The sequence below is a fragment of the Winogradskyella wichelsiae genome (assembly GCF_013403925.1).
GTDB classification, from domain to species: domain Bacteria; phylum Bacteroidota; class Bacteroidia; order Flavobacteriales; family Flavobacteriaceae; genus Winogradskyella; species Winogradskyella wichelsiae.
Genome location: NZ_JABFDJ010000002.1, coordinates 288,358 through 346,028 on the forward strand (window position 1 = coordinate 288,358; position 57,671 = coordinate 346,028).

Annotated in this window: 53 protein-coding genes and 1 tRNA gene (2 of these 54 only partly in view); 12 read left to right on the plus strand and 42 right to left on the minus strand. The window is 31.7% G+C overall.

Annotated features, from left to right (window positions below; all coding sequences use genetic code 11):
- On the minus strand, nt 1-1,215 hold the 5' portion of the coding sequence (locus HM985_RS04875; RefSeq protein WP_179375175.1) for an oligosaccharide flippase family protein. 51 nt of this gene lie to the left of the window's left edge; only the first 1,215 of its 1,266 coding nucleotides appear in the window; its start codon is at nt 1,213-1,215; the stop codon falls past the left edge of the window.
- Nucleotides 1,216-1,360: 145 nt separating this feature from the next.
- On the opposite strand from HM985_RS04875, the gene HM985_RS04880 reads away from it, so the two are divergent.
- Nucleotides 1,361-3,421 (plus strand): tetratricopeptide repeat protein, encoded by a 2,061-nt coding sequence (locus HM985_RS04880; RefSeq protein ID WP_179375176.1) that lies wholly within the window; start codon nt 1,361-1,363, stop codon nt 3,419-3,421.
- Nucleotides 3,422-3,451: 30 nt separating this feature from the next.
- Here the strand turns inward: HM985_RS04880 and HM985_RS04885 are convergent, their stop codons facing one another.
- From HM985_RS04885 to HM985_RS04955, 15 genes are all read right to left on the minus strand, one after another.
- A complete protein-coding gene (locus HM985_RS04885) occupies nt 3,452-4,870 on the minus strand; it encodes a KAP family P-loop NTPase fold protein (RefSeq protein ID WP_179375177.1) in 1,419 nt (472 codons plus the stop codon).
- A gap of 111 nt (nt 4,871-4,981) precedes the next feature.
- Nucleotides 4,982-7,582, minus strand: a complete 2,601-nt coding sequence (locus HM985_RS04890) for a DUF6923 family protein (RefSeq protein WP_179375178.1) — start codon at nt 7,580-7,582, stop codon at nt 4,982-4,984.
- Between the two features lie 387 nt (nt 7,583-7,969).
- Complete coding sequence (locus HM985_RS04895) at nt 7,970-8,680, minus strand: LytR/AlgR family response regulator transcription factor (RefSeq protein ID WP_179375179.1); 711 nt, start codon at nt 8,678-8,680, stop codon at nt 7,970-7,972.
- Nucleotides 8,681-8,690: 10 nt separating this feature from the next.
- Nucleotides 8,691-9,008, minus strand: a complete 318-nt coding sequence (locus HM985_RS04900) for an Hpt domain-containing protein (protein WP_179375180.1) — start codon at nt 9,006-9,008, stop codon at nt 8,691-8,693.
- 4 nt (nt 9,009-9,012) lie between these two features.
- Nucleotides 9,013-10,059: a sensor histidine kinase gene (locus HM985_RS04905; protein ID WP_179375181.1), complete on the minus strand. Its 1,047-nt coding sequence runs from the start codon at nt 10,057-10,059 to the stop codon at nt 9,013-9,015.
- Nucleotides 10,059-11,192 carry an FIST signal transduction protein gene (locus HM985_RS04910; RefSeq protein ID WP_179375182.1) on the minus strand — a complete coding sequence of 378 codons (1,134 nt, stop codon included), beginning with the start codon at nt 11,190-11,192 and terminating at the stop codon, nt 10,059-10,061. The genes HM985_RS04905 and HM985_RS04910 overlap by 1 nt, the downstream gene beginning before the upstream one ends.
- 2 nt (nt 11,193-11,194) lie before the next feature.
- Nucleotides 11,195-13,537, minus strand: coding sequence for a PAS domain-containing sensor histidine kinase (locus HM985_RS04915; RefSeq protein ID WP_179375183.1), 2,343 nt, complete (start codon nt 13,535-13,537; stop codon nt 11,195-11,197).
- The gene (locus HM985_RS04920) at nt 13,534-14,076 is read right to left on the minus strand and encodes a heme NO-binding domain-containing protein (RefSeq protein WP_179375184.1); all 543 of its coding nucleotides are present in this window, start codon (nt 14,074-14,076) and stop codon (nt 13,534-13,536) included. Before HM985_RS04920 ends, HM985_RS04915 begins: the two co-directional genes overlap by 4 nt.
- On the minus strand, nt 14,076-14,486 hold the full coding sequence (locus tag HM985_RS04925) for a response regulator (protein ID WP_179375185.1): 411 nt from the start codon (nt 14,484-14,486) through the stop codon (nt 14,076-14,078). Before HM985_RS04925 ends, HM985_RS04920 begins: the two co-directional genes overlap by 1 nt.
- Nucleotides 14,487-14,683: 197 nt before the next feature.
- Nucleotides 14,684-15,046, minus strand: a complete 363-nt coding sequence (locus HM985_RS04930) for an MmcQ/YjbR family DNA-binding protein (RefSeq protein ID WP_179375186.1) — start codon at nt 15,044-15,046, stop codon at nt 14,684-14,686.
- A 12-nt stretch (nt 15,047-15,058) separates the two neighbouring features.
- Complete coding sequence (locus HM985_RS04935; RefSeq protein ID WP_179375187.1) at nt 15,059-15,664, minus strand: DUF4230 domain-containing protein; 606 nt, start codon at nt 15,662-15,664, stop codon at nt 15,059-15,061.
- A gap of 48 nt (nt 15,665-15,712) precedes the next feature.
- Nucleotides 15,713-16,462, minus strand: coding sequence for a cyclase family protein (locus HM985_RS04940; RefSeq protein WP_179375188.1), 750 nt, complete (start codon nt 16,460-16,462; stop codon nt 15,713-15,715).
- Between the two features lie 119 nt (nt 16,463-16,581).
- Nucleotides 16,582-17,709 (minus strand): radical SAM family heme chaperone HemW, encoded by a 1,128-nt coding sequence (gene hemW / locus HM985_RS04945; RefSeq protein ID WP_179375189.1) that lies wholly within the window; start codon nt 17,707-17,709, stop codon nt 16,582-16,584.
- 107 nt (nt 17,710-17,816) lie between these two features.
- Nucleotides 17,817-18,371, minus strand: coding sequence for a crossover junction endodeoxyribonuclease RuvC (gene ruvC, locus HM985_RS04950; RefSeq protein WP_173586289.1), 555 nt, complete (start codon nt 18,369-18,371; stop codon nt 17,817-17,819).
- Nucleotides 18,372-18,374: 3 nt separating this feature from the next.
- Nucleotides 18,375-19,013: a cell envelope biogenesis protein OmpA gene (locus HM985_RS04955; RefSeq protein ID WP_173586288.1), complete on the minus strand. Its 639-nt coding sequence runs from the start codon at nt 19,011-19,013 to the stop codon at nt 18,375-18,377.
- 27 nt (nt 19,014-19,040) lie between these two features.
- Between HM985_RS04955 and HM985_RS04960 the strand changes: the two genes are divergently transcribed.
- Together HM985_RS04960 and HM985_RS04965 are read left to right on the plus strand one after the other, a co-directional pair.
- Entirely contained in the window at nt 19,041-20,009 is a 969-nt protein-coding gene (locus HM985_RS04960; RefSeq protein ID WP_179375190.1) for a lysylphosphatidylglycerol synthase domain-containing protein, read from the plus strand.
- Nucleotides 20,009-21,142 carry a glycosyltransferase family 2 protein gene (locus tag HM985_RS04965; RefSeq protein ID WP_179375191.1) on the plus strand — a complete coding sequence of 378 codons (1,134 nt, stop codon included), beginning with the start codon at nt 20,009-20,011 and terminating at the stop codon, nt 21,140-21,142. Before HM985_RS04960 ends, HM985_RS04965 begins: the two co-directional genes overlap by 1 nt.
- 2 nt (nt 21,143-21,144) lie before the next feature.
- On the opposite strand, the gene HM985_RS04970 is transcribed toward HM985_RS04965, so the two are convergent.
- From HM985_RS04970 to HM985_RS04985, 4 genes are all read right to left on the minus strand, one after another.
- Complete coding sequence (locus HM985_RS04970; protein ID WP_173586285.1) at nt 21,145-21,624, minus strand: hypothetical protein; 480 nt, start codon at nt 21,622-21,624, stop codon at nt 21,145-21,147.
- A gap of 110 nt (nt 21,625-21,734) precedes the next feature.
- The gene (locus HM985_RS04975) at nt 21,735-22,865 is read right to left on the minus strand and encodes a tetratricopeptide repeat protein (RefSeq protein ID WP_179375192.1); all 1,131 of its coding nucleotides are present in this window, start codon (nt 22,863-22,865) and stop codon (nt 21,735-21,737) included.
- A 9-nt stretch (nt 22,866-22,874) separates the two neighbouring features.
- The gene (locus HM985_RS04980; RefSeq protein WP_179375193.1) at nt 22,875-24,695 is read right to left on the minus strand and encodes a M56 family metallopeptidase; all 1,821 of its coding nucleotides are present in this window, start codon (nt 24,693-24,695) and stop codon (nt 22,875-22,877) included.
- A gap of 2 nt (nt 24,696-24,697) precedes the next feature.
- Nucleotides 24,698-25,057, minus strand: a complete 360-nt coding sequence (locus HM985_RS04985) for a BlaI/MecI/CopY family transcriptional regulator (RefSeq protein ID WP_173586282.1) — start codon at nt 25,055-25,057, stop codon at nt 24,698-24,700.
- A 127-nt stretch (nt 25,058-25,184) separates the two neighbouring features.
- On the opposite strand from HM985_RS04985, the gene HM985_RS04990 reads away from it, so the two are divergent.
- Nucleotides 25,185-25,682, plus strand: a complete 498-nt coding sequence (locus tag HM985_RS04990) for a DUF456 domain-containing protein (RefSeq protein ID WP_179375194.1) — start codon at nt 25,185-25,187, stop codon at nt 25,680-25,682.
- Between the two features lie 245 nt (nt 25,683-25,927).
- Here HM985_RS04990 and HM985_RS04995 read toward each other — a convergent pair whose 3' ends face one another.
- From HM985_RS04995 to HM985_RS05050, 12 genes are all read right to left on the minus strand, one after another.
- The gene (locus HM985_RS04995) at nt 25,928-26,596 is read right to left on the minus strand and encodes a response regulator (protein WP_179375195.1); all 669 of its coding nucleotides are present in this window, start codon (nt 26,594-26,596) and stop codon (nt 25,928-25,930) included.
- Nucleotides 26,597-26,602: 6 nt separating this feature from the next.
- On the minus strand, nt 26,603-28,627 hold the full coding sequence (locus HM985_RS05000) for a tetratricopeptide repeat-containing sensor histidine kinase (RefSeq protein ID WP_179375196.1): 2,025 nt from the start codon (nt 28,625-28,627) through the stop codon (nt 26,603-26,605).
- Between the two features lie 101 nt (nt 28,628-28,728).
- On the minus strand, nt 28,729-28,902 hold the full coding sequence (locus HM985_RS05005; RefSeq protein ID WP_179375197.1) for a hypothetical protein: 174 nt from the start codon (nt 28,900-28,902) through the stop codon (nt 28,729-28,731).
- A gap of 672 nt (nt 28,903-29,574) precedes the next feature.
- Nucleotides 29,575-29,648: transfer RNA gene (locus HM985_RS05010), tRNA-Asp, on the minus strand.
- A gap of 66 nt (nt 29,649-29,714) precedes the next feature.
- Nucleotides 29,715-30,647, minus strand: coding sequence for a DUF58 domain-containing protein (locus tag HM985_RS05015; RefSeq protein WP_179375198.1), 933 nt, complete (start codon nt 30,645-30,647; stop codon nt 29,715-29,717).
- A 155-nt stretch (nt 30,648-30,802) separates the two neighbouring features.
- The gene (trxA, locus tag HM985_RS05020) at nt 30,803-31,120 is read right to left on the minus strand and encodes a thioredoxin (RefSeq protein ID WP_179375199.1); all 318 of its coding nucleotides are present in this window, start codon (nt 31,118-31,120) and stop codon (nt 30,803-30,805) included.
- 293 nt (nt 31,121-31,413) lie between these two features.
- The gene (locus HM985_RS05025; protein ID WP_179375200.1) at nt 31,414-32,379 is read right to left on the minus strand and encodes an alpha/beta fold hydrolase; all 966 of its coding nucleotides are present in this window, start codon (nt 32,377-32,379) and stop codon (nt 31,414-31,416) included.
- A 9-nt stretch (nt 32,380-32,388) separates the two neighbouring features.
- On the minus strand, nt 32,389-33,369 hold the full coding sequence (locus HM985_RS05030; protein WP_179375201.1) for an alpha/beta fold hydrolase: 981 nt from the start codon (nt 33,367-33,369) through the stop codon (nt 32,389-32,391).
- A gap of 106 nt (nt 33,370-33,475) precedes the next feature.
- A complete protein-coding gene (locus tag HM985_RS05035) occupies nt 33,476-34,222 on the minus strand; it encodes an SDR family NAD(P)-dependent oxidoreductase (protein WP_179375202.1) in 747 nt (248 codons plus the stop codon).
- A 62-nt stretch (nt 34,223-34,284) separates the two neighbouring features.
- Nucleotides 34,285-34,848, minus strand: a complete 564-nt coding sequence (locus HM985_RS05040) for a TetR/AcrR family transcriptional regulator (protein WP_179375203.1) — start codon at nt 34,846-34,848, stop codon at nt 34,285-34,287.
- A gap of 630 nt (nt 34,849-35,478) precedes the next feature.
- Nucleotides 35,479-39,858 carry a DNA polymerase III subunit alpha gene (dnaE, locus tag HM985_RS05045; protein ID WP_179375204.1) on the minus strand — a complete coding sequence of 1,460 codons (4,380 nt, stop codon included), beginning with the start codon at nt 39,856-39,858 and terminating at the stop codon, nt 35,479-35,481.
- Nucleotides 39,859-40,190: 332 nt separating this feature from the next.
- Nucleotides 40,191-41,405 carry a DUF6252 family protein gene (locus HM985_RS05050; RefSeq protein WP_179375205.1) on the minus strand — a complete coding sequence of 405 codons (1,215 nt, stop codon included), beginning with the start codon at nt 41,403-41,405 and terminating at the stop codon, nt 40,191-40,193.
- Nucleotides 41,406-41,601: 196 nt separating this feature from the next.
- Between HM985_RS05050 and HM985_RS05055 the strand changes: the two genes are divergently transcribed.
- From HM985_RS05055 to HM985_RS05075, 5 genes are all read left to right on the plus strand, one after another.
- Complete coding sequence (locus HM985_RS05055) at nt 41,602-42,114, plus strand: 30S ribosomal protein S16 (protein WP_179375206.1); 513 nt, start codon at nt 41,602-41,604, stop codon at nt 42,112-42,114.
- Between the two features lie 178 nt (nt 42,115-42,292).
- On the plus strand, nt 42,293-42,823 hold the full coding sequence (gene rimM, locus HM985_RS05060; RefSeq protein ID WP_179375207.1) for a ribosome maturation factor RimM: 531 nt from the start codon (nt 42,293-42,295) through the stop codon (nt 42,821-42,823).
- Nucleotides 42,824-42,879: 56 nt separating this feature from the next.
- On the plus strand, nt 42,880-43,539 hold the full coding sequence (locus HM985_RS05065) for a tRNA1(Val) (adenine(37)-N6)-methyltransferase (protein ID WP_246284958.1): 660 nt from the start codon (nt 42,880-42,882) through the stop codon (nt 43,537-43,539).
- Nucleotides 43,540-43,657: 118 nt separating this feature from the next.
- A complete protein-coding gene (locus HM985_RS05070; RefSeq protein WP_179375209.1) occupies nt 43,658-44,836 on the plus strand; it encodes an acyl-CoA dehydrogenase family protein in 1,179 nt (392 codons plus the stop codon).
- Between the two features lie 83 nt (nt 44,837-44,919).
- Nucleotides 44,920-45,816, plus strand: coding sequence for a metallophosphoesterase family protein (locus tag HM985_RS05075; RefSeq protein ID WP_179375210.1), 897 nt, complete (start codon nt 44,920-44,922; stop codon nt 45,814-45,816).
- Between the two features lie 94 nt (nt 45,817-45,910).
- On the opposite strand, the gene HM985_RS05080 is transcribed toward HM985_RS05075, so the two are convergent.
- The 7 genes from HM985_RS05080 to trmB all read right to left on the minus strand — a co-directional run bounded on the left by HM985_RS05080 (nt 45,911) and on the right by trmB (nt 50,985).
- Entirely contained in the window at nt 45,911-46,243 is a 333-nt protein-coding gene (locus HM985_RS05080) for a 2Fe-2S iron-sulfur cluster-binding family protein (protein ID WP_179375211.1), read from the minus strand.
- Nucleotides 46,244-46,386: 143 nt separating this feature from the next.
- Nucleotides 46,387-47,442 carry an NAD(P)/FAD-dependent oxidoreductase gene (locus HM985_RS05085; RefSeq protein WP_179375212.1) on the minus strand — a complete coding sequence of 352 codons (1,056 nt, stop codon included), beginning with the start codon at nt 47,440-47,442 and terminating at the stop codon, nt 46,387-46,389.
- A 179-nt stretch (nt 47,443-47,621) separates the two neighbouring features.
- Entirely contained in the window at nt 47,622-47,864 is a 243-nt protein-coding gene (locus HM985_RS05090; protein ID WP_179375213.1) for a NifU family protein, read from the minus strand.
- A 56-nt stretch (nt 47,865-47,920) separates the two neighbouring features.
- Nucleotides 47,921-49,057, minus strand: coding sequence for an Mrp/NBP35 family ATP-binding protein (locus HM985_RS05095; RefSeq protein ID WP_179375214.1), 1,137 nt, complete (start codon nt 49,055-49,057; stop codon nt 47,921-47,923).
- Between the two features lie 230 nt (nt 49,058-49,287).
- Nucleotides 49,288-49,620 carry an MGMT family protein gene (locus HM985_RS05100; protein ID WP_179375215.1) on the minus strand — a complete coding sequence of 111 codons (333 nt, stop codon included), beginning with the start codon at nt 49,618-49,620 and terminating at the stop codon, nt 49,288-49,290.
- Between the two features lie 58 nt (nt 49,621-49,678).
- Nucleotides 49,679-50,308: a LysE family transporter gene (locus tag HM985_RS05105; RefSeq protein ID WP_179375216.1), complete on the minus strand. Its 630-nt coding sequence runs from the start codon at nt 50,306-50,308 to the stop codon at nt 49,679-49,681.
- Between the two features lie 2 nt (nt 50,309-50,310).
- The gene (trmB, locus tag HM985_RS05110; RefSeq protein WP_179375217.1) at nt 50,311-50,985 is read right to left on the minus strand and encodes a tRNA (guanosine(46)-N7)-methyltransferase TrmB; all 675 of its coding nucleotides are present in this window, start codon (nt 50,983-50,985) and stop codon (nt 50,311-50,313) included.
- A gap of 103 nt (nt 50,986-51,088) precedes the next feature.
- On the opposite strand from trmB, the gene HM985_RS05115 reads away from it, so the two are divergent.
- Nucleotides 51,089-52,156, plus strand: a complete 1,068-nt coding sequence (locus tag HM985_RS05115; RefSeq protein ID WP_218843368.1) for a glycosyltransferase — start codon at nt 51,089-51,091, stop codon at nt 52,154-52,156.
- Here HM985_RS05115 and HM985_RS05120 read toward each other — a convergent pair.
- Together HM985_RS05120 and HM985_RS05125 are read right to left on the minus strand one after the other, a co-directional pair.
- Nucleotides 52,125-53,177 carry a sensor histidine kinase gene (locus tag HM985_RS05120; protein WP_179375218.1) on the minus strand — a complete coding sequence of 351 codons (1,053 nt, stop codon included), beginning with the start codon at nt 53,175-53,177 and terminating at the stop codon, nt 52,125-52,127. The genes HM985_RS05115 and HM985_RS05120 overlap by 32 nt on opposite strands.
- A complete protein-coding gene (locus HM985_RS05125; protein ID WP_179375219.1) occupies nt 53,177-53,863 on the minus strand; it encodes a response regulator transcription factor in 687 nt (228 codons plus the stop codon). Before HM985_RS05125 ends, HM985_RS05120 begins: the two co-directional genes overlap by 1 nt.
- 234 nt (nt 53,864-54,097) lie before the next feature.
- Between HM985_RS05125 and HM985_RS05130 the strand changes: the two genes are divergently transcribed.
- Nucleotides 54,098-55,756 (plus strand): T9SS type A sorting domain-containing protein, encoded by a 1,659-nt coding sequence (locus HM985_RS05130; RefSeq protein ID WP_179375220.1) that lies wholly within the window; start codon nt 54,098-54,100, stop codon nt 55,754-55,756.
- 80 nt (nt 55,757-55,836) lie between these two features.
- Nucleotides 55,837-56,817 (plus strand): LuxE/PaaK family acyltransferase, encoded by a 981-nt coding sequence (locus HM985_RS05135; RefSeq protein ID WP_179375221.1) that lies wholly within the window; start codon nt 55,837-55,839, stop codon nt 56,815-56,817.
- A 174-nt stretch (nt 56,818-56,991) separates the two neighbouring features.
- On the opposite strand, the gene tyrS is transcribed toward HM985_RS05135, so the two are convergent.
- A protein-coding gene (gene tyrS, locus HM985_RS05140; RefSeq protein WP_179375222.1) for a tyrosine--tRNA ligase crosses the window boundary here: on the minus strand, nt 56,992-57,671 show its 3' portion. Its footprint extends 631 nt past the window's final position; 680 of the gene's 1,311 nt are visible here — the last part of the coding sequence; its start codon lies beyond the right edge, outside the window — the gene reads right to left on this strand; the stop codon is at nt 56,992-56,994.

Consider the following 57,671-nt stretch of genomic DNA (forward strand, 5'->3'; position numbering starts at 1 on the left):
CACTAACTGTATGATTAACAACAAAGTCATTGCTATAATTTGCATATGTACAACTTGTTCTAAACTATCGTGAAAAAAGACAACCAACACTATTTGTAGCATTCCAAAAACCCCTGAAATGATTACTGGCACGTATTTATCTAGAGACAAATAGTAATAAGCAAAGATGTTAGAAATAGCAAACATTGAAGTGGCAATAGCATATTTCCATAACAGAGGTGCCATGGCAATATATTGTTCACCAAAAAGAATTTTGATAATCAGCTCAGGAAAACTTAAACAAGTTAAAACAATAATTATTGAAATAGCAGCAATGTAACCCACATATTTAAATAATACAGAAGCGGTTTCTTTTCCCTCTTTCTTCAACTCAACAACTGCTGGTAAGAGTAACATAACAAACATCCAAGCTATAAAATATACAATTCTACCTATTAAAGCCAAAGAAGCATATAAGCCAGCTTCGTATGGCTCGAAATAATGTTTTACGAGTAAGATGTCACTATTATTAATTATGATTTGTGTAAGCTCGTAAAATGCAGTTAACATAAAGAAATTCTTTATTTGTTTGCTATAATCGAGTGATAAAGCTTTTGGCTTTTTAAAACTCATATGCTTCATTTTAAAAGGAAACATTCCAAATACAAAAGATAACACAATGCCGATGGCAATAACTGCAGAGGATTGTATATTAAATAAAAATATTAACCCTAATGTAATTAATAATCGGCTTAACATTTCTCCTTGATATGTTATAGACAACGATCTGTAAGCTTTTTTACCTTGAAATGCTCCTCTATTTACACTCATTAAAAAATACAACGGTACACCACAACCAAAAATGACAAACATTAATGATGAGGACGTATTAAAAACTATTTTTAACTGCGACGAAAAAACGATAATTAAAACCCCTAATACAATTCCTATTAAGAAGGCTTGCTGATAAGTTTTAGCAATGAAGTTTCTAAACACATTGTTTTCAAATAATACAGAGAATTTTGCGGTTACCAATTGAAACGTCATCGCCATAAAAGACAATACCAATAAAAAGGTAATTAGCACAGCAGCATCTGCAAATTCTGTTGGTCCAAGTACCCTTCCTAATATAAGGTTATATAAGTAATTACCCCCGTTTACAGCTAACACACTTACCATAAATAGTTGTTCTGGCGTTAACTTTCTCGTTTTGATTGCGGCTATTAGTTGCTTCATTTTTAACTGGTATTCGTTTAAATCTGACACAAATATCTCTCGTATTTCCGTGTATGTTCTGTATATTTCGATGGATGGCAAGTTGCTGTAGGTGAATGACAAACTAATACGCCGTAACTTGCAATTAGAAAATTACACAGAGATTATGACATTAAAATCACTTATAAATATCGGCTTATTTTTTATCATTTTTAGCGCTACTGCTCAAAACATGAAAGAAGGTTTCACCTACCTAGAAACAGGAAAATACAATAAAGCAGAATCTTTTTTTAGTACGGTATTAGAAGATTATCCAAATAATAAAACGGCGCGTTTATGTTATGGTCGTGCTATTGGTCTTAATGGAAAACCTGCAGAAGCGAATACACTCTTTACAGGTTTACTTGCCGATTATCCGAATGATTTTGAAGTAAAATTAAATTACGGCGAATCTTTATTATGGAACAGTAACTTTACGGATGCTAAAGTATATTACCAAAGTTTAGTAGAAGAAGACGCTACTAGTTTTGCGGCGCTATTAGGTTTTGCAAATACTTTATCTAATTTAAAAGAATATGAAGACGCTTTAGTTATGGTTAATAAAGCGCTAGATGTTTCACCAGGAAACCCAAATGCTTTAGTCTCTAAAAAATATATTTATTTAGGTTATGCCTACCAAAATCAACAAGGACAGAATTATGAAAAAGCTGAAACCTTACTCACTAAAAATTTAGAATTATATGGTGATGATAAAGACACTTTATTAAACTTAGCCAATCTCTATTTAATTTGGAACAAATTAGACAGTGCTAAAATCATGTATAATCGTTTGGCAGAACAGCCAGAACACAAAATCATATCTTTAAATGGTTTGGCTTTAGTAGAACATTTAAACGGTAAAGAAAAGAAAGCTTTAGAATTGAGTACTGAAGCCTTCAATAGTTTAAATGAAACTACAGATCCCAACATTACGAAACAAACCACCGAGCGTTATGCCCAAGCTTTAATCTGGAATAAAAAATACAAAGCTGCTAAAAACTTAATTGACACTCTAATTATTAAACATCCAAATAAAAACTGGGTTTTAGCTTTACGTGCTACTTTAAATATCTATAAAAGTAATTTTAAAGAAAGTTTGGTAGATTATAATCAAATATTAGAAAATGACAGTACTTCTTTTGATGGTAACCTTGGAAAAGCCAATGTCTTAAAAGCTTTAGGCCAATATGATAATGCCTATACCTCAGCTGAAAACACTTTAAAGTTTTACGACAATCAAAAAGATGCAATTAACTTTATAAGCAAACTAGATAATAGTTTTGCCCCTGTTTTAGAATCTAGCGTATCGCATACCTTTGATAATGGTGATAACAAAGCCTTTGCTTCTTCTAACACTGTAGAATACCCACTATCTACCAAATTTAAGCTCTTAGGAAATTACAATTACAGAACCACTAGCAACACTGTAACGGATATCAATGCAAATTCTAATGATTTATCGTTAGGGTTAGGTTACCAACTAATACCAAGTATTACATTTAAGGGAACCGCAGGCATTACATCTGCAAAAGCAGAAAGCACAGACTATACACAACTTTTAACAGACATCTCTTTTAACATTAAGTCTTTTAAACGTCAAACCTTAGATATTGGCTACAAACGTCAGATTGAAAGTTTTAATGCCGAATTATTAGATCAAGAATTGGTACAAAACAATTACTATGCTAACTATAATTTGAGCACTAATTTTAACTTAGGTTGGTTTACACAATTAATTTACACATCGCAAAACGATGGAAACAAAAGAAATTTATTATTTACCTCACTCTATTATAATCTATTACCAAAACCGGCTTTAAAAGTAGGTGTCAATTATCAATACATTACATTTAAAGAGCAAGTACCTACGATTTACTTTAGTCCTGAAAAATTTAATGTGTATGAAGTGTTTATGAATGTCATTAAAAATGAAGACAGCGCAAAACCAAAAACATGGTTTTATAATTTAACCGCTGCTTACGGTTATCAGTTTATTGAAGATGATGCTAAACAAAGCACTTACCGTTTTCAAGGTGCTTTTGGTTATAAATTCTCGGAACGTAGTTTATTAAATGTTTACGGAACGCATAGTAATATTGCCTCTGCAACCGCCGCTGGTTTTACTTTTACAGAAATTGGCTTACGTTTTAAATGGCAGTTTTTGAAGAAGGCTAGTTTTAGGAAGTAGAAATTATTTTAAGTGACGCTTTAACAAAAATTAGGTGTTAATTGAATTTAACAATAAAATCTTATCCAAAATTGGTTTTAGATTTAACTTACTTACTGTCACTTGACTTCTTAAATTCAAATACCCATCGACTAAATTATAGTTTTCACTTTTATCTGAAAATTTAGACTTATAATTTACTTTTATTATTTCACCCCTTTCATCTTTTTCAATATCAAATGTAGAATTTGGATAAACACCTTCATTTAAATAGTTGTGATATGCAAGTGCTATAGTAATAATACAGTTAACAAGAACTTCTTGATTATTTTGGTATGAACTAACAACATAGTTTTCTACTAGATCAATTAATTCTTGAACATTATATTTTTTCTTACAGATATCTTTGAATACAGATTCTTCTTCAATCTTAAAGAAAATTAATAATAGGAATAAATCTGGAAACAAGCGATGCTCAACCTTAGTAGTTCTTAGAGCTACTCGAGCTAGAGAAAACAACTTTTCCATTTTTCTTAAGCTAAAATTCGTATCTCTTGTGATCGTATTTGCAAAATTCTTAAAATTAATTTCTTCTTGCGGAAAACTTCTCTTTCGATGATCAACACTAAAAAATTCATGAAAATTATAATATTGAAATAGATAATCAACCATTAGCTGTTTATTTGGCTCGGGAATTGAATATTCTAAATCTATAAAACGTCTTAAATAATCATCGGCTTCAATCAAATCACTTCCATAAAAGCCTCTAACAGCATTTCCTAATTGCACTTTATCTATTGATAGAACAAAAACGATTCCAGGCACAGAAAACAAATGTTTTATTTGTTCCAATACCTCAACAGCATAACGTGGCCTACATCTATCTAATTCATCTATGATAAATATAACCGGTTTATCTTCATCTACCTTTTCTACAAATTTCTCCAAAGCTTTTCTAAAATCATTTATACCTTTTTTCTTTTCATTGTAATTTTTCATTTGCAACTCAACTTCCTCTACTGTAAATTCAGTTACTGCACCTACAACCTCATTAATTGCATCATCACCAACAACTTTTCCTGCAACACCTTTAACAACGGATGGCAATATCTTTTTTAAAAATGTCGTAGACTTTTCGACTAACGTTGTAAATGTTTCTTCCCCCTTATTTCTTAGCCCTTCTAATTCTGATAAAAGTGCAATCATTACTTCTTCTTGAAAATCGTTTTCCCAAGCATTAAAATAAAGAGTTTGATATTTTTGATTTTTCAGTTGTTGATTCCACATTTTTACAAATGTAGTTTTACCTGTTCCCCATTTATTATCAATAGCCAAGACAAATCCATTACTATAACTTGAAATGATGCTGGTAAGAACATCTGCATATTTCTTTCTATCAAGTTTACAGTTTAAAAATGCGTCTATCTTCTCATCATTAGGTATTACTATCTCCCTGTGCTTTAAATCCATATAACCAAAATATTCAAACTATAAATATAACTATTAAACCCAAACCACCACAAAAAGCAAAAAGGCAAAAGCTTGTGCTTTTGCCTTAGATAGGGATAATTAAAATTAGGGTTATTTAACTATTAATTTAAAGGTATCAAAATCAAACTGGCTACTAATAATTTTACAGAAGTATAAGCCTGAACTTAAATTCTCTCTGTCTACATTAATACTGTTTGCTCCTGAAATCACTTTGTGCTCTGCAGTGTAAACTATTTTACCTGTTTGGTCATAGATTACAAACTGCACTTGTTCGCTATAATTAGCAGAAAAAGTGACTGTTGCGTGGGTTGTCATAGGGTTTGGGGACACTTTTAATAAATTTTTATCTGTAGTATAATCGGTTACAGATAAGGCACTTGTTTCAGAGAATCGTAGGTTATTCAAGTGCATCTCTTTCAATACTGTTATTCCATTCTCTGCAACCATTGTAAATACTATGGTTACTACATCATTTAATTCTACTTCATTTTCACTATCATTTTGTAAGTTTTCTATATTAATTATATAATCCTGTAAGTTGCTTGTTAATGCTATAGTCGTTTTATATTGCTCTTCCCAATTGGTAATACTTTCTTTTACAAAAGTGATTTCTAAATTACCTGTGCCTTTTGCACTTAATTGAAAACTGTTATAATCTGTAACATCTACAGCTTTAAATCGTGGTGTTAACGCCCTATAAGCAGCAACGTATGTATTGGTCGTTGCGTTTAACTCTACATTACGTTCTATTGGGAAATCTGTAGAGTCAAAGCTATAATCATTGGTTGTTACGTTATAAAGATCTACTACTGTTCCTTCTTGCGAAGCATCTATCCCCCAAGGACCATCAGACATAAATAAATCATCTGGTGTAGCTATGCCATCTCCTATTCTAAATCCAATATCAAATAGGCTTCCTGTATCTACAGTGATATTAGTGATATAATTTGCGTTTAAATTTATCGTAGAATTAAGGTTTAAAAAATCTTCTGTTTCTGTTACTCTATAACCAGCCTCTAAAGTTACACTCTGCGTACCATTAGTATTTATAACTTGTAAATCTAGTCCGCCGTTAGTATAACTTCCTTTTCTAACAAATACGGTTGGTGGTGTAGAATTGTTATAACTTATAATTGGTTTTTCTATATCTAATAAATTTAGAACCTCTTGTCCTAAGACATACAAATCATCTATTGTATTAGACCAAATTTGAAAATTATAAAAAGTCACATTCTCTTCGTACTGATCTAAATTCCAATGACTTTCCACAGCAAAATTAGCATCATTATTTACAACTTTAGCAGATAAGCTTAAGACAAACTCATAAGTACCATCTTCGTTTTTAATAATAGATTTTATAAATTGTTGTTCGTTAATATCTATTGTGTTTACCGATATTAATTCTGCTCCTAATAAACGATCGCAAATGTATTTGGTATGTTCATAAACACCATTCTCTGTTTTTAAAGCTAAAACTGAAGCCACAGAACTATTATTTTTCATGTAATCTACAGCATAGATTTCAGTTGCGTTTGTAATACCTATTAAATCTGATGGTGATGCCTCAATAGCTTCATCTTCATTGATACTTGTTAATGGAATAAAATCTTGTAACACAAAATTAGAATCTAAATTACTTTTAGCATAATTAGATGTCTTAGAAACACGTTTTGCTTTCGCTGAATTAAATTTATATCCTGTTTTTGCTCTTTGAAAATTACGTGTATTAATCTGCTCAGATAATCTACTGTTACTCTCTAAACCACCAGAATTTGAACTCGATGTTGGTGCTGCAACCACATCACACATACCAAAACCAGAACAGGAAGGATCTTCGCAATCTATAAGCCCATCGCCATCATCATCAATACCATTATCACAAATTTCTTGTAAAACAGGTGCTGTAGGACAACGTGCTCCATCATTACTAGAACTAGATGGTCCAAAAGCAAATAGGTTAGAATCTATAATATTAATACCGTCTAAATCTTGTACTGCTTGAATAACATAAATAGTACCCGTTTCATTTGCAGAAACGTAAAACCTACCTTCATTATCAAAATAAACAGCTCCATAAGTATAACCTAATCCTGATAATATTGGAACAACACCTATAGTAGTAACTACACTTGTATCTGGATTAATACGGTATAAAATATTAGTGTTTTTTTCTACGGCATATAACTGACCGTCTACAGCATTAAATGCCCAATCGTGAACATTAATACTCTGAGACAACGTCTCTGTAGCTTGATACTGTGTATAGTTTTCTGATTCTGGATTTAAATCTATTTTATAATAAGTAGACCCACCTGATTTTAAATAATAAATACCTTCTGAACTTACATCACCTACGTAACGATTATTAGTTGGTAATTGGTCTATGTAAAATGTTGTTACATTAAAATCCTTTCCAATTCTTACAATTGTTTTTTCTGGTGTTTTTAACGATCCCCAAATAAAACCATCTACTGGATTATATGCTGTTGCATTAATGTCCCCTGGCGTTACGTTTTCTGCAACTTGATAAGAGTTACCTGAAGCCAAGTCAATAGCATAAACATCATTATATTGAAATAAATACGCGTTATAATCGCAATCAAAAGGAATATCTTGTGCCTGAGTTGTAAAGCTCATTAAAGCTATTGTAATAGCAAGTAATTGATTTTTAAAAGTGCAGATTAGTTTCATATTCCGGGTCTTATTAGATTATGAAGCAAAATTAGCAGCTTTGTACGTGTTATTTTTAATTATTCGATTGTCACAATTGATTGAGCGTTAGAACACTATTTACTGTCGACGAATGGTTTTTAATAAGTTATTGGATGAAAAACAGCAAATAAAAAAGGCAAAAGATTTCTCTTTTGCCTCAAAACTCAATCAACTAAACTTAATCATCAACCAAATGATCATAGGTCAAAAATAAAGGATAGTTAAACTCTATATATTTTATTTCGTTAAGCTAAAGGCTAAAGCCGGTTGGCTAGCTTTATTATGTAGACGAGTGGTTTTTTTAAAACACTAGTTCGCTATACTTTAACAGTGAAATTTATTATTTGTATTAGTTACTTTTACTGCTTATAATAAATTAAGACGCTTCATTAGTTCTGATCTATTAGAACGGCTAACAGGAATAACGTCTTTTTTAATTAGCACACTATTATCTTCTATATCTATAATCTTATCAACGTTAATAATGTAAGATCGGTGCACTTTTAAGAATAAATCGTCTGGCAATTTATCGGCTATTTTTTTTAATGTAGAATGAACAGTGTAATTTTTACCTTCTGTTTTTACATTAATATAGTCCCCTTTTGCTTCTACCAAATAGATACTTGGTATGTCTATTTTAATTAAACGCCTGTCTATATTAACATAAAGATCATTACCAGAGCTATTTTCAACTTTTTCTGCTGGTAAACTCGTCGTTGAATTATGGTTTGTGACTTCTGCTTTTTGAATTGCTTTATTAAATCTTTCCGGTGTAATAGGCTTTACTAAATAATCTACAATACAATCGTACTCAAAGGCCTGAATAGCAAAATTAGGATCTGATGTCGTTAAAACTATTTTAGGTGGATTTTTTAAAGTTTCAATAAAATCGAAGCCTGTAAAATCTGGCATATGGATGTCTAAAAATATTAAATCAATTTCATTTTGATTTAAAAATTTTATGGCCTGCATTGCATTAGGAAAATCCTCTAAAACAGTTAAGCTGTTTTCATTAGAGCATAACTGCCCAATGATTGCTCTTGCTGTAGCTTCATCATCAATAATAATACAATTCATGTTCTCCTAATTATAACTGTTGTAAATAATTAGTTATGGTTTTAAGAATAGATTCGAATTCGTCTTGAAGTTCTGTACTTTCTTCTAATAAATTATTTTCGAACGCTACCGCAGTATCATAACTTTTCTCAAGGCCTAAAATACTAATTTTATGTTTAAGCTTATGAACGTTATCCGCAGCAAGCTTGTAATTATTAAGTTTTAAATTATTATAATATTCAACTTTTTCTTCAGGAAACTCCCCTTTAATGATATCAATAAGTTTTTGCTCAAAAGCTTTATCACCTCCAGACATACTATGAATATATGATAAATTAGGCTCCTCCATTTTATTACTTTTTTATAGTGAAATAAAATGTAGTACCCTCATTTAATTTAGAATGCAACCATATTTTACCTTCGTATAAATCTACAATTTTTTTAACAATTGATAGACCAATTCCTGTTGATTCTGGTCGATTTTCTAATTTTTCGAAAGTTTTAAAAATTTTATCGAAATAAATTTCTTCGATTCCTTTACCATTATCTTCGACATAAAACTCCCAAAAATCACCTTTATCTATTGCTCCTATTTTAATTATGCCTTTTTCTTTGTCGTTATAGGCTATAGCATTTCCTATTAAATTTTGAAATAACTGTTGTAATCGATATTTATCTCCTTTAATAATGGGCAGATTAGATTTTGTGATTTTAATGTGATTGGGTACTTCTAAAAAGCCTAATACATTATTTATTAATTTATTAAGATTTACATCGTATACCTCTATTTGATCTTTACCAATAGTTGAATATTCTAAAATACCATTTATTAGCGTGTCCATTTTTTGAACATTGGTTCTAATAAGATCTAAACTTTTTTCCCCACTGGCATCAAAAGCATCTTGATAATCGTCCTTTAGCCATGCTGTTAAAGTATCTATGCTACGTAATGGAGATTTTAAATCGTGAGATACCATATGTGCATAATCACTTAACTCTTGGTTTTGGTGTGCTAATTCATTTAAAAGGGATTCTTTTTGTTGGTTCATTTCAATAATCGCTTTGGTTTGATCATCAATAAAATCCACCAAATCAGATCCCGACAATTCTACAGCATCGGCCTTCTCTTCCTCTTTTAAATTGTATAATTTAAGAGTGTTAATAACATCTTTTAGCTTATCTATTAATTCTTTTTGCTCCTTAGCTTCTTCTTGCAATTTTCTATTAGCAGTAAATAATTCATCTGAACTAATAGACATAGCGCGTTGAATCATGATAGACTGCTCATCAAAATTATCGTACGAACGGTCTATAGACTCAATAAAAACTGTTAAGTCTTCATTTCCCTTTAACTCTTCACTTAAATATTTTCGAATTTGTCGTTTAAGTAGCGAATTCATTATTCACTTATTAATGTTATAGTCATGGTTTGGTTATGTAATTGGCAAGCTATTTCTCCATGAAATGGTGCTATTTCTCCATAAGAGTAAAAACCACTCACTGTAGCGCCTTCTCCTAAAACCTCTATAACCTCTTCTACTTCTTCTTCTACACGTTGATCTAACACCAATTTACGACCAATACAGCTTACTAGAAAAGCTATTTCAGGTTTGTTTTTTCTGTGAACTAAAGCTTGTTTTGCGGCACGTTCTGATGCATTTGCAATATTATCAACGTTAGTCATCATCAATTGCACTTTAGAATTTTCTTTAATATCCCCAGCTAAAACAACCGCATGTTCTTCTTCATTAATATTAAGAATAGATCGTACTATAGATTGTTCTTCGTCATCCGATTTTACATTCATAGGATACAATAAAGCTGCGCCTGGTAAATCTTTTGCTTTATCCCCTAAATAATTTTTGTATAAATCTAATGCTGGTTGGCCATCTAATTCATAAAGTATATTTCCGTCTGATTTTGTTACAGTACGCTCTGGTCCAAAAGGTGTCCAGCCTCCATGGATAGAAAAAGAAACCTCTAACGTTTCTCCATAAAAGCCAATAGCCACTAGTTCTCCTTCTTTTGGATTTTCGTTATAGGATGCTAATGTTTTTTCAAAACGAGTATCGTCTCCGCACAAACCCCCTGTAATTAACAGGTTGTCTTTATTAGAAGCACTCATACCTTTGGTAAGTTGACTACCATTAATAAAACTACCTTCGGATACTACAAATACATATTTTAAACCTTTCGCCGAAAATTGTTTAATAAGATCGTTTCCAGTTTTAAAACTATCTAAATCTGTATGTAAAACATTGCTTGTTTTAATTACAAATTGACTTTTTTCAAATTCCATCGCAGTGATAGTAATGCTATTTTCATTTACTGTTCTGGAAGAAATTTCGGCACAAGCAGAACCAAACACAATATGACCATCTGGAAACAATGTTTTTATTTCTTTATAAATTGAAGGATTCTCTAGCAAAAGACGATTACCAAAAACTAAAACTAAGGGGTTATGCAACACTATATTTTCACCAACATAAGTCCAATCTTGGTTTTTATGTTTTACTAATTGTACTGTTTTCATTTTTATTTTTTAAGTGTAAAATAGAATGTGGTACCAACATTGAGCTCACTATCTAACCATATTTGGCCTTCGTGTAAATCCACAATTTTCTTTACTATAGATAATCCAATCCCTGTAGAGTCTTTGCTCTTATTTAAAGCATGAAAAATTTTAAAGATTTTATTATGAAATTGCTTATCTATCCCCATACCATTATCTTGAATAGAGAACTTATAATGACTTTTAAAATCTTCTACATTTATAGTTATAAAGCCTTCTTCTTTATCAATAAATTTAATAGCATTACTAATTAAATTTTGAAACAACTGCTGTAATTTAGTTGCATCTCCTTTAATAATGGGCAATTTATTTAATGTCTTTATAGCTATATGCTCTGGCACATAAAGTATTGTAATAAGTTCATCTAATATTTTATTAAGATCAACTTCTGCACAAGAATTTGTTTCGGTACCAATACTAGAGTAATCAAGTACATCAGAAATGAGTTGCTCCATTTTTTCTAATGTAGTTTCAATGAGCTCAAAATTCCTTAAACTCATCTCATCTAATTTCCCTTTATTATCTTCTTTTAACCAACTTACTAAAGCATCTATACTTCGCAAAGGTGATTTTAAATCGTGCGAAACAATATGAGCATATTCTTGAAGCTCGTCATTACTTTTTTCTAATTTTGAAAGTAGCTTTTCTTTCTGAAGTTCTAGTGTTTTTAAATCTGTGATATCTATATGAACACCTATAGAGCCTACAACATTACCTTTAATATCATAATTTGGCGCGCCACTTATAAGCCAATATTTTACATCACCATTTTTAATTTCTACTTTGACTTCGTACGAATTAGATTCGCCTTTTTTTCTTTTTTCGTTTTCAATTGCAATAACATCAATAGCTTCTTCCGTCTTAAAAATTTCACCGACATGTTTACCAATTAATTCTTCTTCTGTATAACCAGACATTTCTGAAAAACTCTGATTAACCATTAATATTTCTTCGTTATTATTAACTTCAACCAATCCTAAATTCATATTGGCAATTATGCTATAATATTTTTGTTTTTGTGCCTCTAAGCTTTTTCTATAAGATCGTTTTAAAGTTACATCTGTAAAAGTCCATAAAAACCCTTTAGATTTTCCTTCTATAGTAATTGGCAAATAATTACGTTCTAGAATCTTACCATCTAACATCTCCAATTCGTCACCAATCACTATAGCCTTGGCCTTATCAACTTCATTCATCCGTTCTACGAAAGCTTCAGGATCTTTAAATAAAATTTTATTATGTTCTGCAGCCACAGAACAATCCATACCATATAAATCGTCAATTGCTGTTTCTATATTTAACAGTTCACAGAATTTATTGTTAGTAAGTACAACCTTTCTATTTTCATCTTCTAAAATAATACCACTATCTAGATTTAAAACTAATGTAGCCAATCTATTTTCAGATTCTATTAGTTTTTCTTTTGCTTCTCGCTCTTTAGAGACATCTTCGATAGTTGCTACTTGATAATCAATTTCACCAAATTTATTTCTTACAGCAGTGACATTAGTTTTTGCCCAAAAGATATCTCCGTCTTTTTTTATGTATCGTTTTTCTACATTAAATTTATCAATCTCACCACTTAAAAGTTGATCTCTTAATGCCTTTGAAAAACCTTCATCATCAGGATGTGTAATATCTTGAACCCGCATTGTTTTAAGTTCTTCAGCTGTATAGCCTAACATATCTATTAATGCCTGATTTATTTGTAACAGACCTGAATAATCTGACTTTGAAAGAGAAATACCTATTGGAGAATTATTGATAATAATACTCAATTGGTTTTTTTGATCCTCTAATTCTTCTTTTAAAAGTTTTTCTTGAGTAATATCTCTAACAATACCTTGGGCTGCAATTGCTTTATTGTTCTTATCTAAAACTAGACTGGCATTAATATGGACCCATTTAATCTCTTTAGATTTTGTGTAAACTCTTGCTTCATAGTTCTTAAAAAAACCTTTCGTTCTTAATTCTTCAAAAGACAACATAGCATATTGAAAATCATCCTTATGAACTAAACTTGAAACATTTACAGATTCTCTAGTAATATCGAATCCAAATAGATGCGTAGCTGCGTCATTAAACTTTAAAATATTACCTTTAATATCCATTAGTACATAAGCATCTACGATGTTCTCAAAAACGCCCTGCAGTTGTGATGATTTTTCGTCTAATAGACTTTCTAACCTATTTGAAGTTAGGTAGAGTTCTCTTGATTTTTCTTCAAGAATTTTTTCAGCGGCTTTTCTAGCTTTCTTTTCTCTTTCTAATGCACGCTTAAGTAATTCGATTTGGTCTTGGCTCATTTATTTTTTTTGATAATAAATCTTACCTGAGTACCGTCTTCTTTTATTTTTTTTAATTCTATAGTTGCTGTGGCATTGAAATGTTCGAACGTTTTGTTCATCAGTCCAAGTCCAAAATGATGCATTGCTCTACTAGAGCTGTAATCCATTACCAATGAATTCTCGGTTTTTTCGATAACTTCAAATGTTGGTAATTCTGCATCCGGATAAATTTTTCGCACCTCAATATGAATGTGGTTTTCTATAGAAGACAGCATTTCAATAGGATCTTTGTAGGTTTCTAAAAGTCCAGGGTAGCTTTGTTTTATTACATTAAAAAAATGTTCTGCATATACCAAAAGTAGATTATCAATTGAGATCCCTGTATTTTTACTTAAATGCTGAAGCAATTGCAGCATTTCAGAAAAACTGTATGTACCAACAGAAGTATAAACACCTTCTGATTCTAAATCTGAACTTAAAATGATTTTGTCTACCATTTCTAATCCAAACTTCTCTTCTACAAGATCTAAAAACTCAGTAAAAACAATTCCTTTCATTATACTGTTATTAGTTCATTGATACTCCAATAGGATAATAATCTTTCAATTTTAGAAACATAATCCTCATATTTTAAAGGTTTTAAAACGTAACCAGCAATCCCTATTTTATAGCATTCTAATAAATCTTTCTGATTGTTTGATGTTGTTAAAATAATTGTAGGAATATATTTTAACCTAATATCAGCTTTCAAAATTCTTAAGAATTCTATGCCATTAATTTTTGGCATGTTTAAATCTAATAAAATAATATCAGGTAAACTATCTTTATCCTCAAGTAATTTTAACGCATCTTCTCCATTATTAGCTTCAGTAATTTTGTGATTTAATTGAAGTGAACTAGAGGCTCTATTGAGCTTCATAATTTCAATCATATCATCTTCTATAAGTAAAATATTGAGGGTTTTCATTTACATTAAATTTTTAAAGTATTGAGCTAAATTACTTTAATAAATAACATAATAATACCTAAATCAGCTAGGGTTACATTTACTGTCGACGGATGGAAAAAAAGTATCGACGAACGGTAAAATTAGTTCCAAAAACCCCATAAACATTGAGTTTTCGCTGTGTCAAAACTTTAAATAAAAATTGATAAAAAACAGAATTACCTAAGTTTTTCTTGTAGTTTTTTAGACAAACCACTCACAACCATATCATAAGAGTGATCTATCAAATCTTTAATAAGTTGTATTGGAAGTTCGCCTTCTTGAACATAAACGCTATTCCATTGCTTTTTATGCATGTGATAACCTGGCTTTATGCCATCGTATTCTGCTCTAAGTTCTTGTGCATATTCTGGATCGCATTTTAAATTAATAAATGCATCTCCATTTTCCCAGCGTTTTAAAGATGTTAAGGCAAACATTTTGCCTAAAACTTTAAACACAAGCGCATCATCATTAAAAGGAAAATGTTCTGTGACTTCTTTTTTCTTTAGACAATAATTTCTATAATCTTCTATATTCATAATTTGAAGATTTTAGTTGAGTTTCTTCTTTTCAGCTTCAATTTTAAGTGCAGAATAGTCTACTTTCCATCCAATTGTTTCAACTAAATTCTCAATAAGATGAATGGCTTCTAGAGCCTCTTGCTTTGCCACATTAAAGAGTCCACTTTCTGGTACTTTATCCATAATATGAGCTTTTGCTTTAACATGTAAATCCGTTAAATCGGCAGCTTCAAACCTATTAAAAACACCATCACTCTTATCGTAGTAATTAATATTACTTTCTATAGATAACACTTCGGGTTGCGGAAAATGAGATAAGACAACTGTTTTAGTTTTAGCATTAGAACTCATTTCAATCTTACTTAAATCAAATCCAACGTAAGCTTTAGCATTAATAATAACTAAAGCCTTTTTACGGCTAGAAATAAGTTTTAAAAATTTAGCTTTTACGTCTTCATAATGGTAAATTTCAGCGAAGTCCCCTTCTACCGTAACAAATTTACAGACTCGCTTTATTTTATCTAAAAGTAAAACTGATTGCTCATTAGTTTCTTTTTTAGTTTTCCATGCTTTATAAACAGTTACTAATCCTAAGGTAACAAGAACACTGATGATAATTACAAAAAAAGTTTCCATAGTTTCTTTAAAGATATGACACTAAATAAACAAAGATGTCACATGTTATTACTCTATAATTTTATATAAAATAGGCTTACTTGGACTTGCATCATTCTCAAATGGTGCAATTTGAAGATTAAGCATATACTCACCATCTTCTATTTTATTAGATACATAAATAAACTCTGTAATAGTAGCATCTAAACGCACTTTACCACTAGTATTCCAAAAAGCATTATGTGCCAAAAGCGCTCCATTATCTAGCTCTTTATCTACACTTGGTAAATCTATTAGTAGGTGTTTAATCCCTTTGGATTTTAAATAATTAGCAGCATCTTCCAATAAATAAGTTGGATTTGTGTGTGAATATTGTCTAGATTTTTTCTCTTTAGTATTTGGAAGTGTACGGATTACAATAGCTTCACGTTTTTTATTACCTAAAGCAAATTGTAATTGCTTTTTGGAAATCACATTGTCATCTCCTAATTTTTCTGGTGCAACAGTTACTACTTCTGCAAGAAAGAAAAATTGCTTTAAATTCTTATTTATAGAATATACTTTTTCAGTAATGTGCCCAACAGTTTCGGTATGAGTACCATGCGCATGCGGATTAAAAGTAATAGTATTAAAATTTACTACAGCACCATTAGCTACACTAATTGTTTTTCCTTCTGTCGTTTCTGGCTCTATCTTTGGAGGCCCTAAAAACCATGCACTAACATTGGTATCTTTACCTGTTAAAGGTATTGAAATATCTAAAGGTTGTTTTAAATCTACCTTTAATTTTCTAGAATTGTATTGTATTGTTGCTATCATTTATGCTCAATTTACTTCCACCAAATTAGATTCGGTGTTTCAGTAATTATTTAAATATAATTTGAATTGTATTACCACAAAATTACTTCAATTTAATCTTAAATTAAAAGATTCTGAGACTAGTTAAGGATAAACAGCTCGGATGCAATACCATCGCATAAAAATTGACCTTTTTTTGTGACACGGATATAGCCTTCATCTATGTATAATAACTCTTGCTTTATAAAAATATCTGCTTGTTTAAGTAAATAATTTTTAGAGTCTAAACCAAAATCTTTATTTACTTTCTCAATAGACACACCCCAAATTGTTCTAAGACCCGTCATAACATATTCGTTATACTGATCTGTTTTAGTAAGGGTTTCTATCTCAATTGGTAATTGGTTAGCTTCTATAGATTTAATGTATTTTGAATTGTTTTTCACGTTCCAACCACGCTGTTTTCCATTAAAAGAATGTGCAGAAGGTCCAATTCCTAAATAAGATTTACCTTGCCAATAAGCCGAATTATTTTTACTGAAATAGCCTTCTATTCCAAAATTAGAAAGTTCGTAATGAACAAATCCTGATGCTTCCAATTTATCTTTTAAAATATGAAACTGCTCATGCGCTTGCTCGTCATCTACATTATCAATAATTCCTTTTTTTATGAAGGAAGCCAATGCTGTTTTAGGCTCAACTGTTAAAGCATAACTAGAAATATGCGGCACATTAAAACCAAGAGCCATCTCTATATTTGCTAACCATTGCTCGTTTGAAGCGTTAGGGATTCCATAAATTAAATCTAGAGAGATGTTATCAAAATGTTTTGTAGCTTCTTCTAAACACATTTTTGCCTCTTCCGCGTTATGCGCACGATTCATCAGTTTTAAATCGGCTTCAAAGAAGGATTGAATTCCTATAGATAAGCGATTAATTTGGCTTTTAGAAAGTGCAATAATGCGTTCTTTAGATAAATCATCTGGGTTAGCTTCTAGGGTTATTTCTGGGTTTTCAGAAACCGTGTAATGTTGGTAAACGGTATCAATAACAAACTGTATTTCACTATTTGATAAGACAGAAGGGGTTCCGCCTCCAAAATAAATAGTTTCAACGGTTATTGCTTCAAATTCCGATTTTCTAAGTTCTAATTCTTTAGCTAATGCAGCTATCAATTCATCTTTTTTCTTCATAGAAGTAGAAAAATGAAAGTCGCAATAATGACATGCTTGCTTGCAGAATGGTATGTGAATGTATATGCCTGCCATTTCGTTTTTGTATTATAAATCGACCAAGCTGTTAACTTAGCACATCTTATAAATTAGAGGAATTATTTTAACTTGAAGATTCTTGCCTTCGCAGTAATAACAAACGGTTATTTCTTTACACGATCTTCATTCTGTTTTACAAAAGCACCCCAACCAGAATAACTTTTACCAACTTCTACACGTCCTTCATTATAAAAATGACAAACCGCAGCTGCTAATCCATCCATTGAATCTAGATTTTTAGGTATGGTTTTTAAACCCAGCATACTTTGCAACATTTTAGCCACTTGCTCCTTACTTGCATTTCCGTTTCCAGTAATTGCCATTTTAATCTTTTTTGGGGCGTACTCCGTAATAGAAACTTCGCGTGACAAACCTGCAGCCATAGCCACACCTTGTGCCCTTCCTAACTTCAACATACTTTGTACATTTTTCCCAAAGAAAGGGGCTTCAATCGCTATTTCATCTGGATGATATGTATCTATGAGTTCTACGGTACGCTCAAAAATAAGCTTGAGTTTTAAATAATGATCGTCATACTTTTTAAGCATGAGCTCATTTAATTGTAAAAACTCCATTTTTTTACCCACAACTTTTATGAGTCCAAAACCCATAATTGTAGTCCCAGGATCAATTCCTAAAATAATTTTTTCTTTACTCATGCTTTAGTTACAGTATCGGCAGCCATCTAAAGAAACCGCCAAGCCAAAGGTAAGGTTAAAAACACTACCGTTAAAAGCACCTAGACCTGTTGAGGCCGGATTATAATCATCTAAAGATGTTAAGCCATAGATATAAGCAACATCGGTGTAAACAGAAACTTTTTCGTTAATAGCATAATGCAACTCTAAACCACCTAAAAGATTAGCATAGGTCTGCTTATTATCTCCTAAAGTTCCTAATGGCTTCACAAAACTTATACCAGGACCTGCATGCAAAATAGTACGCATGCGCATGGGCACAAACCCAATATATTCCGTTGGGTCAAATACAAATTGTGCGTTGATCCTAGAGTAGTTAATCTTAAAATCTGGTGTATCACTCGAGTTTTTAAAACGATTAAATCCGTAATCTAATTTTACACCATAGCGATTAGTAAGCATATGTTGAATTCCTAAATTTACAGTTGGAAAATTCACCGATTTGGCATAAGACCCATTTACAAAACCATCTGTTGTAGGATAGTTGAGGCCAACTGCAAAAAGAGCTTTCCATTTAGCCGTGTTGCCATATTGTGCCTGACTACTGAATGTTATAAAAACAATACCAAAAAAGAAAATGTATTTTTTAAAAGCGTGTTGCATCTGTAAGTTTTTGATTTTATTTGCAATATGAATCTCATTAAACACTACAAAACTAAGCAATTATTGCTTTTACTCTTTAAATTGAGTATTGTAGTTGCTGCTTTTTATTTTATCTACATTAAACTGACTGAAAACAAAAACTTACAATTTAGTGCATTTATTACTTTTTTAGACAAATACGAATCATTTTCATTCAAAACCATCACTTTTTTAATTCTTTTAAGCTTTTTTAATTGGTTTTTTGAAATTCTAAAATGGAAAAACCTTGTAAAGTCAATAAAACCAATTTCTATACACCAAGCTACCGAACAAAGTTTAGGTGGACTCACAGCATCGTTAATTACTCCAAACCGAATTGGCGAATATGGTGCAAAAGCGATGTACTACACAAAACCGTTTAGAACAAAAATTGTACTATTAAACCTTCTTGGGAATTTAGCACAAATGATCATAACAACACTATTAGGTTGTATTGGCTTATTGTTTTTTATCAATCGGTATTCAATAAAAATCAATTATTATACAGTCTTACAATATAGTGTGATTGTATTATTGATTGGTTTACTTTTACTTTTTTTAACAAAGCAGAACCATTTTAAAATTAAAGGATTTTCTTTCCGCTCTGTTATTATTTTCTTAAAATCGATTAGCTTAAAAACACATCTAACAAATATTTTATACTCGCTACTTAGATATATTTTATTTTCATCTCAATTTTATTATTTATTGATTGTTTTTAGGATTGAAATTAGCTATTTTGAAGCCATGACTGTAATTACAAGCATGTACTTATTAGCTTCAATAATACCAGCCATTTCTATTTTCGACTTTGTAATAAAAGGTAGTATAGCTGTCTTTTTATTTAGTTTCTTAAATGTAAATGAACTTACAATTTTAACCATCACAACACTTATGTGGTTATTCAATTTTGTACTACCAAGTATTTCAGGAAGTTACTTTGTTATTAATTTTAAGCTCCCTAAACCAGTAGAATAATGCTGCTATTAATCGCCATATTTATTACGATAACTTATCTTATTATTATAGGGTTATTGACTTACGGCTTTGATAAAGTAAAAGATTTTAAACTTCAAAATTTAGAATCTAAAACTAAATTCTCTGTTGTTATTCCTTTTAGAAATGAGGCTGAGAATCTTCCCGATTTATTAACCTCTATTTCAAACCTGAATTATCCTAAATCATTATTTGAAATTATTTTGGTAAATGATGACTCTAATGATGAATCGGTGTTAATTATTGAAAAAATTCTAGCTTCAAATTCTACCATTGATAATATTAGGATTATTAAAAACGAACGAACATCAAATTCCCCTAAAAAAGATGCTATAACCTCAGCGATTAAAGTTTCTAATTATAATTGGATTGTTACAACGGATGCTGATTGTGTTTTACCACAATATTGGCTCGATACTTTCGATGAAAGTATTCAAACCGAAAAACCAAATTGTATTGTTGCCCCTGTAACTTATCACGGTGAGAATTCGTTTTTAAATCGTTTTCAAACTTTAGATTTTTTGAGTTTACAAGGTGCTACAATTGGTGGTTTTGGTATTGATAAGGCCTTTATGTGTAATGGTGCGAATTTCGCTTATAAAAAATCGGAATTTAAATCCGTTAAAGGTTTTGAAGGTAATGATGGAATTGCGAGTGGTGACGATATGTTTCTACTTGAAAAATTTATTAAACACGACTCAAAAAAAGTAAGTTATTTAAAAGCAAAAACAGCTATAGTAACTACAAATCCGGCTGAAAATCTTAAAAACCTAGTGCATCAACGTATCCGTTGGGCCTCTAAAGCTAGTCGTTATAATTTTTGGTTTTCAAAATTAGTTGGATTGATTGTCTTACTTGGTAATCTTGTTTTTTTAGGATTAATTATTTCGCTTATTTTCAACTATTCATCATCACAAACAATAATCGCTTTATTAGTTATAAAATTTAGTATCGACTTTTTATTACTATTTAAAACAACACGTTTTTTTAGGCAAGAAAACTTATTACTTTCTTATCTATTTTCTATTATACTATATCCCATTTTTAATGTGAGTGTTGCCTTTTTATCTTTCTTTAAAACTTATGAATGGAAAGGCAGGAACTTTAAAAAGTAAACTTAATTAATATTTACATTAACAGGAAACTCAAAAGCCGTAGTCACTTGTTGACCTCTTTTTATTGCTGGATAAATTTTTGGAATAGTTTTTAAACTCTGACGTAATAAACTATCAATTTCAGGGATTTCACTAACCGTCTCAGGTTTTATAGCTATCGATTCTACTTCTAATTTACCATTATAATCTATAATTATTTTAAGTACTATAGTATCGCTAACATCTTTAGATACAACAAGATTTTGATGCGCTAAATATTGATTAACATTGGTAATTAAAGTATTTTGAAAACAGATTTTACGATCTTCTTTTGCAGACATAGAATCGCAACTTGTAAATGTTGGGTAAGCATCAACCTCATTCCAATTAAAGGTTTGCAATTCTTCCTCTAGCAAATCTTCGGTATAGACTTTCTTCTTGTCGAAATAATCACAAGAGATCATTGTGAAAAATAAGAGTAAAAGACAAACAATTTGTTTCATTAATACAGTTCTAACACCGAAAAGTACAAATATTTTCTAGAATAAACCGCATAGACCACAACGCATTTAAAATCAACTATGAAGACACCTTCTACTTCATAATTACAATATTAATTTTCAGCTAAAAACTTTTCTTGCTTTAATTCTTTTAATCTAGATTCTGAAAACCTAACGAACGGATTTTCTTTATGCTTTTCTACAAACTTCTCATACGCTCTAATTTTTGCATCAATATCAGCGTAGTATTCGTCTTTGGTTCTTAACAGGTAGAATTCCGTAACCATATTAGAAGGATCTTCTTTTAAAGATTTTTGAAATGTTTTAATGGCTGCTTCGTACTTTTTCTGACGATTTAAAATTGTGCCTAATCGTTGATATTCATCTGAAAGCGGAAGATCTTTTAATAATAAAGATTGAGTCATAAATTCTTCTGCATTTTCAAAATTGTTTAATTTTTCATAATAACCAGCAATTACAAACATCGCATTGGCATCATTCGGACTATATTTTAAAGCTTTTTTTCGGAAATTAATAGCTTCTATATAATCCGAATTTTGCGCAAAAGACAGACTCAATTTTTCATAAATAAATTCAGATTCTTCACCTAAATCAAGCAATTTCTGAAACCACACAATAGCATGTGTATAATATTCTTGATGATAATAAGCTTGTGCTTTTAAACTTATCAGTTTCACATTGTTTTTATAACTTTTTAAACCCCGATCTATATAACCATGAGCTTCTATAAAGTTCCGTTTTATTAAATGATGTTTCGCAATTTTAAAAATAGCTTTTTGATGCGTTTCATCTAGTTTATAAGCATCCATAAATTGCTCTAAAGCCGAGGTGTCTTTTTGCTTTTCTAGAACAATACCCAACTCGTAGTGATAATTAGGGTTTAAACTGTCTGAAGTAATTAAATTAGTGAATAACAAATTGGCTTTTTCATACTTTTTAGTATGTGCTAAAAGTTTTGCAAATTCATACTTTATTAAGAGATTATCTTCATTAGCTGTCACAGCTTTATCATAATAATCTAAGGCTTCATCATAGTTACCAATAGCAATATAAGCCTTAGCTATATCATCATAAACAACATCTAAATTTTTAAGAGATTTATAGGTCTCAATGGCTTTGGAAAAATTACCATTCACATAAAGATGATCTGCTTCCGCTTTTATATTTTGAGCATTTAAATGGATCACAAAAACACAACACAAGAACCCTAAAATTAATTTCATAAGCAGTAATTAGTCTTTTTTAGAATCATGAATTTGAAAAACAATGGGCACAGAAAAAGGCACTACAACCAATTTCCCTTTTTGTTTTCCAGGAATAAACTGAGGTAACATTTCTAAAACACGTTTGGCTTCTTCCTCTAATTCTGGACTTGGACCTCTAGCAACAATATGTTTAACAGTCCCATTGGTATCAATTTTAAACTGAACAAAAACACGTTTTCTCCCTTGACTTAGACTATCACCTATACTTGTATTAAAGTTTTTAGCAATGTGCTTATTCACAAAATTATTAAAACAGTTTTTTCGATCTTCATTTCTTTCTAAATCTTCACAATCTACAGTTGTTGGGCTTTCATCGACTACTGAAAATGGGACTTCTGCTATTTCGTACTTAATTACCTCTTCTCCCTCTTGTGAAATATAAGAATCTAACACTAAAGTTGACCTACCATCTGTAACCACTAATTTATTAAATGAATCATCGTTTTCTAATTGCTTCAAATAAGCATTATAGCGTTTAGTTTCTTCTTTTGTTTTATCCGCAACATCTTCAACAAATAATTTTAAAACTCCTTCTTGTCCATATAACTCCCAACGTTCTTTTTGTTCTTTTGTGTTTTTAAAAGCTTTAAATTCTTCATAAGTTTTGAATTTATCCATACTCATAAATTTTGATCCATCAATATCAACCTGAGTTAAAGTACCCCCTTCATATTTGTTTCTAATATCATCTTCTGAAAGATAAATCAAAAATGCTTTCATTTTCAAAAACTCTTTTTTTGACATTAAATATTTGATTGTCTTACCCTTACTAAATCCTGCATAATCTGAAATTTCAAAAAAGCTAGAGCCATTTTTTTTCATTGCTCCAAATTCATCATAATACTTTTTCACCAACTCTGCTTCAGTCAATTCTTGGTCAACAACTTGTTCCGTTGTTTTCTCCTGCGCTCTAACTTCAGTAGAGGTATAAATTAACATTCCAAATACCATAGGAATTAATAAGGCATACTTAATAAGATGAAGCTGTTTTGATTTTGTTTTTTGTAACATAACGATTCGTTTTTTGATTAATGATGTATTGAAAAATGCATTGGTAAAAGACACCTGATTAACATCTAAAACCTGATTGAGTAAACTTTTATAATATTCCGATTTCCCGCTTTGTTTTACAGCTTTGGCATCAGCAATATATTCGTGTAATTCTTTAATTCTATTTTGGTAGATATATACTAGTGGATTAAACCAAAATATGATGCGTAGCAATTCAAAAAATAATAAATCTAAAGAGTGTAGTTCTTTAATATGCACCATTTCATGTTCGTAAATGGTAGATTTTTCACTTTCAGAAATATGTTCTCCTAAAAATATAGTATTGAAAAATGAATAAGCTGCACTACTCTTTATTAAGTTAACAATAAGCACATTGCCTTTCCAACGCTTTGGGTTTTTATATTTCACCCAGTATAATTTGGTGATTTTAATAAGAAAAATGAGTGTTGCAATTCCAATTCCAAAAAGTGCTACAATTTGCCAAATTGGGGTTTTTGGTTGCTCTAAAATGATACCAACTTGTTCTGCTATTTGAATATCATAAGCCGTTGGTGTTTTAGCCCCTATAAAAACTTCGGGTAAATGAATTACCATATCTTTAGTGGCCAGTTTTTTCAATGTCGGGAACTTTACAAAAGGCAAAATGAGTGACAAAACGGAAGTCAACATTAAATACGCTCTATTATAATTAAAGAAGGTTTCTCGTTTTAAAAACAAATCGTAAACCAATAAAAACAAAGCTTGAAATGCAATAATTTGAAGTATTGTATAAAGCATAATTAGTTCTTTTTATTAATTTCATCTAATAAGACTTCTATATCTTTTATATCCACATCATTTTTCTGAACAAAGAAAGACACCATACTTTTAAATGAACCTTGAAAATAATTATCGACTAATTTATTAATGGATTGATTACTGTAAGATTCTTTAGCCACAACAGGAAAATACACATGCCCTTTTCCTTTTTTCTCATAGCTTACAAAACCTTTAGATTCTAAGATTCTAATTATGGTAGAAACAGTATTATAAGCAGGTTTTGGTTCTGGCAAAGTTTCTATAACCGATTTTACATTCGCTTTTTTAAGCAACCATAAGGCTTGCATAATCTCTTCTTCTGCTTTTGTTAACTGCTTCATAGAACTAAGTTTTTAGTTTAAACTCATTACAAATATAACTAATTATTTAGTTTGAACTAATTTTATAGTTAATAATTGTAACACATACTTGTTTACAGCGTCTTATAAATAAATTGAACTTAATTTTATGGAACTATTTTTAGTCATCATTGCTTTTTTATTAATGATTATTGGAATCTTAGGTAGTTTTCTACCCGTAATACCTGGTCCATTGACGAGTTGGGCAGGTTTATTAGTCCTTCATTTTACAAAAGGTGTAGAAATGAGTCAGACTTTTTTAATAATCACTCTAGTTGTTGCTGTTATTGTATATGTACTAGATTATATAATACCTGCCATAGGGACCAAACGTTTTGGAGGAAGCAAAGCTGGAATGATTGGAACCATATTGGGTTTAATAATAGGCTTAATTACCCCTATTCCATTTGGTATAATCATAGGTCCATTTTTTGGGGCACTTATTGGTGAAATGATGAACAAAAATGATTTTAATAAAGCTTTAAAGGCAGCATTTGGATCGTTTTTAGGTTTTATAGCTTCTACCTTTTTAAAATTTATCGTTGCTATAATTTACTTTGGCTTTTTTATTGCAAAATTATTAGAGCATAATGCCAATTGGTACTGAACAAGTTTAATAGAAAAAGCCTAATTACATTAGATGTAACTAGGCTATTTTTTCTTGCTATTAATTCAACAATAATTTAATAAGGGATTAATTAACTTTTGCTGATGTTACAAAGATAAATAACACCTTTTACATTTTGCTGCGGAAAAACCGTAAACTTACTGTGGAAAAACCGTACTTTCCTTATTTGATAGGATATTCAGGCATATTTCTAACTGTAAAAAGCTGCATTTATTTCTCTTTATTTACAAATACCCCTTTTCACGAGCTTCTTTTAGCAAAGATTCATCTTTTCCATCTGCAATAGCAAATAAAATTTTAAGCTGTTTTTTACGTTTTTCAATGGCACTAGTTGAAATATCAATATATTCATTTAAACTTTTCGTTTTGACACCTTGAGATAATAAGTGTAAAATTTTTCTATTAATATCATCCACATAGATATCACTAGAAATAGTCTTCTTTATATAACTATTTACTGTACTACTGTAGTATGGTGGCGATTTTAAAATTTGTTGAAACCCATCGGCTAACTCCATAGAAGTTAAATCACTTTTAATAAGAAACCCATCTGGATTGATCTCTTTAATAATATTATGAATTCTATAAGTTTCATTAAACATCGTTAGAACAACAATCTTAGCCCGAGGCATTATACGTTTAGCCAATAAAGCTAAATCTTCACCAGATGCATATTTACCATCATCCGATCCTGGTAAACTAATATCAAAAAAACATATATTATATGGATACTTTTTAGAAGCTTTCTCTATCATTGCAACAGCAGTATCACAATTGTTAGCCGTATCTATATATAGCGTCTGGTCGTCTTTTTTTGTTGCCATCAATACATTTTGGTAACCCTCAATAATAATTGGGTGATCATCTACCATTAAAATCTTGATGTGCTCCATGTTTAATTAATTTAAATAAGGAATTTTTACTTTAACTGTTGTGCCATTTCCTGATTGAGAAGTAAAAGTAATTCGACCATCAATATCTTCTACACGAGAACTCATATTTTTTAATCCAATACCTTTCTTACTTTTTGATGTATCAAAGCCTTCTCCATTATCAATAACACTTAAGCAAATTAAGCCTTTTTCTAATGAAATACTAATTTGTATCAATTTTGCATTTGCATGTTTGTAGATATTTTGCATAGACTCTTGAATGATTCTATAAATGTTTATTTTAATCTTATTAGAAACATTATCCCAATCTATATCATCGGTGAAATTAAATTTGTAATCTAAACTATATGCTGTGGTTTGAGTTTCGATGAGTTCTGAAACAATATTAAAAAAACCAGATCCAGAAACAAAATCTATATTTAACTCGTGAGAAATTTTTCTAATATCTTGCTCTATAATCTGAAGTTTACTAATATATTTAGCGCGAGCTAACATCACTTCTTTTCCTTCTTTAAAGTTAATACTATCTAAGCTTAGCCGTACACCAAAAAGGGCTCCTAAAACACCATCATGCAATTCTTTAGAAACTCTTAATTTTTCTTTAGCTCTCGCTTCATCAACTTTATCTTGCTGTCCTAACATTAAATTATAGATATCTTCATTTGCTTTTTGTTGCAACTGAATTAAGTATAGTTTTCTGTTTTTAGCACGTTGAGAAATAACAATGTAGACAAGTATAATCGTCAACAAAAGCCCCATTGACAACATAAGTAAATAGAGGTTTTCTTTAGAGATTTGCTCATTTTCAGCTTCGATCTGCTCTGTATCAAATTTTATTCTGGCAAATTTATTTCTAACTTTTCTATCTTCTGTTCTAAGACTATCTGAGAGTTGGATATGTTCCAACAACAAGGATCTAGAATTATAACCATCAACAGCTTTAGACACGTTCAGTAAAGCTTTTAACCTAGTTTGATTTGAGCCGACCTTTTTTGATATATATAAGGCACTCTCACCGTATTTCACAACCGAATCTTTATACTTGTTTTTCAAGTAAAACTCAGATAAGTCTAATGACAAGTACATTAACGTTATTTCATCGTCTAAACCTTCAACAATTTTATAGGCTTTTTTATAATCACTTTCAAGTTCCTTAAAATCATATTTATCAGATTCAAATTTAGATTTATTGATATGATTAAGGAGTAACGCATAGAACGTAGGATCTTCGTCTTCGTATTTTGATTTTAAAGGCAAAAGACTCTCATACAAACCAATTGCTTCTTTGTATTTTCCTATTTCGCGATAAACATTTGCTTTGTTATTGATAGAGTAAATTTCATTAATAAATCCATTTTGCATCATTTTCGCATACTTAATCGATTCATTATAATACTCTATAGCTTTACTATAATTTTGTAACTCATTAGAATTAATAGCTAATAAGTTATATAAACTCCAGTACATATCTAAGCGATATTCTGTTTCTGGTAATCTATTTAAAATTGCAAGAGCTTTTACGGCATCATCTTCCGCTGCTGTATAAACTTTTGCCATTTGCTGAAGATCTGCTGAATAAAAAAGCGCATTAGCTTTTTTTTCTGAGACCTCTTTACTGTTATAAAATTTTAGTGCTTTAGAATAAAAAAAATAGGAACTATCGTTCTGTTGCGTATATCTATAGTACGATCCAAGATTAGAACCTGCTACTGCTACCGCTGAAGAATCCTTGAGTGTTTTTGCTAAGTCTAAATTGGCTCTGTTTAAACTTATATACTTGTTATATTCCTCTAAATAAAAGTATTGGGTAGACAAACTCCTATTTGCTTTTAAAACCATAGAGTCTATTTTACTCTTCTTCGCTAATTTTGATGCAGCACTTGCATATTTAAATCGTTCATTTAATGAGTATTTAGCATCCTTAGACTTCAATATTAACGCATTGACAGAATCTACAACTTTACTTTGGGCATAAACTACATCAGATGCCATCTGAATAATAAAAACCACAAAAAATATACGCTTTAACAAAGTTTTTTGATTTATCTCAAAAATAGACTAAAATTAGAAATCACATAAAAATAAAAGCTCTTATAGTTATACAAGAGCTTTTATTTTTATGTGATTTAATATTATTCTTGTGTTTGTAATTTCAATTTCTTTTTGTCCATAGCCAACATATCCTTAGGACTATATTCTTTATAAGTTGATGCATCTCCATTGTTTATAATACTGTCCGTTTTTACAACTGAAACTGTTAATAATAAGACTGCAACTAAAGCTAATGTAATTTTTAGGATTTTCATAAGTATTTATTTTAGGATTAAAATTATTTAATATTAATATGCACCGCAATATGCAAAACTCTGTATGAGAGAAATGGATCATTAACTTATCTCAGGAAGAACCTAAAACTAAAAACGGGAAATGTTTCCAGGTCAACAAACACCAATAAAAAACAGATTAAAAATCACTCTAATACGCTGTTTGACAATCTCATTAAGAACACAAATATATTCTTTAAAACGAATAAAACAAGATAATCATCGATAAAAAGTATTTTTAAGCGATAAAAAACAAATGATATGTTTATAAGTTGTTCAAAACTTTAATTGTTTTATTATGAAATAATTAATAAAAAATATTTAAATAAGCAACACCCCTCATTTAAACCAAAAAAAAGAGTCACGATTTCTCGTAACTCTTTTTTTTGATTAATAGCAATTATAAGCCCCCAAATATTATTCAACAAGGTCACTTAAATTCTATTATAATATCGCCATAAAACAAAAAAGCATCCCAATCTTCTTAATAAGAAAAAAGGAAAGCCTTTCATCGGTAAGTCCCTAATATCATTAGGACTCTTACAACTACTCTAGGATATCTCCTAGAACAACACAACATCTTAATCCCTTATCGTTGGGAATCTTGCTCAAAAAAAGCCTCAATTTCTTGAAGCTTTAGTTTTACAATTTTAGCGGTCTGGACGGGACTCGAACCCGCGACCTTCGCCGTGACAGGGCGACATTCTAACCAGCTGAACTACCAGACCGTTGCTTAATTGCGAGTGCAAATATACAACCCTTTTTCAATTCCACAAGAAAAAAACAAAAAAACTTTAAATAAATTTTTGTCGCTCTATCATATAGGTTGTCAAAACACTATTAAAACCCGCCTTAACATCAGCTTCAACGTACTTAATTCGATATTGTCCGCACCTTAATTTTAAATTATTAAAATATTCATTAACAGCCTTTTTATAATTATTTTTTATGTTATCGGCGTACAAATTAATATAATCTCCTGTCTCAATATCAATAAAACGCTTGGGTCTGTTATCAAAATCAAAAATTAATTCTTTTTCTTTATCAAAAACATGGAATAACACAACTTCATGTTTATTATGTTTTAAATGTCGCAAAGCCTCAAATAATTTTTCATCGTCCTCTGAGGTTTGAAACATATCGGTAAACACAAATATTAACGATCTACGATGAATCTTTTCTGCAATTTGGTGTAAATACTGATACGTTTCAGTCGTTTTAGTTTCTGGTTTTGATGTAACCGCTTCACTTAACTTATGCATTAGCATTTGATGATGACGTTCACTCCCCTTCTCTGGTGAATAGAAATCATACTTATCACTGTAAATACTCAAACCTACAGCATCGCGTTGTTTTTTTAAAATATGCATTAATGAAGCACCTGCTAATGCCGAAAATGCAATTTTATTAAGATTATTTATAGACGCAGTACCTTGTATTTCTGGGTAGTGCATAGACGTACTATTATCTAGTATAATATGACAACGTAAATTTGTCTCTTCATCATAACGTTTGGTATATAAACGATCTGTTTTCGCATAGAGTTTCCAATCAATATGTTTAGTACTTTCACCTTGATTATAAATTTTATGCTCTGCAAATTCTGCTGAAAACCCATGAAAAGGACTTTTATGCATCCCAGCAATAAAACCTTCTACGACTTGTTTAGCGAGTAGTTCTATATTTTTAAACCCACCTGCTTTATTTAGTTCTTTTTGTAAATCCATAAGCCATTTTAACCCTTCCTATTAAAAGATTTTATAATTTTCATCCCATTATAACCACTAATTAAATTGCACGAAGTACAAGACAAAAAACATGTACAAACTAAAAAAGGTTTGCCTAAATGGCAAACCTTTTTTAATATCTTTTAAAGTATAGACTATAAAAGTGCATCAATAGCGTCTGAATAAGCATTTTTAGGTGCAACACCAACTTGGCGACCTACTACTTCTCCATTTTGAAAAACTAATACTGTTGGTATATTTCGAACACCGTATTTTGCTGCAAATTCTTGGTTTGCATCCACATCTACTTTACCTACAATAGCTTTTCCTTCATATTCTGTACTAATCTCATCAATGATTGGTCCAACCATACGACATGGTCCACACCAAGCTGCCCAAAAATCAACTACTACAGGCTTATCACTCTTTAATACTGTTTCTTCAAAATTTGCATCTGTTATCTCTAATGCCATAATGTTTATTTTTTAAATGTATTGTACTTATCTTTTCTTTATTCCATGTTTATATGGAATTACAAAATTAGTCAAAATATTCCGCAAACCTTACAAAGCCCGTATATGTTTTGATTATAGCGATATAGAAGAGTTAGATGCTTGCTATTTTGGGCGCATAAACAAGGCTGTCCGTTATATCTTTTTTGTTTTTAATGACAAAAAAGGATACCACTTCCATCCTTTGCGCAAATTTGGGATAACTACAAACCTTTTCCTTTAATATAAATAGGTCTCAACTATTTAACTCATTATCATATCTCATTCTTAGATAAAAATTTTAAAATAAGTTTCGCAATACTTCGTGTCTTTTCTTCTGCAGCAAAATGGCCTGCGTCTAACAAGTGTAACTCTGCATTGGGTAAATCTCTTAAATAAGCTTCCGCTCCTTTATAATTGAATTTCAAGTCCTTTCTACCCCAAGCTATTAGGGTTTTTGGTTGGGTCTCTCTCAACATCTTCTGCCATTTTGGATACCGAATCAAATTGGTATTGTAATCCTGAAATAACTGCACTTGAATTTCTCTGTCTTTCTTAGACCTTAAAAACACCAAATCGTGTGTCCAAGCATCTGGACTTTGAATGTTGATATTTGTGCTGTCTAAATCAAATAAATACTGCTTATTTATTATGGCATCCTCACCTGTTAAGCTATATAAAAAATCATACTTTACTTGAGAAGTATCCGTTTGTGCCGTTCTAAAAAAATCGTGTCTCTTAGGCGTTAAACCATCTAGATATGCATTCGCGTTTTGAACAATTAAAGCTTCAATCCGTTTTGGATTTTTCATCATCATTCGATACCCCACAGGAGCACCAAAATCTTGCATGTACATTACGTAGTTCTTAATTTGAAGCGTATTGATTAGCTTCTCTGTATAATCCGCTAAAAATTCAAAAGTATATGTCGTTGTTGCTGGGTCTAAATGCGTGCTGTAGCCAGAACCCAAATTGTCTGGTGCAATAACATGATAATGCGTCGCCAACATAGGAATAAGATTTCTATACGAATGTGAAGACGAAGGATACCCATGAAGCAATACAATTGTTGGTTTGCTTTTATCGCCTGCCTCTCTATAAAACAGTTTTACACTATCAATTTCTACATAATTATAAGTCGTTGCTGGTGGTAAAAAGAACTGTTTTTTAGTGTCTTCTGATTTACTCTGACAGCTAAATACAGTTAGTGAAACCAATAAAATTATTGCAAATTGCTTCATTCTAGATGTTTATTTATTCTGATTTCTCATGAAATTTCTAATGCTTTCAATAATAGCTTCACCTTCTTCTTCTAGCGCAAAATGCCCCGTATCGTAAATGTTATAATCAATGTCTTTTACATCTTTTTTAAACGCTTCGGCACCACTTTCAGGAAAAAAAGCATCATTTTTCCCCCAAACGATTAATAATGGTGGTTGATTATCTCTTAAATAGTCTTGCCATTTTGGATATAATTTTACGTTATTCTGATAGTCATAAAACAAATCTAAATTTACGGCATGTGCATTTGGTCGAGACAACCTTAAGAAATCTAAATTATAACTATCCGGATCTACGGTTTCAATATCTCTAACACCATGTGTGTATTGCCATTTTAAACCCTCCAATGAAAATGCAGATAATAAAGCATCTTCGGTTTCTTTTGTTCTATTTTTCCATAGCGCTTTTATGCCAGCCCAAGCATCCCCTAAACCTTCTTCATAAGCATTTCCGTTTTGATTGATGATTGCTGTAATCCTTTCAGGATGTGCTGTCGCTAATCTAAAACCAATAGGTGCACCATAATCTTGAATCATTATCGCATAAGAATTAATCCCTTTTTGTTCTAAAAATGAATCAATAGTAACTGCAATATTATCAAATGTATAGGTAAACGTTTCCGCATCTGGAAAATCACTATTACCAAAACCAGGATAATCAGGTGCAATTAAATGAAACTCGTTAGATAGTTGCGCTAATACTTTTCTATATTGATACGATGATGCCGGAAAACCATGTAGTAAAACGATCGTTGGATTATTCACATTTCCAGCTTCCCTATAGGCAATGTTAATGCCATTAACCTTTAATGTTTTATATTTTAATGTTGTTGTTTTTATCTCACTCATAGGTGTTGATGTTTTTGATATACGATCTGTTTCTGTTGTTGTCTTCTCTTTACAAGACACAAACAGTAAAATAATACTTAATGTTAGAACTAAATTTTTCATAGTTTGAATTCAAATTTAAGTCTCAAAATTATTTTAAGACTTATAAAATAGAAAAGCCATAACCAAAATGAGATAAGGTTATGGCTCAATAATTATTTTTAGTTTTTTAATTTCTACCAGCCATAACACCACCATCGGTATCCCAAATGGCACCTGTTACCCAAGCAGCCTTGTCTGATAACAAGAAGATAATACTATTTGCAATATCTTCCGATTCTCCAAAACGACCTATTGGATGAAAACCGTTAAAGCCTACCAAGGCTTCTTTAGCAGCTTGTTCTCCACCAAAAACACCATGATAAACAGGCGTGTTTACTAGAGCAGGAGATACCGCATTTACACGAATGTTATCTTCTGCTAATTCCATAGCCAAATGTTGCGTTAGCGAGTGTAAACCTGCTTTTTGCATAGAATAAGCCGTAGAAGGCGTTGCTTTAACAGCTTGTTTTGCCCACATTGACCCAACATTTACAATAGAGCCACCTTGAGTGGCTTTCATTTTTTTAGCAGCACTTTGTGTGATAAAAAAGAAGCCTCTATTTAAATCTAAATACGAATTATAGTCTTCCATAGTATGATCTAAAAAAGGCTTAGGACCAAAAATTCCTGAAGCATTTACTAAATAATCTAAGTTATCTAAACCTTCTATCTTAGCTATTAATGCATCAACTTCAGTTGTATTAGATATGTTTGCTGTGTGTTTAATTAAATTGGTTGCATCGGCAATTTTACCCGTATTTCTTCCTACAACATGTACTGTTGCACCACCTTCTAACAACGCATTTGTTGTTGCATTACCAATACCACTTGTTCCTCCAATTACTAAGGCTACTTTGTTTTCAAATTCTTTCATTGTATTTCTATTTAATTATCAATTATAGACAGACAAGTCTGTCTTTGTTTGTTCAAATTTTTTTAACCTATTATTTTTTCACATAAATTTTTAGACTCAACAATAGGCCAATCTTCTTGATGCAAGTGACTTTCTCCAACAGCACTTTCGTAAAGTAAATATATTTGTCTTGCGAGTGAACTTACTTGCTCAGTTTTCACTTGTTCTAAGTTATTGGTAATCAGTTTTGCTATAATGGCGATAAAGTCGTTTTTTTGAGATTGAATCTCATTCCGGATCATCTCATTATCTTTTGGAATTTCCGAAACGGTTTTAATACACCAACACCCATTAAAATCTTTATCTTGATAAAACAGTTGAAGGAAATCGAATATCGCTAGGATTTGCTCTTTTCCTTTTGGTTTAGAGATCGTGAAATTTTCAAAATCTTCTAAAAAATTGATATTCTTATGCTGAAGATACGCCAGACAAATATCTTCTTTAGATTTAAAATGATTATATAACGTTGCCTTAGCAATGCCTGCTTCCGCAATAATTTGGTTGATACCTGTAGAATTATACCCATTCTTATAAAATAAAAATGAGGCCGTTTCTGTAATTCTATTTTTTACTTCGGCATGTTTCATGATGCAAATATATAAACTAATTTTTAAAAATAGACAAGTCTGTCTGTTTTTTTTCGAACTAAAATCTATTACACTTAATTTATATCTAGCTTTTAATATAAAAAAAACACTGCATAAGTGTTAATTAACCCTTATAAGTTTCTAATTTAATAGTAGAATCATTTTTTCAATAAGCTGATTTACAAGACTCTTGTCTAATTGAGATACCTCAGAACCAAGAATCACTTTTCTTATTTCAATATTAATATAACATTGCTTTTTAGTAATTATTCTATACTCATATTCTAATTCGGGAATTTTATTAAAGAAAAAAGTTTTTATATCTTCTAATTTAGAAGGTAAATCTTAATAGCTCTTTAATGCTTTAGAGTTTACTTTTTAATTTGAGGATTTCCTTTAATAACTTCAAATCCAATAACTAAACCTCTGTGACCATAAAAGATGATTTTTATAATAACCTGAAAACGAACAAATACTTATCTGTTCATTTTTATTTGAATTAAGTCTTGTTCTTACACTAGCATTAAAAGAATTATTTAAAACTGTCCTTCAAAGTTGTCATTTAAATTTTTGAAGTCTCTAAATTTATAAAACAGACTACCATGTTTTTTAAGTTATTACCTTAAACATTTAATTCAACTTATATTTAACATCGTGTTCCTTCAGGGAGTTTAATAATTCTTGAGAAATTTTAACCTTATTTTTTCGGCTTGACATCTGAACTTTTATTTTTTCAGCATTATCGTAAACTAGAAAACTTAAAGGCTTTGTCCCTTCATGAAGCGTCATTAAATCATGTAATATAGAAACGGTATCTTCTTTTAAATCTCTAATATTAAGTTGAATTGATAGTTTTCTTGCATAGTTTTCCATAACATCATGCAACAATTGAAAACTATTAAACTGTATTCTAGGATCTCCTTTTTTCCCTGTATCTCTGTTCACCCAACCTTCTCTAACAAAAGCCCTCACATAAACAAAGGAATTTATAACAAAAAAGTGTCTAAATTTTAAGTAATCTTCCCCGAAAATTCTAAATTCAAAACTATCTGTATAATCTTCAATGGTGAAAATAGCCCAACCTTTTCCTTGCTTGCTTACACGGTGTTGTACGTCTGTAACCACACCACCAAAGGTAATTTCACTATTAACAACGGCTTCTAAATTATTAAAATGAGCAACAACACCATTACAGAACGATTTCATCTCAATAGCAAAATCATCTAATGGATGTCCAGAAATATAAATCCCAACCACTTCTCTTTCTCTCGATAATTTCTCCATCGTTCCCCAATCTTCACATGGTGGCACTAAAGGTTCTGCAATTTGAACATCACTTGCCGCACCAAATAGACTTACTTGGGCAGAATTTTCATTCTCTTGGTGTTTTGCACCGTATTTTACCGCTTTTTCTAAAAAGCTAATACTATCACCATCGTGCGCAAAATATTGTGCTCTGTGCGTATCTGACCAACAATCAAATCCACCTGCGTTTGCTAGCCCTTCAAAAGCTCTTTTATTGGCAGCACGTAGATCAATACGTTTTGCAAAATCGAAAATAGATTTATAATGACCTCCCTCTTTTCTATTTTCTACAATCGTTTTAACCGCACCATGACCAACACCCTTTATGGCTCCCATTCCGAAACGCACGGCATTATCTTGGTTTACTGAAAACTTATAAAAGCTCTCATTTACATCTGGTCCTAAAACTGGCAAACGCATCCGTTTACACTCCTCCATAAAGAAGGTTACGGACTTAATATCGTTCATATTATTAGACAATACCGCAGCCATATATTCTGCTGGATAATGTGCTTTTAAATAAGCGGTTTGATAAGCAATCCATGCATAACACGTTGAGTGAGACTTATTAAAGGCATAACTTGCAAAGGCTTCCCAATCCTTCCAGATTTTTTCGAGTTTAGTTTTATCTAAACCTTTAGCACCGGCTTGCTCAATAAATTTTGGTTTCATCTTATCCAAAACCGCAATCTGTTTTTTACCCATTGCTTTTCTCAAGACATCGGCTTCACCTTTTGTAAAATCGGCCAACTTTTGAGACAGTAACATTACTTGCTCTTGGTAAACCGTAATACCATAGGTTTCCTTAAGATACTCTTCCATTTCTGGCAAATCGTACACAATCTCTTCATCACCATGTTTACGTGCAATGAAACTTGGAATATATTCCATTGGACCAGGACGATACAAGGCGTTCATGGCAATTAAATCATCAAAAACCGTAGGCTTAAGATTCTTCATGTGCTTCTGCATTCCTGGTGATTCGTATTGAAACACTCCAACCGTTTCACCACGTTGGAATAATTCATAAGTTTCTACATCATCTAATGGGATACTATCAGGGTCTAAGTCAATACCGTGTTTTTCCTTTACTAGTTTAACTGTATCCTTAATTAACGTCAAGGTTTTTAATCCCAAGAAATCCATTTTCAATAAACCTGCATCTTCTACAACAGAGTTATCAAACTGCGTTACATACAGATCAGAATCTTTTGCCAGCGCAACAGGAACATAATTTGTAATATCACCTGGTGTTATAATTACACCACAAGCATGGATACCTGTATTACGGACTGAACCTTCTAAAATACGGGCTTGATTTAAGGTTTCGGCTTGTAAATCGTCACCATCAGAAATATTAAGTAATTCATTAATCTTTTCTAAATCTTCTGCTCTAAATTTACTTGCTAATTCTTTTTCTGAAAGCCCAAAAATCTTACCAAGCTTAGACATTAAAGGAATTAACTTAGCGAGATGATCCGCTTCATTTAATGGTAAATCTAAAACTCTAGCAGTATCCCTAATAGACGACTTAGCCGCCATTGTACCATAAGTAATAATCTGAGCTACTTGATTTGAGCCGTATTTTTCGATAACATAATCCATAACACGACTTCGACCTTCATCATCAAAATCAATATCAATATCGGGCATACTTACACGATCTGGATTTAAGAAACGCTCAAAAAGTAAATCGTACTTAATAGGGTCAATATTTGTAATCCATAGACAATAAGCAACTACAGATCCTGCTGCAGATCCACGACCAGGACCTACGGAAACATCCATTTTTCTAGCTTCGCGAATAAAATCTTCTACAATTAAGAAATACCCAGGATATCCTGTTTTTTCAATAACGCTCAATTCAAAATCAAGACGTTCTTTAATTTTCGGTGTAATTTCGCCATAGCGTTTTTCAGCGCCTTTAAAAGTCAAATCTTTTAAAAAAGCATTTTCACCACGCTTTCCGTTATCTGCTAAATCTTCTTCAAATTTAAATTCTTCAGGAATGTCAAAGGCAGGTAATAATACATCACGTGCTAACTCATAAGGCTCAATCTTATCTACAACGTGTTGAATATTTACAATGGCTTCTGGTACATCCTTAAACAAAGCCTTCATTTCATCTGAAGACTTAAAATAATATTCTTGATTTGGTAAACCATAGCGATAACCACGACCACGACCTATAGGTGTTGCTTGTTTTTCACCATCTTTTACACACAATAAAATATCGTGAGCATTGGCATTTTCTTGATCTACGTAATAAGTATTATTTGTTGCAACTAACTTAACATCATGCTTTTTAGAAAACTGAATTAGTACTGGGTTCACCCTATTTTCATCTTCTTGATTATGGCGCATAAGCTCCAAATACAAGTCATCTCCAAAAGTTTCTTTCCACCAGAGTAAAGCTTCTTCTGCCTGATTCTCACCAACATTTAAAACTTTACTTGGTACTTCTCCATAAAGATTTCCTGTTAAACAGATTAAGTCTTCTTTGTATTTTTCTATAAGTTTTTTATCTATTCTTGGCACATAATAAAAGCCATCTGTAAAAGCCGCAGAAGATAATTTTGCTAAATTGTGATAGCCCTTTTTATTTTTAGCCATTAACACAATTTGATAACCATTATCTTTTCTTGTTTTGTCTGCGTGATCTTCGCACACAAAAAATTCACAACCTATTATAGGTTTTAAAATTTTACCTTTTTTCTCTAACCCTGCTTCTTCGGCTTGTTTGTGTTGTGCTTTTACTCCTTTATTATGATTAGAAACGGCTGTTACAAAATGGAATGCACCCATCATATTTCCATGATCAGTTAACGCAACAGCTGGCATATTTCTCTTAACTGCAGCGGCAACTAAATCTTTGACACTAATGGTAGATTGAAGAATAGAATACTGCGAGTGATTGTGTAAATGTGCAAAGTCGACATCTACAACTTGTGCCGCAGCTTCCTTATCAATGGTTGTAGGTGTAGCTTGCGCTTTCTGAAGTCGCTCGTTAATTTTAGCACTTGCACGTTTAAGATTTATATGTTTTAAACCTATAAGCTGAATTTCAGCAGGATTCTCTTCTGTATATTTCTGAAAATAATCTGGCTCAACATCGAGTTGTTCTTTGGTATATTGCTTTCTTCTTATTAATTCTAAAAAACAACGCGTCGTTGCCTCAACATCTGCTGTTGCATTATGCGCTTCACCAAAAGGTTTATTAAAAAGATATTCATGCAATTCTGTTAACGTTGGTAATTTAAACTTACCATAACGCCCCCCTGGCAACTGACATAAACTTGCTGTATGCTCTGTACAAGTATCTAAAACAGGCAACTCTTGAAGCTGATTTGCAAGATCTTCTCGTACAAATTCTGCTCCCATAATATTTAAATCGAACTTTACATTTTGCCCTACTACAAATTTAGTTTTAGATAAAGCAATATTGAATTTTTCTAAAACCTCAGAAAGAGGAATACCTTCCTCTTCTGCCAACCCTGTAGAAATACCATGTATTTTTTCAGCATCATAAGGAATATTAAATCCATCTGGTTTTACTAAATAATCCTGATGTTCAATACAGTTACCCATAGCATCATGCAATTGCCAAGCAATCTGAATACACCTTGGCCAATTATCCGTATCCGTAATTGGTGCATCCCAACGCTTTGGTAATCCTGTGGTTTCGGTATCAAATATTAAGTACATATCGCTGTTGAGTTGTTTGTTGTTGAATTGTTTCTCTTGCAATCCTATTTACTGTAGAACGCAAAGGTAAACACTGTAAACTAATTCTTTTGTATTTAAATTGTTTTACAATGAGACGTTGAGAGCAACGAAAATCATTATAAATTACGACTTAACAGTCTTTTATCTACCAACTTAGCAGCAAATAACGCAATAAAAATTCCTAAAATAATTAGCTTATAAAATTACATAGAATTTGAGCTTATTTAAAATGAAAACATAAAGAGTTTTTAACACACAAAAAAAGCTTCAATCCCAAAGGATTGAAGCTTTTTCTACAATATTTTATTTTATTATGCTTGTAAATAATCAGGAATACCATCTCCATCTGTATCTACCGCATCATCAGGATTGCCATCTCCATTAGGATCTGCATTTTCGTTAATGGTTAAAATTGAATCACCATCATCATCTGTATCTAGGTAATCTACATCACCATCTCCATCTGTATCTAATGGATTACCGTCAGCATCTTTAGCTTCAAAAATAGTTAGTACACCATCACCATCGTCATCAGCATCTAAATAGTTAGGATTACCATCTCCATCACTATCATCATCATCCAAATTACCATCTATATCACCATTAAAGTTTTCAAAGACATCTGGAATACCATCACCATCTGTATCAACACAATTTAGAGTGTCAATTTCAACTTGAATACTTCCATCTAAATCATCACAAATGTCTATCTGTTCTTGTAGATAAAAAGCATATTGTACACATTTTTCAATGTAATTGCCAATCGTTGCTGTACTATATTGCAACTCTGCTTCAACAACATTTGCCGTTGCTATTTCACAAGAAATCTCACAATCACCAAGCGCATCAATTAAATCTTGCAACGCTCCATCTGAATCACCACAAAATGTACGTTGTTCTGTCAAAGCCTGAGAATATGCTGCACAGGCCGTCGCAAAAGCATCACTATCTACAAATATTAAATCGTCTGCATAACTAGCTTCATATGCTAAAAATGCTATTTGAGCCGCAGACTCTACATCTACACAAGTAATAGGATCTGTCGGTAACTCACCAGATATTAAAGGTACTTTATAAAAAATTCCGTTTGTATAACCTATTGAATTTAAACCAGAAGCATCAAAAGCTAAAAATCTATAAGTCCCCGTAAACGTTTTGTTAACAACGTCTATTTCTTCAATTATAATTTCTCCTAATTCGGGGTAAACAGACACACTTTCATCTGGAGTATTATTCGTTGAGAATTCGGTTCCGAAACCATCAGTATACTTAGCTTCAATCACATCAATATCCCCTACAATAAACTCAGATTCTATTACAGAAGGCACTGTAAGTTCTACAGTTTCAAAATTATTAGTTCCAGTGATCGTTAAGTATCCATTTGTTTCAATACTTGCAGAAAAGGCTGTTGCTCGCCAAAGCTCATTTTCGCGATCACCTTGAAATGCTGGCGAATTAAATTGAACTTCGTCGCCGCAGCTGAACATAGTTAAAAAAACAAGCGATAGGAGGATTAGTTTTTTCATGTTGTATAGGGTGTCTTTTATCTTCGTTCCAAATATAATGAAACAACACTGCCAAAAGTATAATAATTTTTCAAAATGCATCTAAATAGGCATTTTCTTTTACTTAGCACACATTATCTAACTGAAAATTAAAAAATTATATTATCTTTGCGCCCTCATTAATAACAGAGGTCGAGAACCTCATTAATTAATTATTATGCCTGTAAAAATTAGATTACAAAGACACGGTAAAAAAGGAAAACCTTATTACTGGATCGTAGCAGCGGATTCTCGCGCTAAAAGAGATGGTAAATACCTAGAAAAATTAGGTGCTTACAATCCAAACACAAATCCTGCAACTATCGAATTAGATGTTGACGGAGCTGTACAATGGTTACAAAATGGTGCACAACCAACTGACACTGCAAAAGCTATTTTATCTTATAAAGGAGCAATGCTAAAAAATCATTTAGCTGGTGGAGTTAGAAAAGGTGCATTAACTGAAGAGCAAGCAGAATCAAAATTCAACGCTTGGTTAGAAGAAAAAGCAGCTAAAGTTGAAGCAAAAACTGATGGCTTATCTAAAGCTGATGCAGATGCTAAAGCTAAAGCATTAGAAGCTGAAAAAGCTGTAAACGAAGCACGTATTGCTGCAGCAGCGCCAGTTGTTGAAGAAGAAGTAGCAGAAGATGTTGCAACTGAAGAAACAGCAGCTAACGAAGAAGAATAAAAAAATTATTTTTTATACTTTTGAACCCAGACTATTTTATGGTCTGGGTTTTTTATTTTATATAACCACAGAATAGTTTTATAAAATAATTCTCAGTAAGGTGAGAATCTGTTGAACATTTAGAATTAGAATTAATAAGATTTCCGCTTTCACGGAAACCATAAATACAAGATTTATTTTGAAAAAAGAAGACTGTTTTTATTTAGGTAAAATTGTATCCAAATACAGTTTTAAAGGAGAACTTTTAATAAAATTAGATACTGACGAACCTGATTTATATGATAACCTTGATGCTATTTTTATAGATCTGAGAGGGAATTTAGTTCCTTTCTTTGCTGAATCTTCACAATTACATAAATCTAATTTATTACGTATTAAGTTTGAAGATGTAGATACTGAAGAAGATGCTGATGCTTTAATCAAAACAGATTTATACTTACCTATGGACTTGCTTCCAAAACTAGAGGGTAATAAATTTTATTTTCATGAAGTCATAGGTTTCACTATTATAGATTCAAACTATGGTGATGTAGGAATTTTAAAAGGTATTAATGATTCAACAGCTCAAGCTTTATTTGAAATAGACAAAGACGGCGTTGAAATATTAATCCCTATGAATGATGAATTTATTGTTAAGGTCGATAGAAAAAACAAAACTATAGAAGTTAAGACTCCAGAAGGACTGATTGATTTATACCTTGAAGAATAATGGGTTTGCTTCCTTTTAAATTCAAAGAATTTTCAGTTAACCAAGACCGTTGTGCTATGAAAATTGGAACAGACGGAGTTTTACTTGGTGCATGGACATCGGTTAATAAAAATCCATTTTCAGTCTTAGATATTGGCTCTGGAACTGGTGTTTTAGCTTTAATGATTGCACAACGTAGCTATGCAGAAAACATTGAAGCTGTAGAAATAGATGCTGATGCTTACGAGCAATGTTCTGAAAATTTTGAAAACTCACCGTGGGCTGATCGTTTATTCTGTTACCACGCTTCACTTCTAGAATTTGTTGAAGAAGTAGAAGACAAATTTGATCTCATTATATGCAATCCCCCTTTTTATTCTGAAGATTATAAAACCACAGATAAATCGAGAGATCTAGCACGCTTTAACGACGCTATGCCTTTTGAACATCTTATTTACGCTGTGTCTAATTTACTATCTAAAAGCGGAATTTTTTCAGTAGTTATTCCGTATAAAGAAGAGACAAACCTAATTGGTTTAGCGCACGCTTCAGATTTATACCCTCAGCGTATTCTTCATGTAAAAGGACATACAAATGCAACTATTAAACGCAGTTTAATAGAATTTAGCTTTATTAAAAAAAAGCTTAAAATATCAGAATTAATCATCGAAACCTCACGACATCAATACACTGAAGATTACATAAATCTCACTAAAGATTTTTATTTGAAAATGTAATATTGTCTTTGTAAGCTGAAAACGATTTCGTTACTTTTGTTAGGAACTAAATAAACAACAACATAACTTGAGCAATAGCGACAGTATTTGACAAGTTTATAACAAACAATATATTCAGATGAAACCAGATTTATTCGAAGCACCAGATTATTATAACCTTGACGAATTACTTACTGAAGAGCATAAATTAATACGTGATGCCGCAAGAGACTGGGTAAAACGTGATGTCTCTCCTATTATAGAAGAGTATGCTCAAAAAGCAGAATTCCCAACGCAAATAGTTAAAGGTCTTGCTGAAATTGGAGCCTTTGGACCATACATCCCTGAAGAATATGGAGGAGCAGGCTTAGACCAAATCTCTTATGGTTTAATAATGCAAGAAATAGAACGTGGCGACTCTGGTGTTCGTAGCACAGCATCTGTACAATCATCTTTAGTAATGTATCCTATTTGGAAATACGGAAACGAAGAACAACGTAACAAATACTTACCGAAACTGGCTTCTGGAGAATGGATTGGCTCTTTTGGATTAACAGAACCAGATCATGGTTCTAATCCTGGAGGTATGGTCACCAATTTTAAAGATATGGGAGATCATTATCTTCTAAATGGAGCAAAAATGTGGATTAGTAATTCTCCCTTTTGTAATATCGCTGTAGTATGGGCTAAAAATGAAGAAGGACGAATTCATGGTTTAATTGTAGAGCGTGGCATGGAAGGTTTTTCTACTCCAGAGACGCATAACAAATGGTCACTTAGAGCATCTGCTACAGGAGAACTTATTTTTGATAACGTAAAAGTGCCTAAAGAAAATTTATTACCCAACAAATCTGGATTAGGAGCACCACTAGGTTGTTTAGATTCTGCAAGATTTGGTATTGCTTGGGGGGCAATCGGAGCTGCAATGGATTGTTACGACACAGCATTGCGCTACAGTAAAGAGCGTATGCAGTTTGATAAACCTATTGGTCAATTTCAACTGCAACAAAAGAAATTGGCAGAAATGATTACCGAAATTACCAAAGCACAATTATTAGCTTGGAGACTTGGTGTAATGCGCGAAAATGGCACTGCAACCTCAGCTCAAATTTCTATGGCAAAACGTAATAATGTAGATATGGCATTAACTATTGCTCGTGACGCAAGACAAATGTTAGGCGGTATGGGAATTAGTGGAGAATACAGTATAATGAGACATATGATGAATCTTGAAAGTGTTGTTACTTATGAAGGAACACACGATATTCATTTACTTATTACTGGTTTCGACGTTACAGGTTTAAATGCCTTCAAATAAAACAGAATATAAGTAGCACGTATAAAAATACTTCTCTTTTGGAGAGGTATTTTTTGTTTAATTCAGTCTCTTAAATAAACTTTATGTCTTCAAAAACAAGATTAGATCGCGCTTATAAGTATGCAAAACGCTTAAAGTTTGACGATTCGTCTAAACTTATATTATTTAGTGACTGTCATCGTGGAGACAATAGTTTTGCTGATGATTTTGCAAACAATAGAAACATTTATTTTCATGCTTTGCGGCACTATTATCTTGAAGGGTTCAGCTACTGCGAAATAGGAGATGGAGACGAACTTTGGGAGAACCTATCGTTCGAGTCTATATTTAATGCACATAAGAATATCTACATGCTTATGAAACAATTTCATGATAAAAATCGTCTACATATGATATGGGGAAATCATGATATGGTCTATCGTGATCCGAAATATGTAGAAAAACATTTGTATTCTTTTTTCGACCCAAAAACAGGTAAAGACGAAGATTTATTCTGTGATATTAAATATCATGAAGGTATTGTTTTAGAACATTCTGAAACCAATCAAGAATTATTTCTTACGCACGGACATCAGGCAGATTGGTGGAATTATACCTTTTGGAAATGGAGTCGGTTTTTAGTTCGTGTACTTTGGAAACCTTTAAATGTTATGGGTATTGCTGACCCAACAACACCTGCAAAAAACTATACGGAACTCATAAAAATAGAGAAACGAACCAAACAATGGATTATTGAAAACAATAACTTAATCACTATTGTTGGTCATACACACCGACCACGTTTTCCAGAGCCTGGCGAAATTGCTTATTTTAATGATGGGAGTTGCGTGCACCCAAGAAGTATTACTGGTCTAGAAATCGAGAATGGAATGATTTCACTAATTAAATGGCAGGTTATCACCTCTGAAGATGGTAACTTAAAAATTGATCGGTTTTTATTAGAAGGCCCGACTAAATTGGCTGATTATAAAACAGCATAAACCATTAAACAATAAAACCTCGAGGATTTTAAAAATCGATGAGGCTTCAATTGTTATTTATTGCAAAAATCTTCTTGCTTTTCTCAGAAATTTGTTAAGATTCAGGAGCCAATTCCACCTCTAATCCTTCCATTTCTGGTGTCATTTGAATTTGGCAACCTAAACGAGAGTTGTCTTTAACATCAAATGCTTCAGAGAGCATAGCTTCTTCATCATCTTGCATTTCTGGTAATTTAGTATCACTTAGCACATAGCATTGACAAGATGCACACATAGCCATACCACCACAAATTCCAATAGTACCTTCTGGCGCAAGCTCATAAGACCTTACAACTTCCATTAAATTCATTGCCATATCTGTAGGAGCCTCAATTTGATGTTTTACACCATCTCTATCGATTATAGTAATATTAATATCTTGTTCCATGTTCGTTTCCTGCGAAATCAGGATTTTTTATTTGTTACTCAGAATAACTCAGAGTTAGATTATTTATTTCTAAAAGATCTCATAAGTTTAAAAAAACTATGAAATCTAAATGATGTAGTAACTATATAAAAGCTTTAAACCATTTAATCAATAGCTTTTACAACTGCTTTTGGAGCCTCCTTACGCGTACCATCAAACCCATCTACACCTGCAACTGTAGTATATTTTAAAACGTAACGTTTTCCTGGATTAATAATCTGATATGCCGATTGACACATTAATGTTGCCTCGTGAAAACCGCAAAGAATTAGCTTTAATTTTCCTGGATACGTATTTACATCTCCAATAGCATAAATACCTGGAATGTTAGTTTGGTAATCTAATGCATTATTAACCTTAATAGCATTTTTTTCTATTTCTAAACCCCAATTTGCAATTGGCCCTAATTTTGGTGACAAACCAAAAAGTGGAATAAAATGATCCGTTTCTAATAAAATTGGCTCTTCACCTTTTTTGGTGACTTCAACATTTTCAACTTTTCCATTTCCGTTGATTCCAGTAATTTCGGCAGGAGTAATAAGTTCAATTTTTCCAATATTTTTCAATTCCTGTACTTTTTCAACAGAATCTAAATGCCCTCTAAATTCGTTTCTTCTATGGATTAATGTAACACTTGAAGCAATATCACTTAAAAAGATACTCCAATCTAAAGCAGAATCACCACCACCTGCAATGACAACCTTTTTATCGCGATAAAATTCTGGCTCTTTAATCATGTATTCTACTCCACAATCTTCAAAATCACTAATATTTTCTAACAAAGGTTTTCTTGGCTCAAAACTTCCTAAACCACCAGCGATAGCAACAACAGGAGCTTTATGCTTTGTTCCTTTGTTTGTGGTTACAATAAAACTCCCGTCTTCTTGTTTTTCAATAGTTTCAGCTCTTTCTCCTAATGTAAAACCAGGTTCAAACTGCTTACATTGTTCCATTAATTTATGCGTTAAATCACCTGCTAAAATTTCTGGATAAGCAGGAATATCATAAATTGGTTTTTTAGGGTAAAGCTCAGAACACTGCCCTCCTTGCTGAGGTAATGCATCTATTAAATGGCAATTTAATTTTAAAAGTCCGGCTTCAAAAACGGTAAAAAGTCCGGTTGGACCAGCACCTATAATAAGTATATCTGTTGTAATCATTTCATTCCTGACAAGGCTTAATCTAAACGATAATCACCTCTTTTTTTTGTGTTAAAAACCTGTAAGATTTATTTACTGAAATAATATCAGCATATACCTTACAGGTTATTTTACATTTATATCAAATTTGAAAACAAAACTACTAATGTCATTTTAATCAAAATGTGATAAATGTCACATTATTTTTCTACATTAATAACTTTTTCGATTTGTGGAGCGTATTTCTTTATTGTCATTTCTACACCAGACTTTAGTGTCATTTGATTAACACTGCATGATGTACAAGCACCAACAAGTTGTACTTTTACTAATTTACCATCTTCAATAGATAATAAGTTAATATCCCCGCCGTCACTTTGTAAAAACGGACGGATTTCTTCTAATGCTTTTTCAACATTTACTCTAAGTTCTTCTGAGCTCATTTTTTTATTTTTCTTTATCCCAGTCTTATAAAAACACTGACAAAATTGTTGGATTATTATTTTTTAACCGCAGTACAACCTGCCATTGTGGTAATTTTTATTGCTTCAGTAGCTGGCAAAGCATCATTTCTATCTACAACTTGTTGCACAACACTTCTTGTAATGGCTTCAAAAGCCTCTTCAATTGGTGTTTCCGTTTGCAATGCTGCAGGTCTACCAACATCTCCAGCTTCTCTTATACTTTGTACTATAGGAATTTCTCCTAGAAATGGAACATTTAAATCTTCTGCTAAATTTTTAGCCCCTTCTTTTCCAAAGATATGATATTTGTTATCAGGAAGTTCCGCTGGAGTAAAGTAAGCCATATTTTCTATAATACCTAAAACCGGCACGTTAATACTGTCTTGCTGAAACATTGCCACACCTTTTTTAGCATCTGCTAAGGCTACATTTTGCGGTGTACTAACGACAACTGCTCCTGTAATTGGCAGCGCTTGCATAATGCTTAAATGAATATCCCCTGTTCCTGGAGGTAAATCGATTAATAAGAAATCTAATTCTCCCCAAGCCGCATCAAAAATCATTTGATTTAAAGCTTTAGAAGCCATTGGCCCTCTCCAAATAACAGCTTGATCTGGTTTTGTAAAAAAGCCAATAGATAATATTTTAACTCCATAATTTTCTACGGGTTTCATTTTTGATTTACCGTCTACATTTACTGACAATGGACGTTCGTTTGCAACATCGAACATTATAGGAATTGATGGCCCATAAATATCAGCGTCTAAAACACCAACTTTAAAGCCCATTTTAGATAATGTAACCGCTAAATTTGCCGTTACAGTAGATTTACCTACACCTCCTTTACCTGATGCTACCGCTATTATATTTTGAATACCAGGAATTGCTTTTCCTTTAATTTCATTTTTAGATGCTACAGCAGGCGCTTCAACTTTTATGTTCACCTTTATTTTTGCCTTTTCATAAACTTCTTTATGAATGGTTTGCAAAATTTCTACTTCAGTCTTTTTACGAGCCTGAAGACTTGGATTCTTTATAGTAATATCTACAATGACTTCATCTGCAAAAGTCACCACATTAGTAACAGCTCCACTATCTACCATATTTTCACCTTCTCCCGGTGCTGTTATAGTTTTTAATGCATTTAATATATCTTGTTTAACTAATTTCATATGATGTTAAAATTGAAGAAGATAGAGATCACGATTGTATCTCTGATTCTTTTCTTATTAAGATTAATTCTAAGAACAAAGATACTTAGAAAATGTTAGAATGTAAACTAGATAAATTGAATTGTGCAATTGCAAGATTGGGTTTAACAATAGTTTCAAAAAGGGTATTTAAGCCTTTTAGACCATTGATAAGAGCACTAATAAAGATGACGTCATTCAAACTCAAAGAATCACTTAAGCTCTTTTGCTGGATCCCAATAAATAGCTTCTAGATGTTGAATCTGATTTTCGATAACCACAACACCTTCATTCTCTAAAAGCTGCTGCATTAAATTAGTACCGTCAAAATGATGTTTACCAGTTAAAAGCCCTTTTCTATTTACAACACGGTGTGCTGGCACATCTTTGTTATGAGAAGCGTTCATAGCATAACCAACTATTCTTGCACTCTTAGCAGCACCTAAATATTTTGCTATTGCTCCGTAACTAGTAACTTTTCCGTAAGGAATTTTACGAGTAACTTCATATACTTTTTCAAAAAAACTAAGAGTTTCCGGTTTCATTTGTTCTTATGGATTCCATTTGAAATAACCTTAATATAAATTATAGCAGATGTTACTTTTAAAAATCTCTTAAGATATTAAAAAGCGTTACCAAGGCTACAAGTCCCGTGATGATACCAATACTTAAATTCATACTTTTTTGGGACGTAAATTTTCGATCTTTAATTTTATCAAAAAAGAAAATATAGAAATATAACATTACAAAAGTTCCAGTAGCAGCACCTGTAACATAAGTAAGAATACTGGTTTTTTCAAAATTCATCCAACCAAAAGACACCAAAGTGATGGTCATATAAGCTTGGTAAGGAATAGGAAAAACGTTAAGGCCAGACAATAACATACCATGTAATAACCTACCATGTTTACTCTTTCTTTCCTTCTTTTTTTTAGGCTCTCCTTCTTTTGATGCTAAAAGCAAAAAATAAATAGTAATTAAAATAAATATTACAAAAGCAACACGTTGCAAAATCGCTACTATATCTTGATGACTAGACAAATATCTAGCAAAAATAGAAGCCATATAGGTCTGAATGTATACTATAATACAAACTCCTGTAGAAAACATAATGCCACGACTTGCTCCTTCTTTTAGGCTAATTCTAGCAGCGGTCATGTTGAGCAATCCTGGAGGAACGACTCCTATAAGCGCCACAAAAAATCCCAGAAAAAAAATGAAAGTTATATTCAAACCTAGTTGATTTTGAATCTAATGTACGTAATTGCTTTATTCTTCTCTAGGTACTGATTTTCATAAAACGTTTGAATTTCGGTCACTTCTTCCGGACTTCCTTCTTGTCTATACACATCATGATTAGCATATAATACTTCGTGATTAGCTCCATGTAATAGCCCAAGCGTGTAACCGTGCATAAACTCACTATCTGTTTTAAGATGCATTAAACCATCTTGTTTTAAAACTTTTTTGTAACGCTCTAAAAAGTTTAAATTAGTCATTCTATGCTTAGTTCGCTTGTATTTTATTTGTGGATCTGGAAAAGTAATCCAAATTTCATCGACTTCATTTTCTTCAAAAATATATTCAACAAGCTCTATCTGCGTTCTAATAAAAGCAACATTAGGAATAGCATCTTCAATCGCTGTTTTTGCACCACGCCAAAAACGGGCGCCTTTTATATCTATACCTATGAAATTTTTATTTGGGTATCGTTTTGCTAAACCAACAGTGTATTCTCCTTTTCCACAACCTAATTCTAAGACTAAAGGATTGTTGTTTTTAAAGACCTCAGATCTCCATTTTCCTTTTAATTTATAGGTGGCATCAACTAATTCTTCTCTAGAAGGTTGATATACATTATGAAAGGTTTCGTTTTCTCTAAAGCGTTTAAGTTTATTTTTACTTCCCACAGCTATTTTAGTTTGTCTTCAATATTAATAATTTGGTAAAATTAAGGAAACATTTTAGGTTTATCTTTGTTTGAATACATTGATGTGTAAAATAAAATAATATTTGGAATCTATAAAGCATAAAAAACGCATTTTAGTTGCTCCATTAAATTGGGGTTTAGGCCATGCTACAAGATGTATTCCTGTTATAAACCAACTAATAGCTCATAATTTTGAACCTATTATTGCTAGTGATGGTTTTGCCTTAGAATTATTGAAAAAAGAATTCCCTAAACTAAAAACTATAGAATTACCTTCTTACAATATTACCTACGCCAAGAAAGCCAATAGTTTTAAATTAAAACTTATAAAAGATTCTCCACATCTTTTAAAAACAATAAAAAAGGAAAAAAAATTCATAGAAACTTTAGTTGAAAAAGAACAAATTGTTGGGATCATCTCTGATAATCGTTTTGGTGCAAGACATAAAACCACTCCATCAATCTTTATAACCCATCAACTGCGCGTCTTAAGCGGGAACACAACATGGCTGAGTAGTAAATTACATCAAAAAATAATATCTAAATTTGATGAGTGTTGGGTTCCTGATCATAGCGGCACAAACAACTTAAGTGGAAACTTAGGGCATGCAGAATCTTATAAAACGCCTGTAAAATACTTAGGGCCTTTAACACGATTTAAGAAATTAGATTTAGATATAAAATACCAAATCCTTGTATTATTATCTGGACCAGAACCGCAACGCACCTATCTTGAAGAAAAATTATTAAAACAATTAAAGTCTTATAAAGGGGAAGTCTTATTTATTAAAGGACAGGTTGAGACAGAGCAGCAAATAACAATTGAAAACAACCTCACAATCTGTAATTTTATGACAACTAAAGCGCTTGAAGTTGCTATAAACGAAAGTGAACTGATACTAAGCAGATCTGGTTATACTACAATTATGGATTTAGCTAAACTTGAAAAAAAAGCCTTCTTTATACCAACACCAGGTCAATTTGAGCAAATGTACTTAGCAAAAAAACTAGACTCAGAAGGTATTATTCCGTGTTGCAAACAAGATAAATTTGAAATTGAAATGTTAGATAAAGTTAAAGGTTACAGTGGTTTTGCTTCTATAGAATCTCAAGTAAATTTTAATGAACTGTTTGAGATTTTTCGAGCGTAAAAGAAAACTCACTACCCACACCAAGTTCACTTTCTATATAGATTTTCTCTTCGTGTGCTTCAATAATATGCTTTACAATAGCCAACCCTAAGCCAGAACCTCCTTCTTTACGAGAACCACTTTTATCTACACGATAGAACCGCTCAAATAAACGAGGAATATTTTGTTTTGAAATCCCTTCTCCATTATCTGTTACTCTAATGATAGCTTTATTTTTAATAAGGTTTTCTATACTAACTTCTGTAGTTCCTTTATCTCTTCCGTATTTAATAGAGTTTACAATAAGGTTTGTAAGAACTTGTTGAATACGTTCTACATCGCCATAAACCATGATAGGCTCTTTATAATCCATATCGAAAGTTAAGGTAATTTTCTTTTTTGAAGCTTTCATCTCAAAAAGATCAAATACACCCTTTATCAACTCTACAATATCAAAATCTTCTTTATTAAGACTTAGATCCCCAACTTCGAGCTTACTAATCATATCTAAATCTTTTATGATATAAATAAGACGCTCAACACCTGCGCTTGCCCTAGCTAAATACTTATCTCTAATTTTCTCATCATCTTTTGCTCCATCTAAAAGCGTAAGAATGTAGCCTTGAACAGTGAATAATGGTGTTTTAAGTTCATGAGAAACATTTCCCATGTATTCCTTTCTGTATTCTTCTCTAACTTTTAGAGTTTCAATTTCAATCTTTTTACTCCTTGCGTATTTATCAATTTCACGGGTTAAGGTTCCCATATCAGTTGTTATAGGTTGCTGTCTTAAATTAGTGGATTCTAAAAGCGTAATGTCATCGTAGATTTTCTTTACACGACGATAAATAAAATGCTCTACTCGATATTGAATAATTGAAAAACAAAGCGGAAAACAGATCAGTGGAAAAAAGATAATCTCCCAACTAAATGTATGGTAGTAATTTAAAAACGCACCCACAAGACACGTCGTAAACATCGTTACGTATAACGATGTTCTGAAAGCAAATTTATAAGTTTTTTTTAATTTTTTTTTCTGCATTAGTCCACAAACTTGTAGCCTACACCTTTTACGGTTTTAAAGGAATTATCACCAATTTTCTCACGAAGTTTCCTTATGTGTACATCAATTGTTCTACCTCCTACAACAACCTCATTTCCCCAGACTTTATCTAGTATTTCATCGCGCTTAAACACCTTACCTGGCTTGGTTGCCAGCAAAGATAATAATTCAAATTCTTTTCTAGGTAATGTAATTTCTACACCTTTGTTAGTGATTTTATACTCTTCTTTATAGATCACTAAATCACCAATAGTTACGATAGTATCTGTTGTATTATCTACATCTTTTAAACGCCTTAATAAAGCTTTTACTTTACTCACCAAAACCTTTGGTTTTATAGGTTTTGCTATATAATCATCTGCTCCTGCATCAAAACCAGCAACCTGAGAATAATCTTCGCCTCTAGCCGTTAAAAAAGTAATTATTGTTTCACTTAAATCCGATTGCTCTCTAATACGCTCACAGGCTTCTATACCATCCATTTCTGGCATCATCACATCTAAAATAATTAAATGTGGTTTATGTTTTTTAGCTTTCTCAACAGCTTCAACACCATTTTCGCCAGTAAAAACTTGGTAACCTTCAGCAGATAAATTATAACCTACTATTTCTAAAATATCTGGTTCATCATCTACCAATAATATTTTAATATCCTTTTTTTTCAAAATTCAAGAGCTTTTAAGTTAGGCAAATATATAGTATAACTACATTAAGATAATAAATATACAAAATTGATAACAATTCGCTAACATTAGATTTATAAGTCATTGATGCTAAGAAGCACCTGATTTTAATGATGTTAAGTAATTGTAAAATAAGAACTAATAATTAAAAAATTAATTAGAAATAGCATTTTGTCATTATATTTGTTTCATAAAAACATTTATAAAATATCAATTATGAAAAAAATTTACTTTTTATTATTTACTTTATTAATAGCTTCAGCTTCTTTTGGACAAGAGCTATTAGTTAATGGTACTTTTGAAGGTTGGGATGATACAACTACACCTTCTGGTTGGTCTAAAGCTGAAGATGTAGAGCAAGAATCTGCTGAAGTACATTCTGGTGATTACTCTGCAAAACATACTGGTGGAACTAATGATATAGCACAAACTATTACTGGCATTACTCCAGGAACATCTTATACTGTTTCTATTTGGTATAAAATTGATGCAGCATCTGGTGATGATACAGATGCTAGAATATGGTCTAAGTGGTCAATGGATGGAGTAGTAGATCATAATACAGATGCTGATGTTTTACAAGGCGTTGGTGACTCGGGTTATTTAGATACTAACGGTAATCAATGGACGCAATATACCACAACTGTAACTGCTCCAACTACAGCTAATGAATTCTACTTTGAAGTTAGGACTTATTCAGGTGCTGTTGTATACTGGGATGATTTTTCTTTTTATGAGCAAGCAGTAGCTACACCTTCTGTTAACATTACCCCTGAAGATGGAACTGAATTCCCTTCTGGTACAACTACTGTAGACCTTGAATATACAACTTTCAACATCGACTTAAGTACTTCAGGAAATCAAGTGAATTTCACAGTAAATGACGATGAAACTATTGTTGATGCAACATCTCCTTACACTATTATTGTAGCAGATGGAGAAACTTATAATGTTACTGCTGATTTATTAGAAAACAATGTTATTGTTGATACAAAAACAATTTCTTTCTCTGTATCAAACCCAACAACGACAACTCAAGTTGCAAACATTACTGAATTAAGATCTGGATCTATTGGTGATGAGTTTGTATACGAATTAACAGGTGAAGCTATCATCTCTTATGTAGTAACTAGCTCTACAAGAAACCAAAAATACATTCAAGATGCTGATGCAGGAATCTTAATTGATGATGCTGATGGAATTATCACTACTGCATTTTCTAATGGTGATGGTATGACTGGTATTTTTGGTACACTTGCTGACTACAACGGATTACTTCAATTTATTCCTACTCAAAATGTAGCATCTGCATCTTCTACAGGGAACACAGTAACACCAATTGTTGTTAGTGCTGCTGAACTTATTACTAATGGTGAAGCTTACGAAAGTAGATTGATTACCGTAAACAATGTTACTTTTTCTGCAACAGGAATTTTTGAAGCAGTTACAAACTATGATTTAACAGACGGAACAGACGTTACACTTGCTAGAACTGCTTTTAGTGATGAAGATTTAATTGGTGCAAATATACCAACATCAATTTCTAGTGTTACAGGTTTAGGTGGTGATTTCAATGGAACATACCAAATATTCCCAAGATACGCTAGTGATATCGCTGAAGCTTTAAGTATAAACGAATTTAACGTTAACACATTTAGCTTATACCCTAACCCAACAAATACTGGTTCTGTTACAATTTCTTCTACAAACAGTGAAGCAATGAGCGTACAGGTTTTTGATATCTTAGGTAAGCAGGTTAAAAACGAAACTTTAACTAACAACACATTAAATGTTGCAAACTTAAAGTCTGGTGTTTACATCGTAAAAATCACTCAGAACAATGCTACCACAACTAAGAAATTAGTAATTAAGTAAGCATAATTCTTAATACATTTTTATTAAAGCGTAGCTCAAAAATTTGAGCTACGCTTTTTTATTTTCCATACTTTTGTAATATGATATCTAAAGACGCCATTTTTAATATAAAATCTGATGCTGAGTTTGAAACTATAGCTTTAGAAGTTTTTAAATTTCAGTTTCAAAACAATAGAGTATACCGTTCGTTTTGCGACTTACTATACAAGCATCCTGCAGATGTAAAAAAAATTACTGATATCCCTTTTTTACCGATTGAGTTTTTTAAATCTCGAGAGGTTGTAAGTTCATCAGAACCTATAGAAAAAATATTTTCAAGCTCGGGTACCACAGGAAGCATAACAAGCAAACATTTGGTAACAGATATAAAACTCTATGAAAAGAGCTACCTCAATGCTTTTAAACACTTTTATGGCAATATAGAAGATTATGTGGTTTTAGCTTTATTACCATCCTACTTAGAACGAGACGGATCTTCTTTGATTTATATGGTGAATGATTTAATAGATAAATCCAAACATCCAGAGAATGGATTTTACCTCAACAATCTTGAAGAATTAGCCGAAACATTAAAAACATTAGAATCCAAAAAACAAAAAACATTATTAATTGGTGTTTCTTTTGCTCTACTCGATTTGGTGGAGCAATACCAACTGAACCTAAAACACACCACTATTATGGAAACAGGTGGTATGAAAGGCAGACGAAAAGAAATTATACGACAAGAACTACACCAAATTCTACAAACAGGATTTGGGGTTTCTCAAATACATAGTGAATATGGAATGACTGAATTATTGAGTCAAGCATATTCTAAAGGCAATGGTGTTTTTGAATGCCCATCATGGATGAAAATATTAACACGAGATACTGAAGATGCATTAACCATACAGGCCCCAAATAAAACGGGTGGTATTAATGTTGTTGACCTTGCAAATATAAATTCTTGTTCTTTTATAGCTACACAAGACTTAGGCAAAACACTTGATAATGAGCGATTTGAAATCATAGGAAGATTCGACAATTCAGATATTAGAGGTTGTAATTTAATGGCGTTGTAAGGAACTCTATTTTACTGCGACTTAATCAATGCTATGAAAAAGTAAGATTTTCATGAGTTGATTGATTGGTTAGAGTGCTCAATAGAAATATTGAGCATTTTTTTTGTATAAAAAAATCTCATTAATTTTAGAAACTAATGAGATCTTATAACTATTTAGAGTTTGTTTTTATTTTTAAATGACTTCTAAAATGAAGTTTGTTTTTTTTCCTCTACTTAAAATAATGTATTTATCATGGATTAAATCTTCAGAAGATAATACATAATCCTCTTTTACCTTTACTTTATTAACCGCTACAGCATTTTCTTTTAAGGCACGTCTTGCATCTCCATTAGAACTTAAAAACTCAGTTTTTGCAGCTAAAGCACCAATCATCTCTAAACCTTCACTAAATTCAGCTTTAGAAATTTGAGCATGTTTTACACCTTCAAAAACATCTAAAAACAAAGATTCAGATAATTGTTTAATTTCATTCTTAAAATCCTTACTAAACAATATTTTAGAAGCTTTTACGGCATTATCATAATCCTCTCTGCTATGTACAAAAACAGTTACTTCTTCTGCTAAACGTTTTTGTAATAAACGTAAGTGCGGAGTTTCCTTATGCTCCACAATTAATGCTTCTATAGTTTCTTTATCTAAAAACGTGAAAATCTTAATATATTTTTCAGCATCTTCATCTGTAGAATTCAACCAGAATTGGTAAAACTTATATACACTTGTTTTATCGGTATCTAACCAAACATTTCCTCCTTCACTTTTACCAAATTTAGAACCATCTGCCTTTGTAATTAAAGGGCAAGTCATAGCATATGCCTTTGCCTGGTCTTCACCATCATGCATACGTCTCACTA

What these genes read in the sequence shown, in the direction of transcription:
- HM985_RS04880 (WP_179375176.1), top strand. Translation starts at nt 1,361, where the DNA reads ATGACATTAAAATCACTTATAAATATCGGCTTATTTTTTATCATTTTT.
- HM985_RS04885 (WP_179375177.1), bottom strand. Translation starts at nt 4,870, where the DNA reads ATGGATTTAAAGCACAGGGAGATAGTAATACCTAATGATGAGAAGATA.
- HM985_RS04890 (WP_179375178.1), bottom strand. Translation starts at nt 7,582, where the DNA reads ATGAAACTAATCTGCACTTTTAAAAATCAATTACTTGCTATTACAATA.
- HM985_RS04895 (WP_179375179.1), bottom strand. Translation starts at nt 8,680, where the DNA reads ATGAATTGTATTATTATTGATGATGAAGCTACAGCAAGAGCAATCATT.
- HM985_RS04900 (WP_179375180.1), bottom strand. Translation starts at nt 9,008, where the DNA reads ATGGAGGAGCCTAATTTATCATATATTCATAGTATGTCTGGAGGTGAT.
- HM985_RS04905 (WP_179375181.1), bottom strand. Translation starts at nt 10,059, where the DNA reads ATGAATTCGCTACTTAAACGACAAATTCGAAAATATTTAAGTGAAGAG.
- HM985_RS04910 (WP_179375182.1), bottom strand. Translation starts at nt 11,192, where the DNA reads ATGAAAACAGTACAATTAGTAAAACATAAAAACCAAGATTGGACTTAT.
- HM985_RS04915 (WP_179375183.1), bottom strand. Translation starts at nt 13,537, where the DNA reads ATGAGCCAAGACCAAATCGAATTACTTAAGCGTGCATTAGAAAGAGAA.
- HM985_RS04920 (WP_179375184.1), bottom strand. Translation starts at nt 14,076, where the DNA reads ATGAAAGGAATTGTTTTTACTGAGTTTTTAGATCTTGTAGAAGAGAAG.
- HM985_RS04925 (WP_179375185.1), bottom strand. Translation starts at nt 14,486, where the DNA reads ATGAAAACCCTCAATATTTTACTTATAGAAGATGATATGATTGAAATT.
- HM985_RS04930 (WP_179375186.1), bottom strand. Translation starts at nt 15,046, where the DNA reads ATGAATATAGAAGATTATAGAAATTATTGTCTAAAGAAAAAAGAAGTC.
- HM985_RS04935 (WP_179375187.1), bottom strand. Translation starts at nt 15,664, where the DNA reads ATGGAAACTTTTTTTGTAATTATCATCAGTGTTCTTGTTACCTTAGGA.
- HM985_RS04940 (WP_179375188.1), bottom strand. Translation starts at nt 16,462, where the DNA reads ATGATAGCAACAATACAATACAATTCTAGAAAATTAAAGGTAGATTTA.
- hemW (WP_179375189.1), bottom strand. Translation starts at nt 17,709, where the DNA reads ATGGCAGGCATATACATTCACATACCATTCTGCAAGCAAGCATGTCAT.
- ruvC (WP_173586289.1), bottom strand. Translation starts at nt 18,371, where the DNA reads ATGAGTAAAGAAAAAATTATTTTAGGAATTGATCCTGGGACTACAATT.
- HM985_RS04955 (WP_173586288.1), bottom strand. Translation starts at nt 19,013, where the DNA reads ATGCAACACGCTTTTAAAAAATACATTTTCTTTTTTGGTATTGTTTTT.
- HM985_RS04960 (WP_179375190.1), top strand. Translation starts at nt 19,041, where the DNA reads ATGAATCTCATTAAACACTACAAAACTAAGCAATTATTGCTTTTACTC.
- HM985_RS04965 (WP_179375191.1), top strand. Translation starts at nt 20,009, where the DNA reads ATGCTGCTATTAATCGCCATATTTATTACGATAACTTATCTTATTATT.
- HM985_RS04970 (WP_173586285.1), bottom strand. Translation starts at nt 21,624, where the DNA reads ATGAAACAAATTGTTTGTCTTTTACTCTTATTTTTCACAATGATCTCT.
- HM985_RS04975 (WP_179375192.1), bottom strand. Translation starts at nt 22,865, where the DNA reads ATGAAATTAATTTTAGGGTTCTTGTGTTGTGTTTTTGTGATCCATTTA.
- HM985_RS04980 (WP_179375193.1), bottom strand. Translation starts at nt 24,695, where the DNA reads ATGCTTTATACAATACTTCAAATTATTGCATTTCAAGCTTTGTTTTTA.
- HM985_RS04985 (WP_173586282.1), bottom strand. Translation starts at nt 25,057, where the DNA reads ATGAAGCAGTTAACAAAAGCAGAAGAAGAGATTATGCAAGCCTTATGG.
- HM985_RS04990 (WP_179375194.1), top strand. Translation starts at nt 25,185, where the DNA reads ATGGAACTATTTTTAGTCATCATTGCTTTTTTATTAATGATTATTGGA.
- HM985_RS04995 (WP_179375195.1), bottom strand. Translation starts at nt 26,596, where the DNA reads ATGGAGCACATCAAGATTTTAATGGTAGATGATCACCCAATTATTATT.
- HM985_RS05005 (WP_179375197.1), bottom strand. Translation starts at nt 28,902, where the DNA reads ATGAAAATCCTAAAAATTACATTAGCTTTAGTTGCAGTCTTATTATTA.
- HM985_RS05015 (WP_179375198.1), bottom strand. Translation starts at nt 30,647, where the DNA reads ATGGATTTACAAAAAGAACTAAATAAAGCAGGTGGGTTTAAAAATATA.
- trxA (WP_179375199.1), bottom strand. Translation starts at nt 31,120, where the DNA reads ATGGCATTAGAGATAACAGATGCAAATTTTGAAGAAACAGTATTAAAG.
- HM985_RS05025 (WP_179375200.1), bottom strand. Translation starts at nt 32,379, where the DNA reads ATGAAGCAATTTGCAATAATTTTATTGGTTTCACTAACTGTATTTAGC.
- HM985_RS05030 (WP_179375201.1), bottom strand. Translation starts at nt 33,369, where the DNA reads ATGAAAAATTTAGTTCTAACATTAAGTATTATTTTACTGTTTGTGTCT.
- HM985_RS05035 (WP_179375202.1), bottom strand. Translation starts at nt 34,222, where the DNA reads ATGAAAGAATTTGAAAACAAAGTAGCCTTAGTAATTGGAGGAACAAGT.
- HM985_RS05040 (WP_179375203.1), bottom strand. Translation starts at nt 34,848, where the DNA reads ATGAAACATGCCGAAGTAAAAAATAGAATTACAGAAACGGCCTCATTT.
- dnaE (WP_179375204.1), bottom strand. Translation starts at nt 39,858, where the DNA reads ATGTACTTAATATTTGATACCGAAACCACAGGATTACCAAAGCGTTGG.
- HM985_RS05050 (WP_179375205.1), bottom strand. Translation starts at nt 41,405, where the DNA reads ATGAAAAAACTAATCCTCCTATCGCTTGTTTTTTTAACTATGTTCAGC.
- HM985_RS05055 (WP_179375206.1), top strand. Translation starts at nt 41,602, where the DNA reads ATGCCTGTAAAAATTAGATTACAAAGACACGGTAAAAAAGGAAAACCT.
- HM985_RS05065 (WP_246284958.1), top strand. Translation starts at nt 42,880, where the DNA reads ATGAAAATTGGAACAGACGGAGTTTTACTTGGTGCATGGACATCGGTT.
- HM985_RS05070 (WP_179375209.1), top strand. Translation starts at nt 43,658, where the DNA reads ATGAAACCAGATTTATTCGAAGCACCAGATTATTATAACCTTGACGAA.
- HM985_RS05075 (WP_179375210.1), top strand. Translation starts at nt 44,920, where the DNA reads ATGTCTTCAAAAACAAGATTAGATCGCGCTTATAAGTATGCAAAACGC.
- HM985_RS05080 (WP_179375211.1), bottom strand. Translation starts at nt 46,243, where the DNA reads ATGGAACAAGATATTAATATTACTATAATCGATAGAGATGGTGTAAAA.
- HM985_RS05085 (WP_179375212.1), bottom strand. Translation starts at nt 47,442, where the DNA reads ATGATTACAACAGATATACTTATTATAGGTGCTGGTCCAACCGGACTT.
- HM985_RS05090 (WP_179375213.1), bottom strand. Translation starts at nt 47,864, where the DNA reads ATGAGCTCAGAAGAACTTAGAGTAAATGTTGAAAAAGCATTAGAAGAA.
- HM985_RS05095 (WP_179375214.1), bottom strand. Translation starts at nt 49,057, where the DNA reads ATGAAATTAGTTAAACAAGATATATTAAATGCATTAAAAACTATAACA.
- HM985_RS05100 (WP_179375215.1), bottom strand. Translation starts at nt 49,620, where the DNA reads ATGAAACCGGAAACTCTTAGTTTTTTTGAAAAAGTATATGAAGTTACT.
- HM985_RS05120 (WP_179375218.1), bottom strand. Translation starts at nt 53,177, where the DNA reads ATGCAGAAAAAAAAATTAAAAAAAACTTATAAATTTGCTTTCAGAACA.
- HM985_RS05130 (WP_179375220.1), top strand. Translation starts at nt 54,098, where the DNA reads ATGAAAAAAATTTACTTTTTATTATTTACTTTATTAATAGCTTCAGCT.
- HM985_RS05135 (WP_179375221.1), top strand. Translation starts at nt 55,837, where the DNA reads ATGATATCTAAAGACGCCATTTTTAATATAAAATCTGATGCTGAGTTT.